At 61.7% G+C, this 57,671-nt stretch carries 51 protein-coding genes, 1 tRNA gene, 1 pseudogene and 1 riboswitch (2 of these 54 running past the window's edge); of the genes and pseudogenes, 13 read left to right on the top strand and 40 right to left on the bottom strand.

The genetic code is table 11. The features are described from left to right. The 3 genes from KUV26_RS16780 to KUV26_RS16770 all read left to right on the top strand — a co-directional run. Positions 1–558: the 3' portion of a ribonuclease E/G gene (locus tag KUV26_RS16780; protein ID WP_222509181.1), read on the top strand. Its footprint begins 465 nt before the window's first position; the window shows 558 of its 1,023 coding nt (coding positions 466–1,023); its start codon lies off the left edge, out of view; the stop codon is at positions 556–558. Then, positions 555–758, top strand: coding sequence for a DNA gyrase inhibitor YacG (locus KUV26_RS16775; RefSeq protein WP_222504752.1), 204 nt, complete (start codon positions 555–557; stop codon positions 756–758). Before KUV26_RS16780 ends, KUV26_RS16775 begins: the two co-directional genes overlap by 4 nt. Positions 759–839: 81 nt before the next feature. Continuing rightward, positions 840–914, top strand: a tRNA-Phe gene (locus tag KUV26_RS16770). 341 nt (positions 915–1,255) lie between these two features. On the opposite strand, the gene KUV26_RS16765 is transcribed toward KUV26_RS16770, so the two are convergent. Next, positions 1,256–2,449 carry a hypothetical protein gene (locus KUV26_RS16765; protein ID WP_222509180.1) on the bottom strand — a complete coding sequence of 398 codons (1,194 nt, stop codon included), beginning with the start codon at positions 2,447–2,449 and terminating at the stop codon, positions 1,256–1,258. Then, entirely contained in the window at positions 2,416–2,808 is a 393-nt protein-coding gene (locus tag KUV26_RS16760) for a hypothetical protein (protein ID WP_222509179.1), read from the bottom strand. Before KUV26_RS16760 ends, KUV26_RS16765 begins: the two co-directional genes overlap by 34 nt. 72 nt (positions 2,809–2,880) lie before the next feature. Between KUV26_RS16760 and KUV26_RS16755 the strand changes: the two are divergent. Continuing rightward, positions 2,881–3,782, top strand: a pseudogene (locus tag KUV26_RS16755) (IS110 family transposase); the annotation flags it as partial. Between the two features lie 631 nt (positions 3,783–4,413). Here KUV26_RS16755 and KUV26_RS16750 read toward each other — a convergent pair. Genes KUV26_RS16750 through KUV26_RS16735 form a run of 4 tightly spaced genes read right to left on the bottom strand, consistent with a single transcriptional unit; the run spans position 4,414 to position 8,159 of the window. Next, on the bottom strand, positions 4,414–5,184 hold the full coding sequence (locus KUV26_RS16750; protein ID WP_222509178.1) for an ABC transporter ATP-binding protein: 771 nt from the start codon (positions 5,182–5,184) through the stop codon (positions 4,414–4,416). Next, positions 5,181–6,215, bottom strand: coding sequence for a FecCD family ABC transporter permease (locus KUV26_RS16745; RefSeq protein ID WP_222509177.1), 1,035 nt, complete (start codon positions 6,213–6,215; stop codon positions 5,181–5,183). Before KUV26_RS16745 ends, KUV26_RS16750 begins: the two co-directional genes overlap by 4 nt. Then, entirely contained in the window at positions 6,205–7,251 is a 1,047-nt protein-coding gene (locus tag KUV26_RS16740; RefSeq protein WP_222509176.1) for a FecCD family ABC transporter permease, read from the bottom strand. Before KUV26_RS16740 ends, KUV26_RS16745 begins: the two co-directional genes overlap by 11 nt. Then, positions 7,248–8,159 carry a Fe(3+) dicitrate ABC transporter substrate-binding protein gene (locus KUV26_RS16735; protein ID WP_222509175.1) on the bottom strand — a complete coding sequence of 304 codons (912 nt, stop codon included), beginning with the start codon at positions 8,157–8,159 and terminating at the stop codon, positions 7,248–7,250. The genes KUV26_RS16740 and KUV26_RS16735 overlap by 4 nt, the downstream gene beginning before the upstream one ends. 493 nt (positions 8,160–8,652) lie before the next feature. On the opposite strand from KUV26_RS16735, the gene KUV26_RS16730 reads away from it, so the two are divergent. After that, complete coding sequence (locus tag KUV26_RS16730; RefSeq protein ID WP_222509174.1) at positions 8,653–10,701, top strand: TonB-dependent receptor family protein; 2,049 nt, start codon at positions 8,653–8,655, stop codon at positions 10,699–10,701. Positions 10,702–11,081: 380 nt separating this feature from the next. Here the strand turns inward: KUV26_RS16730 and KUV26_RS16725 are convergent, their stop codons facing one another. Together KUV26_RS16725 and KUV26_RS16720 are read right to left on the bottom strand one after the other, a co-directional pair. Beyond that, entirely contained in the window at positions 11,082–11,309 is a 228-nt protein-coding gene (locus KUV26_RS16725) for a hypothetical protein (protein WP_222509173.1), read from the bottom strand. Between the two features lie 3 nt (positions 11,310–11,312). Then, positions 11,313–11,894 carry a sterol desaturase family protein gene (locus tag KUV26_RS16720; RefSeq protein ID WP_261399954.1) on the bottom strand — a complete coding sequence of 194 codons (582 nt, stop codon included), beginning with the start codon at positions 11,892–11,894 and terminating at the stop codon, positions 11,313–11,315. A 446-nt stretch (positions 11,895–12,340) separates the two neighbouring features. Here KUV26_RS16720 and KUV26_RS16715 point away from each other — a divergent pair, with 446 nt between their 5' ends. The 6 genes from KUV26_RS16715 to KUV26_RS16690 all read left to right on the top strand — a co-directional run bounded on the left by KUV26_RS16715 (position 12,341) and on the right by KUV26_RS16690 (position 19,722). After that, positions 12,341–13,678: a metal-dependent hydrolase family protein gene (locus tag KUV26_RS16715; protein WP_222509172.1), complete on the top strand. Its 1,338-nt coding sequence runs from the start codon at positions 12,341–12,343 to the stop codon at positions 13,676–13,678. A gap of 814 nt (positions 13,679–14,492) precedes the next feature. After that, positions 14,493–14,975 (top strand): methylaspartate mutase subunit S, encoded by a 483-nt coding sequence (gene glmS / locus KUV26_RS16710; protein ID WP_222509171.1) that lies wholly within the window; start codon positions 14,493–14,495, stop codon positions 14,973–14,975. A gap of 15 nt (positions 14,976–14,990) precedes the next feature. Further along, entirely contained in the window at positions 14,991–16,445 is a 1,455-nt protein-coding gene (locus KUV26_RS16705; protein WP_222509170.1) for a methylaspartate mutase subunit E, read from the top strand. A 16-nt stretch (positions 16,446–16,461) separates the two neighbouring features. Beyond that, positions 16,462–17,736, top strand: a complete 1,275-nt coding sequence (locus KUV26_RS16700; RefSeq protein ID WP_222509169.1) for a methylaspartate ammonia-lyase — start codon at positions 16,462–16,464, stop codon at positions 17,734–17,736. Continuing rightward, positions 17,708–18,868 carry a CaiB/BaiF CoA transferase family protein gene (locus KUV26_RS16695; protein ID WP_222509168.1) on the top strand — a complete coding sequence of 387 codons (1,161 nt, stop codon included), beginning with the start codon at positions 17,708–17,710 and terminating at the stop codon, positions 18,866–18,868. Before KUV26_RS16700 ends, KUV26_RS16695 begins: the two co-directional genes overlap by 29 nt. 8 nt (positions 18,869–18,876) lie before the next feature. After that, positions 18,877–19,722 carry an HpcH/HpaI aldolase/citrate lyase family protein gene (locus tag KUV26_RS16690; protein ID WP_261399945.1) on the top strand — a complete coding sequence of 282 codons (846 nt, stop codon included), beginning with the start codon at positions 18,877–18,879 and terminating at the stop codon, positions 19,720–19,722. Here the strand turns inward: KUV26_RS16690 and KUV26_RS16685 are convergent. From KUV26_RS16685 to KUV26_RS16655, 7 genes are all read right to left on the bottom strand, one after another. Beyond that, entirely contained in the window at positions 19,682–20,626 is a 945-nt protein-coding gene (locus KUV26_RS16685) for a LysR family transcriptional regulator (RefSeq protein WP_222509166.1), read from the bottom strand. The two genes, KUV26_RS16690 and KUV26_RS16685, sit on opposite strands and share 41 nt — an antisense overlap. 13 nt (positions 20,627–20,639) lie before the next feature. After that, a complete protein-coding gene (locus KUV26_RS16680) occupies positions 20,640–22,229 on the bottom strand; it encodes a FumA C-terminus/TtdB family hydratase beta subunit (RefSeq protein WP_222509165.1) in 1,590 nt (529 codons plus the stop codon). Between the two features lie 577 nt (positions 22,230–22,806). Further along, entirely contained in the window at positions 22,807–24,270 is a 1,464-nt protein-coding gene (gene betB, locus KUV26_RS16675) for a betaine-aldehyde dehydrogenase (RefSeq protein WP_222509164.1), read from the bottom strand. A gap of 11 nt (positions 24,271–24,281) precedes the next feature. Continuing rightward, positions 24,282–25,901: a choline dehydrogenase gene (locus KUV26_RS16670; protein WP_222509163.1), complete on the bottom strand. Its 1,620-nt coding sequence runs from the start codon at positions 25,899–25,901 to the stop codon at positions 24,282–24,284. Beyond that, positions 25,898–27,847, bottom strand: coding sequence for an ABC transporter permease (locus tag KUV26_RS16665; RefSeq protein ID WP_222509162.1), 1,950 nt, complete (start codon positions 27,845–27,847; stop codon positions 25,898–25,900). The genes KUV26_RS16670 and KUV26_RS16665 overlap by 4 nt, the downstream gene beginning before the upstream one ends. Before the next feature lie 124 nt (positions 27,848–27,971). Then, positions 27,972–28,997 (bottom strand): glycine betaine/L-proline ABC transporter ATP-binding protein, encoded by a 1,026-nt coding sequence (locus tag KUV26_RS16660; RefSeq protein WP_222509161.1) that lies wholly within the window; start codon positions 28,995–28,997, stop codon positions 27,972–27,974. Positions 28,998–29,075: 78 nt separating this feature from the next. Beyond that, positions 29,076–30,032 carry an ABC transporter substrate-binding protein gene (locus KUV26_RS16655; protein ID WP_222509160.1) on the bottom strand — a complete coding sequence of 319 codons (957 nt, stop codon included), beginning with the start codon at positions 30,030–30,032 and terminating at the stop codon, positions 29,076–29,078. A gap of 329 nt (positions 30,033–30,361) precedes the next feature. Here KUV26_RS16655 and betI point away from each other — a divergent pair, with 329 nt between their 5' ends. Next, a complete protein-coding gene (gene betI, locus KUV26_RS16650; protein WP_222509159.1) occupies positions 30,362–30,943 on the top strand; it encodes a transcriptional regulator BetI in 582 nt (193 codons plus the stop codon). 196 nt (positions 30,944–31,139) lie between these two features. Here the strand turns inward: betI and KUV26_RS23865 are convergent, their stop codons facing one another. The 5 genes from KUV26_RS23865 to KUV26_RS16625 form a co-directional block, all read right to left on the bottom strand. Beyond that, complete coding sequence (locus tag KUV26_RS23865) at positions 31,140–31,319, bottom strand: fumarate hydratase C-terminal domain-containing protein (RefSeq protein ID WP_409996950.1); 180 nt, start codon at positions 31,317–31,319, stop codon at positions 31,140–31,142. Positions 31,320–31,779: 460 nt separating this feature from the next. Then, positions 31,780–32,148 carry a glycine betaine ABC transporter substrate-binding protein gene (locus KUV26_RS16640; RefSeq protein ID WP_222509158.1) on the bottom strand — a complete coding sequence of 123 codons (369 nt, stop codon included), beginning with the start codon at positions 32,146–32,148 and terminating at the stop codon, positions 31,780–31,782. A 28-nt stretch (positions 32,149–32,176) separates the two neighbouring features. Next, entirely contained in the window at positions 32,177–33,160 is a 984-nt protein-coding gene (locus KUV26_RS16635) for a GlxA family transcriptional regulator (RefSeq protein ID WP_222509157.1), read from the bottom strand. Positions 33,161–33,182: 22 nt separating this feature from the next. Continuing rightward, the gene (locus KUV26_RS16630; RefSeq protein ID WP_222509156.1) at positions 33,183–35,657 is read right to left on the bottom strand and encodes an FAD-dependent oxidoreductase; all 2,475 of its coding nucleotides are present in this window, start codon (positions 35,655–35,657) and stop codon (positions 33,183–33,185) included. Between the two features lie 152 nt (positions 35,658–35,809). Continuing rightward, on the bottom strand, positions 35,810–37,330 hold the full coding sequence (locus KUV26_RS16625; RefSeq protein ID WP_222509155.1) for a trimethylamine methyltransferase family protein: 1,521 nt from the start codon (positions 37,328–37,330) through the stop codon (positions 35,810–35,812). Between the two features lie 93 nt (positions 37,331–37,423). Here KUV26_RS16625 and KUV26_RS16620 point away from each other — a divergent pair, with 93 nt between their 5' ends. Next, the gene (locus KUV26_RS16620; protein WP_222509154.1) at positions 37,424–38,338 is read left to right on the top strand and encodes a LysR substrate-binding domain-containing protein; all 915 of its coding nucleotides are present in this window, start codon (positions 37,424–37,426) and stop codon (positions 38,336–38,338) included. Between the two features lies 1 nt (position 38,339). Here KUV26_RS16620 and KUV26_RS16615 read toward each other — a convergent pair whose 3' ends face one another. From KUV26_RS16615 to KUV26_RS16520, 20 genes are all read right to left on the bottom strand, one after another. After that, positions 38,340–39,200 (bottom strand): metal ABC transporter permease, encoded by an 861-nt coding sequence (locus tag KUV26_RS16615; protein WP_222509153.1) that lies wholly within the window; start codon positions 39,198–39,200, stop codon positions 38,340–38,342. Further along, positions 39,200–40,078 (bottom strand): metal ABC transporter permease, encoded by an 879-nt coding sequence (locus tag KUV26_RS16610; protein ID WP_222509237.1) that lies wholly within the window; start codon positions 40,076–40,078, stop codon positions 39,200–39,202. Before KUV26_RS16610 ends, KUV26_RS16615 begins: the two co-directional genes overlap by 1 nt. After that, on the bottom strand, positions 40,078–40,995 hold the full coding sequence (locus KUV26_RS16605; RefSeq protein WP_315900135.1) for a manganese/iron ABC transporter ATP-binding protein: 918 nt from the start codon (positions 40,993–40,995) through the stop codon (positions 40,078–40,080). Before KUV26_RS16605 ends, KUV26_RS16610 begins: the two co-directional genes overlap by 1 nt. A gap of 99 nt (positions 40,996–41,094) precedes the next feature. Next, complete coding sequence (locus KUV26_RS16600; protein ID WP_222509152.1) at positions 41,095–41,997, bottom strand: metal ABC transporter substrate-binding protein; 903 nt, start codon at positions 41,995–41,997, stop codon at positions 41,095–41,097. A 179-nt stretch (positions 41,998–42,176) separates the two neighbouring features. Further along, the gene (locus KUV26_RS16595; protein ID WP_222509151.1) at positions 42,177–43,739 is read right to left on the bottom strand and encodes an alkaline phosphatase family protein; all 1,563 of its coding nucleotides are present in this window, start codon (positions 43,737–43,739) and stop codon (positions 42,177–42,179) included. A 146-nt stretch (positions 43,740–43,885) separates the two neighbouring features. Further along, complete coding sequence (locus KUV26_RS16590; RefSeq protein ID WP_222509150.1) at positions 43,886–44,641, bottom strand: aspartate/glutamate racemase family protein; 756 nt, start codon at positions 44,639–44,641, stop codon at positions 43,886–43,888. Between the two features lie 13 nt (positions 44,642–44,654). Further along, a complete protein-coding gene (locus KUV26_RS16585; protein WP_222509149.1) occupies positions 44,655–45,821 on the bottom strand; it encodes a M24 family metallopeptidase in 1,167 nt (388 codons plus the stop codon). Between the two features lie 124 nt (positions 45,822–45,945). Beyond that, on the bottom strand, positions 45,946–47,100 hold the full coding sequence (locus tag KUV26_RS16580) for an amidohydrolase (protein ID WP_222509148.1): 1,155 nt from the start codon (positions 47,098–47,100) through the stop codon (positions 45,946–45,948). A gap of 166 nt (positions 47,101–47,266) precedes the next feature. Then, a complete protein-coding gene (locus tag KUV26_RS16575; RefSeq protein WP_261399014.1) occupies positions 47,267–47,767 on the bottom strand; it encodes a hypothetical protein in 501 nt (166 codons plus the stop codon). Between the two features lie 121 nt (positions 47,768–47,888). Beyond that, positions 47,889–48,512, bottom strand: a complete 624-nt coding sequence (locus tag KUV26_RS16570) for a (d)CMP kinase (RefSeq protein WP_222509147.1) — start codon at positions 48,510–48,512, stop codon at positions 47,889–47,891. After that, entirely contained in the window at positions 48,509–49,855 is a 1,347-nt protein-coding gene (aroA, locus tag KUV26_RS16565) for a 3-phosphoshikimate 1-carboxyvinyltransferase (RefSeq protein WP_222509146.1), read from the bottom strand. The genes KUV26_RS16570 and aroA overlap by 4 nt, the downstream gene beginning before the upstream one ends. Positions 49,856–49,941: 86 nt before the next feature. Continuing rightward, positions 49,942–50,718, bottom strand: coding sequence for a tRNA (guanine(46)-N(7))-methyltransferase TrmB (locus KUV26_RS16560; RefSeq protein WP_222509145.1), 777 nt, complete (start codon positions 50,716–50,718; stop codon positions 49,942–49,944). Positions 50,719–50,797: 79 nt separating this feature from the next. Further along, positions 50,798–51,328, bottom strand: a complete 531-nt coding sequence (locus tag KUV26_RS16555; RefSeq protein WP_222509144.1) for a hypothetical protein — start codon at positions 51,326–51,328, stop codon at positions 50,798–50,800. Positions 51,329–51,628: 300 nt separating this feature from the next. Then, entirely contained in the window at positions 51,629–52,810 is a 1,182-nt protein-coding gene (metK, locus tag KUV26_RS16550) for a methionine adenosyltransferase (protein WP_222509143.1), read from the bottom strand. 6 nt (positions 52,811–52,816) lie between these two features. After that, a riboswitch (SAM-SAH riboswitch) is annotated at positions 52,817–52,865 on the bottom strand. Positions 52,866–52,926: 61 nt separating this feature from the next. Further along, positions 52,927–54,426: an apolipoprotein N-acyltransferase gene (gene lnt, locus KUV26_RS16545; protein ID WP_222509142.1), complete on the bottom strand. Its 1,500-nt coding sequence runs from the start codon at positions 54,424–54,426 to the stop codon at positions 52,927–52,929. Continuing rightward, positions 54,423–55,322: a hemolysin family protein gene (locus KUV26_RS16540; RefSeq protein ID WP_222505814.1), complete on the bottom strand. Its 900-nt coding sequence runs from the start codon at positions 55,320–55,322 to the stop codon at positions 54,423–54,425. Before KUV26_RS16540 ends, lnt begins: the two co-directional genes overlap by 4 nt. A gap of 22 nt (positions 55,323–55,344) precedes the next feature. Next, positions 55,345–55,857, bottom strand: a complete 513-nt coding sequence (ybeY, locus tag KUV26_RS16535) for an rRNA maturation RNase YbeY (RefSeq protein ID WP_222509141.1) — start codon at positions 55,855–55,857, stop codon at positions 55,345–55,347. Positions 55,858–55,935: 78 nt separating this feature from the next. Beyond that, positions 55,936–56,946 (bottom strand): PhoH family protein, encoded by a 1,011-nt coding sequence (locus tag KUV26_RS16530; RefSeq protein WP_222505816.1) that lies wholly within the window; start codon positions 56,944–56,946, stop codon positions 55,936–55,938. A 140-nt stretch (positions 56,947–57,086) separates the two neighbouring features. Next, positions 57,087–57,392 carry a hypothetical protein gene (locus KUV26_RS16525; RefSeq protein WP_222509140.1) on the bottom strand — a complete coding sequence of 102 codons (306 nt, stop codon included), beginning with the start codon at positions 57,390–57,392 and terminating at the stop codon, positions 57,087–57,089. A 9-nt stretch (positions 57,393–57,401) separates the two neighbouring features. Beyond that, a protein-coding gene (locus KUV26_RS16520; protein ID WP_315900138.1) for an OmpA family protein crosses the window boundary here: on the bottom strand, positions 57,402–57,671 show its 3' portion. 246 nt of this gene lie beyond the right edge of the window; only the last 270 of its 516 coding nucleotides appear in the window; the start codon falls outside the window, past its right edge — the gene reads right to left on this strand; its stop codon occupies positions 57,402–57,404.

Genomic DNA, 57,671 nt, shown 5'->3' with positions numbered 1-57,671 from the left:
GGGGACATCGCCGAGGATGTAGCCGCCATGGCGGCAATGGCAGCGCAAGTGATGCAGGATGACGGTTCCGGGGCTGAGGTCCTGGCCGAAGGCGACACCCCGCATCTGCTGGCCTGGCGCGATTGGGTGGAGCCTGCGGATGTGGAGCGCGACCCCGGCGGGTTCGAGCGCCTAGGCGTGCTGGACGCGCTGGACATGGCGCAGGGCATCCGCGAGCCGCTCCCCGGCGGCGGCTTTCTGTTCATCGAGCCGACCCGCGCCCTGGTGGCGGTGGATGTGAACACCGGGTCGGACGTATCGCTGGCGGCAGGTGTCAAAGCCAATATGGCCGCCGCCAGGGCCCTGCCCCGCGCCTTGCGGGTGCGCGGCCTGGGCGGCCAGATCGTTCTGGACCTGGCACCGATGCCGAAGAAGGACCGGCGCGGATTTGAAACCGCGCTGCGGGCGGCCTTTAAGGCCGACTCCGAGGAAACCGTTCTGGCCGGCTGGACCACCCTCGGCCACTACGAATTGCAGCGCAAACGCGGCCGCCCGCTGCTGCAGGAGGTGCTGAAATGAGCTGTCCGATCTGCGGCGGGGAATCGCAGAAGACCTACCGGCCCTTCTGTTCCAAGCGCTGTGCCGATATCGACCTCGGGAAATGGCTGACCGGCGCCTATTCGGTGCCCAGCCAGGACCCGGAAGACATTGAAAACGCTTTGGAAGAAGCGGAACGCGCTCAAGCCCCGGAAGAAAAAACGCACCAAACCCGTCATTAGCGATTTTCTTTAAAAAACCCTCTGGACACCGCCGCGCCCAGAGCATAGAAGGCCCCCACCCAAGGCGATCAGCCTTCCCGTGCCCGGGTAGCTCAGGGGTAGAGCAGTGGATTGAAAATCCTCGTGTCGGTGGTTCGATTCCGCCCCCGGGCACCATCGCTTTCATACCAATGCCGTTTGGAGCGATAAGATACTCAATATCTCCTACTAGTTTTACGTCGCGCTTTGTGGGGTCGTCTTTCGGATAGACTATAACAGCGTCTATCAAGCTGCGTATGGCGGTCTGCACCTCTTTGCGTGCCAATATGCCGTCCAATTTGCCAAACTCATTAATGGCCCGTTGCAACAACTTCTTGTACTCAGGTGCCGACACCTTTGGGTCAACGAACTCTTGCTTTGGGAGAATGGCGAGCTCGGCCTTACATTCGCGCTCCTGTCTATCAAGCGCGAGCAACCTGTCACGAATCACTTTAGGTTCTACGCCAGATTCGAGAAGCTCAAGTAGCCCACCTCGCCCTCGTTCGATGTCGGCTAGTCGCGCCCGTTCCGGCGATTTCCGACCAGACGCGGCTGACATAGGATTTTGCGGCTGGTTTTCTGTTTGGCTGGACGAAGAGCGGCCTTTGTTCCTGTTCGGCCTTGTTCCGGAGGGCATCGAGGTACTTCGGGTCGTTGTCCTGCAGGATGAGCGCATCGATGAAACACGACATCCGAGGCGGGATCGAAGCCGGAAAGGAGCATCGACCATCCAGAAGCGCGGTCTTTCCGGGCTTGAAGTGGCGGAATCTGTACCGATCACGCTCCCAGAACAGTGTATTGCCAAAGGCAATGCGATCCCAGTCCCGGCGCAATGGAAGGATGGCCGGAAGACCAAGTGCCGCAGCACGATTGCGCAATATGTGACGCTTCCCGGGACTGTGGGAATTCCCAGCCTTGTCCAACAATGCAAACGCCTCCCGAATAACGTCAGGAGGCCCGCCAAGCCCATGCATTCTCTCGTATTTCAGCTGGGTCACAGCAAGTTCCTCATCTCGCAATGTTGCCAGCGTCTTTTTCAGCGCCGCGCACAGTTCTTCCAGGTAGGTGCCAAGGAGGCGGGCAGAGCGTTCCAGTTCCTCCCATGTCGCTCGCAGGGTAGCCGGGCGGAGCAGCGCTCCCGTGCGTTCGCTGATCCGGGTCGAAATGTCGCCATAGAAAGCGGTGAGGCCCTCCTGGTGAAGCTCCTCGGCCAGTCCATCCCGGCGCAAAACGAAAATGTACTGGCCGAGCTTTTGGATCATCCTCTTCAGGATATCCAATGAGGGCGCGCTCGGATCGCCGCCAATGCGCCGGTTTCTCAACTGTTCCAAAAAGCCGCGCCAGTTTTCGGGCAATTCCTCCGGCGGAACGGACACCGTTCGCTCGTATGATGGCCGTCCTTTGCTGTCGGTTCCACGAAACGTTTCCTTTGCCTCGGCGATAGGCAGCGCAGCTTCGACCAGGGCGAGGTTCGGATCTTCTGGATCGAATACGGACAGTCCGGCGCTGAGTCTCCGCAAGTCATCCGCTCCCCCGGCGAGGTCGGCCCAGGCCAGGAAATCCTCATAGGCAGGCTGCGTCAGTCCGAAATGACCGATATGGTCAAAAAAACCGCCCAGCGCGCGCAACACATCAAGGTTCAGCGCATCAATGGCGGGATACTTTGAATGCAATGGTACCGCTTTAGCACCTGCAATGCCCGGATGTTCTTGCTCCGAAGAGGTTCACTGGCGGCCCGGTCCAAGAGCAGTTCGATATTCCGGAGTTCGAGGTGCAGGGGCTCGATATTCAACTCTCGAGCCCGGTCCGCAAAGGCCGCGATCGCGCCAACCTCGCCAGTATGGATTGGGCCGCCACCTTTCGACAATGCCGTCATCAGTTCGAGCAACGGAAGCCACCCGTCGTGACGCGCCTTTCGTTCCTTCTCCTTCTCCACATCACCGAGGGTATATTCGATGCGCCTGCGAACCTTGTTGCGCCATTTGTTAAAGGCCGAAAGGCTTTTCCAGAAATTCCGGTCCTGACCAGGCACCTGCCTATGGGACTTGGCCAGGGCAAACAGTTCGTCGAACCATTCGACGGAAGCCGGCAATTCGTTGAGCGGCTTCGCAAAGAAGTCAGAGAGGCGTTTGATGGCTTCGAGACAGGCCCGCTATCTGTCTGGTTCTTTCACGCTTTGAGCAAGGAAGGACTCCCAGCCATCTGCATCGATGCGCGCCATGCAAAGGCCGCGCTCGACATGGCCCCGAACAAGACCGACGCGAACGACGCCAACGGCCTCGCGCAATTGGCCGAGGTCGGGTTCTACCGCGAAGTGCGGGTGAAGGGTTTCGACAGCATGCTGACGCGAACACTGGTGGCGGCACGCACCCGGCTGGTCCGGATTGCGACCGAGCTCTCCAACCAGATCCGGGGTCTGATGAATACCTTCGGGCTGGTTGTCCCGCGCAGAAAGGGTGGTCGGTTTGAGGAAGAGGTCCGCCGTCTGCTCTCCGACCAGGAAGACCTCGCCAGTATCTTTATGCCGGTCCTGGAGGCTTGGCGTAGCGTCCGCACCCGGGCCGCGGAACTCACGCGGCAAGTTCTGGCCACAGCCCGGCAGAGCGATGCCTGCCGATTGCTGATGTCGATTCCTGGCATCGGCGCAATTACAGCGTCCGCATTCGTGACAGCTATCGAGGAACCGGAGAATTTCCGAAAGTCGCGTTCGGTCGAGGCCTGGCTGGGCTTGACGACCCGCCGTTACCAGTCCGGCGAAGGCGACTACGGCGGTCACATCTCCCGGCGCGGCGACGCCCATTTGAGAGGTCTGCTCTACGAGGCCGCAACCGTGGTCCTGACGCGAACCCGCGTCGACAGCGATCTGCGTCATTGGGACTACGTCTACGGGAAACCATCGGTTTCAAGCGCGCTGCCGTCGCAGTGGCCCGCAAACTGGCCGTCATCATGCACGCGATGCTGAAATCTGGCGAGCCCTTCCAACGGGCGGCTGTCGCTCCGACATGAAAAGAGATCGGCGACTCTGACCGCGCTGAAGCAACACGAGACGTCTCCGCCGGGACGTGGGGAGAGCCATTCCGCTGAGGCTGTTGCACCTGCTGGCCACCTGGTCCGAAGCGTGCGTTTCACACATTGGAAGGCTCAACCGCGAAGCCCCATCATGCGGCGGCCGATGCCGACCGCGAAGACAACACTGCCCCCGGCAATGGTGACGGCCTGCCACCAGACAAAAGGCTTGCAATACGAGGTGCGATTAGTTAACAACCTCTGTCGTCCTTTTGTACGTATTGTCGCTGCGCGCGCAGAATGCTGCATCTGCTCGGTGGGCACAACGGGCTCGGAGCCGACCTCAGATGCAGTGCGGCATCAGGCTCACCCAAGGCAGGATTGAAGGCACAGTCGGCCCTGAGCCGCCGTTGATCATCACCCTCCACCGCTGCGGTGCGGCCCGCCAATCCAGACTTTCGCTGCACCCGCGAAATTTCAGAGGTAGCGAATTCACAGTCTGCGGGAGTTCCGGACATTCGCCTGCGCAGCAGGTTGCACCAAACCCCTTGTTCATCGCCAAGGGCAACTGGACTTATTCGGCCTCTGCCTGGCAGACAAATCTTTGCAGCACACTGAACTGCTGACCCGATCAGACCGTCTCCAGCGGCACCGGGACCGGTGTGCCGGTTAGCGGGTCGGGATGGATTTCGACAGGCAGGCCATAGACCCGTTCGATCAGCTCCCCGGTCAACACCTGTTGCGGCGTGCCATGCGCTACCACGCGGCCCGCATTCATGACCACGATTTCATCGGCATAGCGGGCCGCCTGCGGGATATCGTGCAGCACCGTGATGCAGCTCCGCCCTTCGCGGGCCAGGCTGCGCATCAGTCTCAGCACCTCAACCTGGTGGCGGATGTCCAGCCAACTGGTCGGCTCGTCAAACAGCATCGCAGGGGTGTCTTGGGCCAGAACCATAGCAATGAAGGCCCGCTGACGCTGACCGCCGGACAGGGCCGCCAGCTTGCGTCCGGCAAGATCCTCCAGCCCCATCCGGGTAATGGAACGGTCCACAAGAACCCGGTCGGCGGCATCACCGATGCCCAGCAGGTTCTGATGCGGGGCGCGGCCATAGCCTACCAGATCAGCCACGGTGACCCCGGGCGGCACTTCATTGTCCTGCGCTAACAGGGCGAGCCGCCGGGCCAGTGCGCGGGGGGACAGGCGCGCAATGTCTTCACCGCCAACGCGGATCCGCCCGCTCTCCGCCCTGAGCTGCCCGGATACCGCCTTGAAAAGGGTAGACTTGCCGCAGCCGTTCGGGCCGATCAGCGCGGTCAGCTTGCCAGCGTCAAAGCGTAAACTTGCGGGGTGGAGGCGGAAAGACCGGTAGCCTGCCACGAGGTTTTCAAGCTCGATCATCCGGTGCCTCTCTGACTACGGCTCTCTGTTACAAGAAGCCAAATGAAAAACGGCGCGCCCAGAAGCGCCGTGATGATACCGGCTGAAATCTCGACCGGCGGCGCAATGGCGCGGCCGACGGCATCAGCCCCCGCGCAGAAGATCGCGCCGGTCAGCGCCGCGGCAGGCAGCAGCGGCCAATGGCGGCCGCCGACCAGGCGCATGGCGATATGCGGCGCCATCAGGCCGACAAAGCCGATGACCCCGACAACGCTGACGGACATGGCGGCCAGAAGGACTGCCACGAGAAAGGCCGCGCCGCGCTCCAGCCGGTTGCGCGCCCCAAGCGCCGCCGCACGGGCGGGGCCGAGGTATTGCAGATCCAGCCGGAAGCTGAGAAGGAAGGCCAGTAAGATCAGCGCGGAGAGTACCGGCGCGGCAGCGGTAAAATGCGTCCAGCCGCGGCCCCAAAGGCTGCCTGTCAGCCAGATCATCGGCGCTGAAAATTCAGGCCCGGTCTGGGTGACCAGCAGGAATTCAACCGCAGCATCCAGCGCAAACCCGGTTGCAACGCCGATCAGGGTCAACCGGGCGGCATCCGCCTGTCCCCGGCTGGCCATGATCCAGACCAGACCGCCAGCCGCAAGTCCACCCACTGCTGCCGCATAGGGGGCCAAACCGTTGGCGTGCGCGGGCAGGATTAATGTGCAACTGAGAACCGCGAAGGCGGCGCCGGAATTGATGCCGGCGATTTTCGGGCTTGCCAGCGGATTGCGCAGCAGCGACTGGATCACCGCCCCGGAGACAGCGAGCGAGGCACCGGTGAGGGCGGCCAGAAGGGTGCGGGGCAAGCGCAGGTTGAAGATTATGAAATTCTGACGGGGCCCCTCAATGCCAAACAGCGTGTTCCATAGGACGCTGGCAGGGATGGGAACTGCTCCGCTGGTCAGACCGAACAGCAGGACAGCAGTCAGAATAATCGAGAGACAGATCAGGGTGCAGGAAGTGCGGCGGCCGCCGAAACGGTGATAGGGTAAAGGATCAGCGCGCATTGCCTGCTCCTTTGCCGCTGAGAGCTGCCGCCAGAAGCCAAGGCGCGCCGATCAGGGCCACAACCACGCCTACCGGAATCTCCGCCATGCCCGGCCACAATTTCGAGAGCGCATCGGCCCAGGCCATTAGTCCAGCTCCCAGAAGCGCGGCCAGCGGCACCAGCCGCCGGTAATCCGGGCCTGCCAGGCTTTTCGCAAGATGGGGCACCACAAGTCCGGCAAACGCGATGGGGCCCGCCACGGACACGCTGACCCCGGTCAGAATGGCTGCTAAACCCGTGCCGGCGGCCAGCGTTCGGCGCGGGTCCGCGCCCAGCCCGTGACTGGCGGCCTGTCCCAATGACATCAGATTGAGCCGGTGCGCCAGGGCAAGGGCCGCGCCGACGCCTGCCACCGCGACCAGAGCCAGCCGCACTACGGCATCCATCCGCACCCCGGCAACATCGCCGACTGTCCAGCGCACGATCTGGCGCGACACGTCGTCCTCCAGCGTATAGCCGAGACGCACTGCGGCAAACCCAAGCGCGCCCACGGCAATCCCGCCCAAAATCAGGCGCATCGCATCGATACGCCCGGAAAATGCCCCCGAAATAGAAAAGGTCAGAGCTGCCGCGGCAAGGGCGCAGAACGTCGCCAGCAGCGGCAATGGCACTGCTGCAAACCCGGGCGCCGCCACCCCCAGCACAATCCCCAGCGCCGCCCCCTGGTTGATTCCAAGCAGGCCCGGCGAAGCCAGGTTGTTGCGTGTCACCGCTTGCAGGAGCAGCCCGGCCACCCCAAGATTGGCGCCCAGCAGCACCGCCGACAGGGTGCGCGGCACTCGAATATCGCGCATGGTCTGTTCGGCCAGTGTCGCCTCAGCGCCCCGGAACAAACCTGACAGATCGGCAAGTCCGACATCACTGCGCCCGCCTGTGGCCAGCGAAAGCCCGGTGCCTCCCGCTATGGCTGCACATCCGGCCAGCACCCAGAATACCCGGTCCCAGCGCAACGTATGCCTTTCGCCGGCCTGGATCACACTGCGGGCCCCGTTCACTGGAGCGACTTTGCGATGGCCAGAAGATCTGCTGCGGACTGTTCGGCGGTCAGCATGCCCCGCGACCGGGACCAGAGATCGGAGGAAACTTCAAAGACATTTCCATTCCGGACCGCTTCAAGCTGCTGCCAAAGTGCTTCGGACGCCCAGGCCTGATCAATCGTATCCCCCTCGGCAGGTTTGCCCAGGATCAGAATCGCGGGATCGGCTTCCGATAACTGCTCAAGCGTCACAGGCTGGTAGAGAGCGCCGTAGGAGCTGCCTTCCGTCTCTGGCCCGGCTGCCCCGAAGCCGAGAGCAGCCAGCAATGTGCCAGCATAGGATTGCGGGCTGTGCAGCCAGAGTCCTCGGCTGCTGGCGACCCCGAATTGCGCGGGACGGCCATTGGCTGCGGCCGCGATTTGCTCACGTATCGCGCTCATCCGCACAGCGTGACCGGCCTGAAATGCAGCCATTTCCTCAGCCCGGCCCACCGCTGCGCCGATACGGGCAGCCTGAGACAGCACATCTTCGTATCCGCCAGTCAGGCTGTCATAGAAGATTACCGGAGCAATCTGTTCCAGCGTGCTGCGGATAGCCCCGTGCCGGGCGGTGTCTGCAATGATCAGATCAGGCTGCAGCGCGGCGATCACTTCCAGGCTCGGGGTCTTGCGGGTGCCGACGCTGATCCAGCTGTCCCCGGTCAGTTCCCGCAGCACAGGCTGGATGCGCTCCGGCTTGTTGTCATCCGCGACGCCCACCGGCTTCAACCCGGCCGCGGCCAAGGCATCGAGAAAGGAGAATTCCAGCACAATGACCCTTTCAGGCGCATCCGGTACATGTGCCGTGCCAAGCGCATGAACCACTTCGCGCGCCTGAGCGGCAGCAGTGGCGAGACCAAGAACGATGGCAAGAATGAAACAGCGCATGTAACCGGGTCCATAGCTCGTTTGCATATCTGGCTCGCCGGGGGGCTGGCTGATGGCTGCTGCAGTTACAGGCAAGGCCATCCGCCGTCAAAGTCTTTTTGTCGGAAATGCTGTTGTGCAGAATATCCGCGGGCGCGCACGGCCATTAGCAGCCTGTAAAAAAGTTTTTTTGTCAGGATTGACGGCGCGGGGGCTGCCACCTATGAGAGCCGGGACCCAGCCAAGCGGCAGCCCGTCAAGCCCGGTTGCATCAGGACCATGTGAACCGCGGCGAATACAGCCAAGCAAAAGACAGAGAGACCTGCCGGCCGCCCCATGCTCACGGGTGCCGGCCGACGCAAAGAATGCGCTGACTAACTCCTGCAAGCAGTTCTTCCGGATGCGAATTTCGATCGGAACGAGGAACATGAAAATGCGAACCACTCACGCAGGAAATACTTACATACGGCCAGAGCGGTCTCTTGGCTCACCAGTCAGCACCTTGGGACTTCTAATGCTTTCAGCCGCAAGCCTGGGGATGCCGGCGGCTCTGCATGCGCAATCAGCCAATCAGACGGACGCCGAAGTCCTGGAACTGGAAGCCATAACTGTCGACGGCAGCTGGCTCGGCGATTCCACGGAAGTAGAGGTCAAGCGTTACCCGGGCGCACGTGATATCCTGTCTGAAAAGGACCTCCACCAGCAGGGCAACCGGACGCTGGACGATGCGCTGCGCAAGGTTCCCAGCGTCCGTGTCGAAGACGAGACCGGCACCGGCGTACTGCCCAACATCGGGATCCGCGGCCTCAACCCGCTGCGCAGCGAGCGGGTCATGATGCTGCTGGACGGTATCCCGCTGGCGCTGGCGCCTTACACCGGGACCGGGCTCTCGCTGTTTCCGGCCAGCCTGGAAACGATCGCCCGGGCCGACATCGTCCGCGGCGGCGGCGCTGTCCGTTTCGGCCCGAACAATGTGAGCGGTGTGATCGATCTGATCAGCAAGCCGATCCCGCAAGAGCTCTCCGGCACCGCCAAGCAGAAATTCATCGTGGATGAACGCACCGGCAATCTGCTGAGCGACACCTACTTCCGGTGGGGCGGCTTCGTGTCTCCCGATTTCGGTCTTCAGGCGCAGGTCAACGCCGTGACTGGCAACGGCGGCCGGGAGCATTCCGGAACCGATGTCCTGAACGTCATGGTTGATGGTGAGTGGCTGATTGATGACCAGAGCAGCCTGAAGGGCCGCCTGCAGTATTACGATGTGGACGCGGAACTGCCCGGGGCACTGTCGCCACAGGCCTACGAACAGGATCCGAGCCAATCAACGCGCCCGCATGATGCCTTCGATGCAAAAACCCTGCGCGCCTCGCTGACCTATGACCGCCAGATCGGAAGCAACGGGGAATTTCATTGGGTAAACTTCGCGCATAAATCGGACCGGACCTTCGATTTCGGCCAGCCGTTCGACCCGGACACCCCGGCAACCGACGTGGCCAGCAGCCCGCGCGAATTCACAGTGTACGGCACCGAACCGCGCTACACGCATCTGTTCCACACCGGCAATGCTTCGCACAAGCTGGTGGTCGGGGCGCGATACGTGCGCGAAGAGGTCGATTTCGCCGTCGACCGCACCAATCTCGCCACCGGCTCCACCACGGCCGCACGGGACTGGTACTTCAAAACCGACGCCTATGCTGCTTACATTAGCGACACGGTTTCGCTGATGAATGACCGGCTGGAGATCACCCCCGGCCTGCGCTACGAATCCGTCGAAACCGATTTCAGCGACCGCATCAACAATACTGCGTCGGGCAACCGCACCACCGAGCTCCTGCCTGGCCTGGCGGTTGGCTTTCAGGCCTCGGACAGCGTTTTCCTGTTCGCCAATGCCAACAAGTCCCTGCGCGTTCCGCAGGTTGCGCAGGTGACCCGCGGCGCGCCGGTCAGCAACGAACTGGCGTGGAATTACGAACTGGGGATGCGCTATGAGCCAACCTCGGACATCAGCCTCAGTGCTGCGCTGTTCCGGATCGATTTCTCCGACCAGATCGAGTTTGACCGCTCCAGCCTGCAGTTCCAGAACCTGGGCGAGACTCGCCACCAGGGCGTTGAACTGACCGCCGCGTGGCAGCCCTATACCGTGCCGGGCTTGTCGCTTAAGGCGAATTACACGTTGACCGATACCGAGCAGCTTTCGGGGCAATTTGCGGGCAATGAAGTGCCCTACGCCTCGGACCATCAGTTCAATGTGGCGGCTGAGTACGAGCTGGACAGCTGGGCCTTCGGCCTCAATGGCCACTACCGCAGTGCTGCTTTCAGTGACGCCGCCAATACGCAGGTTGAAACGGCCGATGGCTCAGCAGGCCCTCTGCCGTCTGCGTGGGTGTGGAACCTGCAGGCATCCAAGGAACTCGGCATATCCAACCGGAATGTCCGCCTTACCGCAGCGATCAACAACCTCTTTGATGAGGATTATTACACCCGCGGTGTTGATGTGAGCCCCATCGGCCGGGTTGCTCAGCCTGGTCGCAGCTTTGTTGTTGCCGTTCAAGCTGACTTCTAATCAGCGCTCCAGAAAAAAACACCATCTCCGGTCAGGCCGCCACTTTCCCATTGTTCGTGGAAGCCGCGCCTGGCCGGCACCTATTGATCGGTCCCAACCTCATGTTCCCCGACGGGGAACAGTTCCGGAAATCAACTTGCGGAACTCTTGGTCTTCAGCAGCCTGTTCCAGAAGGTGATGACGCGGCAAACATGCTGGAGGTTGCCATTCTTACAGTGCCATCACTGTTAACGCGATCCAGCGACGGCAGTACATTGGCGCGCTATGCGCGCCTTATCTATCTGGCTGCAACCGAACCTAAGTGCGACCGCGCGATTTCGTGGCCCTCGGTAGCGGTGCGACTGTCGTTTATGGCTGGGCGCTCTCCGCGTCCCCGCGGCTTACTTGTCCCGCTTCAAAGGAAAAGCAACGACCTTGGGATCGGTGCCCATCTGTTCCGGACGCCTCCCTGCCAGGCCGTCAGGACTGGTTTCCTCGTCGTCGCCGAAAATCGCCGCCAGTAGTCCGCTCTTGTTTTCCAGGTTGCCCGCAACCCGGTTGCTGAATTCCAGCTCAAGCGATGAGGAGGTTTCACTCTTTTCCCTAGGACCTTCAGTCGGATCACTCATCATTTACTCCCAGCCTCCCGTTTTTGCCCGTCTCGCCCATGCCAGCACACGCCGGGTGGTGTCCACCCCATTGCGAAAATGCTTGCGGAGAATCCGGCTAATGTCCAGCAGCGGCTGCAGATACAGGACCTGCAAACTTGCCGCTGCACTGTGTTCAGAAGCATCCAGCCCGAATTGCAGATCCTCTTCCCCATGCGACAGGTGCAGTGAATTGAACATCCAGTCCCAGATGGCCAGTGCTGCGCCGAAATTCTTGTCGAAATGCCGCTCCGCCACCGAGTGGTGCAGCTGGTGCTGGGCCGGGGAAATCAGGAAGTGCTCAAGCCAGGGCCAATAGCTGATGCGGATATGGGAATGGCGCAGGTTCGACCCGGTGACATGGAAAAGGAACACCAGCACATTGACGCCGACCACGGTGTAGAGGCTGACAGCATCCCCGAACAGGTAGTAGAACACCGGGATTACACTGCCCTGCGCCAGGACCCCGCGAAGCGTGTGCAGCACTCCCTCCAGCGGATGCACACGGTAGACTGTTACAGGGGTCAGCGTGGTGGCTGAATGATGCACCTTGTGAACAACCCACAGCCTAAATGAACGCCGGAATGTCAGCTTTCTCAGATGGCAGCACGAGATCTCGCACCCGCCGAGAAGGTCCGCAAACCGCCCTTCCTGCCAGGGTGGCGCGATCGGCCCATTCCTGACCTTGGTAACAGCATCCTGATGCTGCGGTGCAGCCCGCCGTTTCTGCCGTTAGCCGCGACCGCGAGGTCCTGGAGCCGGTGCACTCGCACAGTGCGGGACTTTCCGGACTTTTTCTGCAGGCGCAGCCAAGACGATCCTGCCCGTTTGCTTTGAACAGAAATGCGGACGTCGCAACGAGTGGCCGCAGAACTAAAAGCGGCCGTTAAGCGGACTGACCTGAGTAGTGGTTTTAACGCATTTGACAAGCTGCAATCAAACCAACTGAGTTGATTGGCTGCATACCCTCTGCGATGCTGAAGGTGTTCAACAATTCTTTGGGACTTTTTGAAATGTCACTTCAAATACGCGCGTCTGTATGCGCGTTAACTCTGGCTTTGGCGTCTTCGCCCGCCCTGTCGCAGGACGGCGCACCCACCCTTTTCACCAATGTGAACGTCTTTGACGGCGTCAATGAAACGCTGATCGAAAACGCCAATGTGGTGGTGACGGGTAACCTGATTACCGAGATTTCCACTGAACCGCTTGCTGTGGCCGGCGGACATGTCATCGATGGCGGCGGGCGCACCATGATCCCTGGCCTTATCGACGCGCACTGGCATACCTCCTATTGCTGCGCCGCGCAAAGCACAGTGGTCACTGGCGATATTCTGGAAGTGGCCATCCGCGGCGCTCTCGGGTCCGAGGCAACCCTGATGCGCGGCTTCACAACCGTGCGCGACGTAGGCGGCAACCCCTTCGCCACAAAAAAGATGATCGACGCGGGCGAAATTCCCGGCCCACGGATTCTGCCGTCCGGCCCGCCTATTGGCCAAACCGGCGGGCATTTTGACTACCGCCCCTACCAGGCAGTGCCGACAAACCCGGCAGATTCTCAATGGTACTGGTATAGTACCGGTCTGATGGCCATGGCCGACGGTGTGGATGAAGTCATCAAGCGCACCCGGGAAGTCATGCGCATGGGCGCCTCGCAGATCAAGATCTCGGGCGGGGGCGGTGTATCCTCGGTCTATGACCCGCTGGACGTGCGCCAGTACACCATGGAGGAGCTGGAAGCCTTTGTTGAGGTGGCTGACACGTACAACACCTATGTCGCCTCGCATATTTTCACTGACGAGGCCGCGCAGCTGGCAATCAAAGCCGGTGTGAAGTCCATCGAACACGGCTTCCTGATGACCGAAGAAACCCTTCAGATGATGAAGGAGCACGATGTCTGGCTCAGCATTCAGCCGCTGCTTGACGACGAGGACGGGTTTTCCTTCGACGATCCGGGCAGCCAGCAGAAATGGATCGCTGTGACGGATGGCACCGACACGATCTACACCAAGGCCAAGGAAGCTGGCGTGAAGATCGCTTTCGGCACAGACATCCTGTTTGACCCTGCCCTGGCGGAACGGCAAGGGGCCTTCCTGGCGAAACTGCAACGCTGGTTCACGCCTTATGAAGTGATGAAAATGGCCACCTCGGTCAACGCAGAGCTGCTGGAGCTTGCAGGGCCCCGGCACCCCTATCAGGCCGGCGCGCTGGGGGTGATTGAAAAGGGGGCTTATGCGGACCTGATCCTGGTCGACGGCAACCCGCTGGCAGACATCAGCCTGGTTGCCGATCCGCACGAAAACTTCGACCTGATCATGAAGGACGGCAAGATTTTCAAGAACAGCATGGAGTAACAGGCCGTTCTATCTCTCCACGGACCAATTAACATCTGACGTTAATGCGGCCCTTCCTTGCCGACTACGTGAAGGGCCGCATTAGCGTCAGGAACGTGTAGCACAGATGTCTGCGGGAGGCTCCCAAGCAGCATGCTGCTTTAGCGAAGAGCTCCAAAATAAGTAACGGCAACTTGGGCTCCGAGCCGACTTGCCGTAGTGCAGAGAAAACTGGGCTTTAATGATCGCCAGTATGGCCGCTCTCGCCGAAGCCTCCTGATCGGTTTGTACCTGCGGAAAATGGCAGCAAACCGCCCGTCAGACCGGGGCGGCGCGATCGGCCCAGAGTCGCCGTTGATCATCACCCTCCACCGCCGCGGTGCGGCCCGTCATTCCGGACTTCCGCTGCACCCGCGAAATCTCAGTGGTGGCGGATTCATTCAACGCTGGACAATACCGAACTTATGCGCTGGCAAAGGATGCACGTGCAGAAAGCTCAATCTGAATCTTGCGCCTGCGGCAACTGGATTATTGCGTCGCAGCGGATTTCACCGAAGCGGAAATTGATAACTGGATTTCAAGCATGCATGCAGTGTCACATCATGTTGCTTTAGGCTCGGGCGCCTCAACGCATGGAGCGAGGCACCAGGCACCCCAACCGATTGAATGGGCAAATCCAATCTCATGTTCGATTTCCTCAGCAGCGTCCATTGGCACTCATAATGTAAAGCAAAACTGATGAGTTGCCAGACATCATCAAGATGAGTTGACGCAATATCTCTGCCTGCGCTTTAGCTGTTGCCATCATTGCGCGAACGACTCGGGAGCAACGCAGATGGAACAGGGGTACAAGGTGATCCTCGGGGTTATCGGTTCGGATTGCCATGTGGTCGGCAACCGCATTCTGGACAGGGCCCTGAGTGATGCCGGGATCAAGGTGGTCAACCTCGGGGTGATGGTCAGCCAGGAGGAATTCGTCACCGCGGCGGTTGGCGAAGGCGCCGATGCCATCCTTGTGTCTTCGATCTACGGCCACGGCGAGATCGACTGCGCCGGGATGCGCGAACGCTGCGAGGAACGCGGCGCCGGCGACATCGTGCTCTATGCCGGCGGCAATCTGGTGATCGGCAAGAAGGACTGGAAGGAGGTCGAGGCGCTGTTCCTGGACATGGGCTATGACCGGGTGTTCCGGCCAAGCGTCAATCTGGCCGAGATGATCGCCGGGCTGCGCCGGGACATCGACCTGCGCCGGGTGCCGCAGCTGGGGCATAACTCGGCGGCTTTCGATACCGGCGCGCCTTTCCTGGATGCTCGTTAGGCAAGGACCGGAACAGTGACCCCAGAAATTGCCAACACGCGTCTTTCCGATGATGCGTTTGCCGCAGAACGCCGCGGCGTTCTGCAAAGCTGGCCGACTGGCGCAGCCGTGGATTTCGGCGCCGGTGTTGCCCGGCAGCAGAGTCTGCCCGAAAGCAAACGGTTCTCGGCGGCCCTGGCGCAGGCGCACGCCGAGGGCCGCACGCTGCTGCAGCCCCGGGCCGGCGTTGCCCTGCTGCGCGAACATACTGCGCTGATGAATGGGCTCAGCCCGCATTGCGATCTGCTGCCCACCACGGTGGACGCCTATACGCGCCTGAACCGGTACGAGGATGCGCAGACCGGGATTGACCGCTCGCGCGCTGTCGGCACATCGCTGCTGAACGGGTTTCCCGCCGTCAACCATGGCGTCGACGGCTGCGCAACGCTTGTCGATGCCGTCGACAAACCTATTCAGGTGCGCCACGGCACCCCGGATGCGCGGCTGCTGGCCGAGATCACCTTGTCAGCCGGTTTCTCCAGCTACGAAGGCGGCGGGATTTCCTACAACATTCCTTATGCCAAAACTGTGCCCCTGCAGGACTCGATCCGTCACTGGCAATACTGCGACCGGCTGGTCGGCCGCTACGAAGAACATGGCATCCGCATCAACCGGGAGCCGTTCGGCCCGCTGACCGGCACGCTTGTGCCGCCCTTTGTCAGCCATGTAGTAGCCATCGTCGAGGGGCTGCTGGCGCTGGAGCAGGGGGTTCGCTGCCTTACGCTGGGCTACGGCCAGGCCGGGAACATGGTTCAGGACATTGCCGCCATGCGGTCCTTGCGCAAGCTGGCGCATCACTATTTCCAGGACGCCGGTTACGACGATTACGCGCTGTCCACCGTGTTCCATCAGTGGATGGGCGGCTTTCCCGAGGATGAGGCGCAGGCCACCGCGGTGATCTGCCTGGGTGCCCTGGCGGCGCGGCAGGCGCGGGTCACCAAGATCATCGTGAAGACACCGCACGAAGCCAGCGGCGTGCCGACGCTTGAGGCCAATATCGCCGGTCTCCGGGCGACCCGGCAGATGGTCAACATGATCGCTGACCAGGCCCGCCCCGACTCTGCTGATATCGCCGAAGAGGCGGAAATCATCGAAGCCGAGGTCCATGCCGTGATGCGGCGCATCTACCGGCTGGGCCGGGGCGACGTGGCGCAAGGCATCGTGCTGGCGTTCGAACAGGGGGTCATGGATGTGCCCTTTGCGCCGGCACAGGCCAATGCGGGCAGCCTGATCCCGGTGCGGGACAACCGCGGCGCGGTGCGCATCTTCGATCCGGGCAATGTTCCGCTACCTAAGGACGTGCTTGCGTTCCACCGCGACAAGATCGGCGAACGTGCCGCGTCGGAAGGGCGTGAAGCCTCCTTTGACATGGTCGTGGATGACGTCCGCGCCATTTCCGCCAGCAAGCTTATCGGCCGCCCGGCTGCATGATTCCAAGGACCTACCCATGAAGATCAAAAGTGTTCATTTCGCCCCTGGCCACGCGGCGTATTACTTCGACGACCAGGCGGCCATCAAGGACGGTGCGCAGCAGGACGGGTTCGTCTACCGCGGCGCGGCGCGGACCGGCGGCTTTGACAGTATCCGCCAGCGGGGCGAGGCGGTTTCCGTTCTGCTGGAGCTGGAAAACGGGCTTTGGGCGCAGGGCGATTGCGCGGCGGTGCAGTACTCAGGCGCGGGCGGGCGCGACCCGCTGTTCACGGCCGCCCGTTTCATTCCCCTGATGCAGGAACATCTGGCGCCTTTGCTGACCGGCTGCGACGTTACCCGGTTCCGCGAGACGGTGCAGCGGTTCGATGCGCTGGAGGCGGAGGGCGCCCGGCTGCACACGGCAATCCGCTACGGCGTCAGCCAGGCCCTGCTGGAGGCCACAGCCCTTGCCACCGGGCGGCAGAAATACGAGGTGATCTGCGACGAATGGCAGTTGCCGCGCGTCCTGCAGCCGCTGCCCCTGTTCGGCCAGAGCGGCGATGACCGTTACAGCAGCGTTGACAAGATGGTGCTGCGGCAGGTTGCGGCCCTGCCGCACGGGCTGATCAATAATGTCCCGCAGAAACTGGGGCAGAGCGGCGGCAAGCTCGCCGAATATGTGACCTGGCTGGCCCAGCGGATCGAGGCCCTGCGCGCCGACACCGCCTATCGTCCGAAGATCCATATCGACGTCTACGGAACCATTGGCCAGATTTTCGGCAACGATCCGCAGCAGATGGCGGATTACCTGTGCCTGCTCGAAGCGCGGGCAGCCCCCTTCGATCTCTATATCGAGGGCCCCTGCGACGCCGGGTCGAAACAAGGCCAGATGGACCTGCTCGGGCAGCTGCGCGCCGCGCTGCAGGCGCGGGGCAGCACCGTGAAGATCGTGGCCGACGAATGGTGCAACACCGTTGCCGATGTGGTCGATTTTGTCGATGCGGAGTGTTGCGACATGGTGCAGATCAAGACACCGGACCTGGGCTCGCTCCACAATACCGTTGACGCGGTGCTCTATTGCAAGGGCACCGGCGTGGATGCCTACCAGGGCGGCACCTGCAACGAGACCGACGGCTCGGCCCGCGCCTGCTTGCATGCCGCCTTTGCGACCCGCCCCGACAGGGTGCTGGTGAAGCCCGGCATGGGGTTCGACGAGGGCATGACGATCGTTGCCAATGAAATGAGCCGGATTCTGACAATTTCCAAGGCAAAGGAGGCCCGGAATGACACAGCGCACTTGCAAGCCATATGAGGGCCTGCTGGTCGTGTCCCTGGAACAGGCTGTCGCGGCGCCGCTGGCCTCGTGCCACTTTGCCGAAGGGGGCGCGCGGGTCATCAAGATCGAACGCGACAGCGGGGACTTCGCCCGGGAATACGACAAGGCGGTCAAGGGCGAGGCGTCCTATTTCGTCTGGGCCAACCACGGCAAGGAAAGCCTGTGCCTGGACATCAAGGATGCCGATGACGCGGCGCTGCTGCACCGGATCCTCGACCGCGCCGATGTCTTTATCCAGAACCTTGCCCCCGGTGCAATTGCCCGCGCGGGCTTTGATGCGGGGGTGCTGCGCGCGCGCAATCCGCGGCTCATCACATGCGATATTTCGGGTTATGGAGAAGAGGGCGCCTATTCCGAGATGAAGGCCTATGACTTCCTCGTGCAGTGCGAGAGCGGGCTGGTTTCCGTCAACGGCGCGCCGGGCCATCCGGGGCGGATCGGTGTGTCGGTCTGCGATATCGGGGCCGGCATGAATGCGGTCATCGGTATCCAGCAGGCATTGATTGCCCGCGCGCAGACGGACGAAGGCAGCTCGGTGAAGATTTCGCTTTTCGACACTGCGGCCGACTGGATGACCGTGCCGCTCATGCATGCGGTCTATGGGGGCAAGGCGCCCGAACCGGTCGGCATGCATCACCCCTCCATTGCACCCTATGGCGGGTTCCGCACCGCCGACGGGCAGATGCTGGCCATCTCAATCCAGAACGAGCGGGAATGGGTGCGGCTCTGCGCCGATGTCTTCGGCGAAGCTGAGATGGCCACTGATCCAAGGTTCTGCGATGCTGCCGCCCGCGTGGCCAACCGGCCGACGCTTGACGCCTGGGTCACCGCGCATTTTGCGCGCCACGGCCGTGCAGAACTGGAGCGGTTGTTGCACCAGGCAACGATTGCCTATGGAGGGGTAAACTCAGTCGAGGATTTCTCCCGGCATCCGCAATTGCGGCGGACACCCGTGACTTTGGAAAGCGGCGAAGAGGTCGAACTGGTCGCGGCCCCCGTGCGCCATAGTTTTGCGCCTGCAAATCCGCGGTTTGGCGCCGTGCCAAGGCTGGGTGAGCACAGCGAAATGATCCGCGCGGAATTTGCGGCAGAGGCGGTGCCGGCTTGACCCGATCTATGCTTTTCGTCCCTGCACATCAGGAGAAATTCGTGCTGCGCGCGCAGGAGCGTGGCGCGGATGCGGTTATTCTGGACCTCGAAGACAGCGTGCCCGAAGCAGAAAAGCAGGCTGCGCGAGAGGCCTTGCCGGGGGCAGTTGCGCATCTTGCACAGTTTGGTTTGCAGATTGTTGTCCGCGTCAACTCCGGACTCGGAGCCTGCTCAAGGGATTTGGAAGCCGCCGCTCTGCCGGGAGTTTCGGCACTGATAGTACCAAAGGCCGCAAGCCCGGGGCAGATGGTCTGGATTGACGATTATCTTCTGGCGCTGGAAGCGCAAGTGAATTTGCCTCTGCGCGGGATCGGGCTGATTGCCTTGGTCGAATCCGCCTTTGCGCTTCAGGCCCTGCCCGCGATTGCCAAGGCAACGCCACGCATGAGGGCGCTTGCCCTTGGTACCGAGGACTTCAGCAACGCCTGCGGACATGACCCCACGCCCGAGTCGCTGACAGCGCCCTGCCAGCAACTGGTCTGGGCGGCCCGCTCCGCCGGACTGGAGGCTGTCGGTCTGCCTGACAGCATCGGCCATGTTCAGGACCGGGCTCGCTTTGAGGCTGCTGCCACCCGCGCCCGCGCGCTCGGAATGAACGGGATCCTTTGCATCCATCCCGTGCAAGTCGCGCTGGCCAATAAGGCCTTCCAGCCGGATGAGGCGGAATTGGCCCATGCCCGGCGGATTCTTTCTGCTTTTGAGGCTGCAGGGCGCGGTGCCGTGATGGTGGACGGTGAAATGGTGGACCCACCCGTCGCGCAGCGCGCCCGGGCTATGTTGGAAGCGGCAAGGCTTCAAAAAATTCCTGCATGAAGCCAGGTCCTTCCTGACTGACAAAATCGCGGAACATCTGCGCGGCCCGGCCCAGCACTGCTCCCTTAGGGTGCAGCACGTACCAGTCACGCAGTTCCGGCATGCCCTTCACATCCAGCAAGCAGAGCTTCCCGGCCGCCAGTTCCAGAGCGATGGTGTGCGCCGAAATAAACGCCAGACCCATGTTGGCCATGACCGCCTGTTTGATATTGGCGTTGCTGTCCATTTCCTGTGCGGGTGGCAGAGGCAGCTCCGCACTCTGGAAGAAATGCTCATGCACCATGCGCGTTCCTGATCCGGGCTCGCGGACAAGAAACTTGTGGGCCACAAGATCACTGCGGTGGATCTTCCGGAACCGGGTGAGCGGATGTTTCGGGGACGCAACGAGCACATAAGGGTGCGCAGCAAAGCGGTGGGCCTCGACTTCCACCCGCCGAGGTGTGCGCCCCATGAGCGCGATGTCGATCTGCCGGTTTTCCAGGGCCGCAATGACGCCGCGCCGGTTGTGGATAGAGACATGCACCTCGGTATCCGGGTGGGTCTGTTGGAAGGCCTGTACCAAATGCGGCCCGAAGTTGCGCGCGGTGGACACCATGGCGACGCGCACCCGGTTGTCCATCTCTCCCTGCAGTCCGCGAACCACTTCAACTGCTTCATTCAGGGTTGCGGTCATGCGTTCGGCGTAGGGCAGGACGGCAGTCGCGATGGCCGTTGGCCGTATCGAGCGGCCGTCTTTCTCGAACAAGGGCACCCCCAGTTCGCTGCCCAGGTTCTGCATCTGCATCGAAACCGCCGAGGCGGTCAGCCCCAACTGCCGTGCGGCCTTGGCAAAGCTGCGATGCTCTACCGCAGCAAGGAAGATCTCCAGTTGCCGCAGTGTGATTTTGGTTTCGTCACGCCCCATGCCGCCTCTCAAATTACGGCCGGCGCGTGAAGAAGTCGCCGCCTTTGTCGTCAATAATCACAAAGGCTGGAAAGTTTTCAACCCGAATGCGATGCACCGCCTCCATGCCGAATTCGGGAAAGTCGATCACCTCGATCTGCTTGATAACGTCACGCCCCAGCACCGCTGCAGCGCCGCCCACTGACCCCAGGTAGAAACCGCCGTTTGCCTTGCAGCTGTCGATCACCTGCCGGGAGCGGTTGCCCTTGGCGATCATCACCCGGCTGGCACCGCGCGCCTGCAGGTCCGCCACGTAAGGGTCCATGCGAGTGGCAGTTGTCGGGCCGAAGGATCCGGATGCATGGCCCTCGGGTGTTTTTGCCGGACCGGCATAATAGACCGGGTGGTTCAGAACGTAGTCCGGCAGCTGCTTGCCGTCAGCGATCCGTCGCGCAAGCTCGGCATGAACCAGGTCCCGCGCCACGATCATAGTTCCCGACAGTAGTACCGGTGACGAGACTGGGATATCCGACAGCGCGGCACAGATCGCCCCCATCGGCTGGTCCAAGTCGATATGGACCGCCGCCGCCGAGGCGAACTCTCCCTCGGGCAGGAACCGGGCCGGATCGCGCTCCAGCTCTTCCAGCCAGGCGCCTTCGCGGTCAATCCGCGCCCGGATTTGCCGGTCGGCCGAACAGCTGACCCCCATGCCCACCGGCAGGCTGCCGCCATGGCGCGGCAGCCGGATCACCCGAACGTCATGGCAGAAATACTTGCCGCCAAACTGCGCCCCGAGGCCCAGATCGCGGGTCAGGGCGAGGATCATCTCCTCCGCGTCCAGATCGCGGAAGGCGCGGCCGTCCGGACTGCCGCTGGTCGGCAGATCGTCGAGCATGCGGGCGGAAGCCATCTTGACGGTTTTCAGGCAATGCTCGGCGGACAGCCCGCCGATGACGAAGGCCAGGTGATACGGCGGGCAGGCAGTGGTGCCGAGGGTGCGGATCTTCTCGTCGAAAAAGGCGCGCAGCCGCTCCGGCTCCAGCAGGCGCCGGGTTTCCTGGAACAGGAAAGTTTTGTTGGCCGACCCGCCGCCCTTGGCCATGAAAAGCAATTCCATAGTGTCGCCGGATACCGCTTCGATGTCGATCTGTGCCGGCAGGTTGGTCCCGGTATTCTGTTCCGTGAACATATCCAGCGGCGCCATCTGCGAGAACCGCAGGTTGCGCTTGCTCCACGTCCGGGCAATGCCCTGCTCGACGGCGGCCCGCGCGTCACCGCTGACCAGAACGTTCTGGCCCTTCTTGCCGGCAACAATCGCCGTGCCGGTGTCCTGGCAGCTGGGAAATTCCCGTTCCGCCGAAATCACCGCGTTTTTGAGCAGCTCCAGCGCCACGTAGCGATCATTGTCCGATGCGTCCGGATCTTCAAGGATCGCCCTCAACTGGGCCAGATGGGATGTGCGCAGCAGGTGCGAAACGTCCGCAAACGCCTCTTCTGTCAGCTGGCGGAGCAGCTCGCTGCTGACACGCAGGAAGTGCTCGCCCTCCAGTGAAACAGTGGACAGGCCAGCAAAATCGAGTTTGCGGTACCGGGCCTGCGGCGGGTTGGTGGTAAGGGTCTGCATGTGTTGACCCAATATTTGATAGCTTATATTAGTCAATACTTATTGCTGAAATACTTTATCACATCAATTTTTCTGTTCTTTATGTTGACCATCAACTTTCTTCTCCAAGGGTGCCCCCCTGCCGACCACTGGGTTTTTCGTTCGAAAAGCGGTGTGCTCAAGCCTCCGCATGCGTATGTGCAAGGAACTGCAAACCTACATGATATGATCATAAACAAGCGGTACCGCCAGATCGGCATCTCTATTATTACAGGTTTCGGGAGGCTCTCGACGTTCTCTCTTCGTCCTCTTTCTTTGCAGCAAGAGGTGCGTTCGGGTAGGTAGTCCGTTCGACCTATTGATCCAGTAGGGGAGAATCGCAGCGTTAAGCGACGCATCCCCGCAATTTTCCTCCGTGTTGGCTAATAGTAGTATGGTGGGGTGCCGCGGGTCCGAGAGCTTTTGCCTGGTCTTCGTCGTCCAATCCACAGAGGTGACGCTTAGTCGTCAAAAGTTCCCGATTGACGACTAAGCCCTCGCAAACACTCGCGCGATCTTACAGGCTGTGATCCGATCACAGCCAAAGACACCCGGGCAGTCAATACGCCGGGGCGAGCGGCTCCAAATGCACGAAAACAGTTTTGACCTGGGAGTAATACTCAATCGCGGCGAAGCCGTTTTCCCGTCCGATACCCGACTTTTTGAAGCCTCCGAAAGGGGGTTGCACTGTGTAGACATTGAAGTTGTTGATCCAGCAGATACCCGCCTGAAGACGGTCTGCCGTCCGGTGGGCGCGGCGCAGATCCTTGGTGAACACACCGGCCGCAAGCCCGAATGCCGTGTTGTTGGCGCGCTCTATGACTTCTTCGTCGCCGGCAAAGGACATGACGCACATAACCGGGCCGAAGATCTCTTCCCGCGCGATACGCATTTCATCGCGCACGCCGGTGAAAATCGTGGGCTCAATGAAACTGCCATCCTCCAGTCCCGGCAAGGCCGGACGCCCGCCACCCAGGAACAGGTGAGCGCCCTCCGCCTTGCCAGCTTCGATATAGGACATGACTGCCGCAAGCTGCGTATCTGATACCAGAGGCCCCATCTGGGTTTCCGGATCGCGGGGATCACCGATTCTGATGCGGCGTGTCATTTCTGAAAGCTGCGCCAGGAACTGGTCCATCACCGTTTCATGCACATAGACACGAGTGCAATTGGTGCAGACCTGCCCGGTTGAGTAGAAGTTCCCCAGCAAGGCTCCGATAACGGCGCTTTCAATATCCGCATCGTCATAGACGATTAGCGGGGACTTGCCGCCCAATTCCATTGTCGTGTGCTTCAACTGCGAAGCGGCGGAGGCATTCACTTTCAGGCCGGTCGGCACCGAACCGGTGAATGACACTTTTTCCACGCCCGGATGCTCAGCCAGCAGCTGGCCCGTCTTACCGCGTCCCTGAATGACGTTGAAAACACCGTCAGGCGCGCCTGCCTCAGTCAGAATCTCGGCGAGTTTCAGAGTTGAGAGCGGTGTTGTCTCGGAGGGTTTGAAAATCATGGCGTTGCCGCACGCAAGCGCCGGAGCAGCCTTCCAGCCCGCGTTCTGGATCGGGTAGTTCCAGGCTCCGATCCCTGCGCAGATACCGAAAGGTTCGCGGCGGGTATAGATAAAACCCTCTTCTCCACTGATCTGTTCGCCGCGGATCTTATCCGCCATGCCGCCAAAAAACTCCAGGCAGTCCGCCGCCGAAGCGGCATCGGCCACACGCGTTTCCTGAAGAGGCCGCCCTGTGTCCATGGTCTCAAGCATTGCCAGTTCTTCGTTCCGGTCACGCAAAATGCGCGCCGCCGCGCACAGCACACGGCCCCGGTCGGCACCCGACATGGCTGACCATTCCTCATAGCCCTTCCTGGCAGCGGCAACCGCCTGGTCAACGATGGCGGCATCGGCGGCGCGCACGGTAGCAATCACTTCCCCAGTGGCCGGAAAACGGCTGTCGATCGGCTCCCCGGTTTCATTTTCGATATACCGGCCGCCGATGTAGTGGCTGGCTTGAGGCTGAATTGGCATGCTGAATACTCCTATTGTTTGGCGGGCGCGGCCGAGGCCGGCAAGTTGTCCTGCTGAATGAAATCTGCAGCGCGCTCTGCCACCATGATGACCGGTGCGTTGATATTGGCGCGGGTGATTTCCGGGAACACCGAGGCATCGGCAACACGCAGACCGTGCAGTCCCTCGACCCGCAACCGCGGATCAACTACGCCGGTACCATTGGCCGTCATCTGGCAGGTGCCGCACGGGTGATAGACAGAATTGATCTCATCCGCCGCGAAGCAATCGATCTCATCATCTGTTTGAACATGCGCCCCGGGTGAAAGCTCCTCTCCCCGGAACCGGTCAAATGCCGGCTGGGCGAAGATTTCCCGCGCAAGCCGCACGCCAGCCCTGACCTTGCGCCAATCTTCCGGGTCGCTCATGTAGTTGAAGGCAATCCTTGGCGGTTCCCGCGGGTCCGCGGACGCCAGCGTGACGCTCCCCCGCGACCTGCTCCGGCACGGCCCGACTGCAACCTGGAAACCATGCCCCTTGATCCTCGAGGCGCCATCGAATGACACCGCCATCGGGAAGAACTCCATTTCGATTTCTGGGGCAGCGTCCTTGTCCGAACTTCGCAGAAACGCACCCACCGACCAATTGTTCGATGCACAGATCCCGGATTTGAACAGGAACCACTCGGCCCCGGCGCGCAACATTCCCAGCGGCGTCGACGCAGGATAAAGAGAAACCGGCTGGTGGCAGGAATACTGCACGTAGACATCAACGTGGTCGGTCAGGTTCTGCCCGACTTGCGAAAGGTCATGTTGCGGCTCTATGCCAACAGAGCGCAGCTGCCCGGCTGGGCCAATGCCGGACTGCAACAGGAGCTTGGGACTGCTGATCGCGCCCGCGGAAAGGATGATTTCCCGTGCGGCGGCGATCCTTTCGCCCCCGGCCAGGTGCACTGCAGAGGCCCGCCCCTTGTCGAGCTCGATCCGGTCTGCCTGGGCGTTCAGCCGGATGGTCAAATTCGGGCGGCGGCGCACCTCCTTCGTCAAATAGGCGCGGGCAGTGCTCCAGCGATAGCCCTTGTGGATCGTAGCGTCGAAACGGCCTACTCCGATACTGGAGCCCCTGTTAAAGGTGTCGTGAACGGCATGGCCGGCCTGTGCCCCTGCCTCAAGAAACGCATTCGAAAGCGGATCAAGCCCATTGGGCTTGGTCACGTGCAGCGGGCCGGATTGTCCCATACCCGGCGCCGAGCGGTCCGAGTAGTTTTCGGCCTTCCTGAAATACCCGGCAACAGAATCCCAGGACCAGCTGTCACCTGCGATCTTTTGCCAGGCTTCAAAATCCTCGGGCTGACCACGCAAATAGACCATGCCGTTGACCGCCGACGAGCCCCCGAGCCCCCGCCCGCGCGGGCAGTCCAAGCGGCGGTTGTTCAGATGCGGTTCGGGATCGGTCTCGTACATCCAATTGAACCGCCGACGCCGAAGCGCCATGCCAAGAGCCATGGGCATCTGAGTGAAAAAACTGCTGTTCCGACCGCCCGCTTCCAGCAACAGAACGCGGCAGGACGGGTTTTCCGACAGGCGGCTGGCCAGGACCGAGCCCGCCGAGCCGCCGCCCACGATGATGTAGTCATAAATTGCGGGTTTCATTCCTGCCCCAATGCTTGCTTCTTTTCCGCTGCCCAGCCTTGCAGTATGCGGTCCATCGACATGGCGATGAGCGCTATGCAAAGTCCTGCAACAATGCCAAGGCCGGGATCCTGCTGGCCAAGCGCGGTATAGATTTGCTGCCCCAAGCCGCGGGTTGTGATGAGCGCCGCAATCACCAGCATCGCCAGGCTGAATAGGATGGTCTGGTTGACGCCCAGCATGATAGCCGGGACAGCCATGGGGATTTTGACCCGTAACAGGATCTGCCAGCGCGTCATTCCCATGGATCTGGCCGCTTCCAGCGTGTTGTCCGGGGTGTTCAGCAGGCCTTCGTAGGTGTAGCGGATGCACGGCACGATGGCGTAGGCCACAATAGCCAGCATCGAGGCAAACTCCGACGTCCTGAACAGCCAGAGCGGCGGGATCAGGAGGACATAGACCGGCACGCTTTGCAGGAAGTCATTGACTGAGCGCACCACTATCGCAAAGGGCCGGTTCATCGAGGCCAGCACGCCGACCGGCAAGCCGATGGCGACGGACACGAAGATTGCCGAAGTAACCAGAGACATTGAAAAGATTGCTTTGTCCCACAGGCCGTTCAACAGGATGAATGCCAGTGTAAAGACAACAAAACAGGCAGTTCGGCGCCCTGCCAGCCGTTCCGCTGCCAGTGCCGCCATGATGAACCAGACCGGCCATGGCACCCCGTTCATGCCAAAGAAAACCAGCACTGCGATTGAGAGGATACCAATTGCGGCCCCGGTCCTGCCGCGGCGCATGAACAAGACGGCAGCAGCACTGGCGCTGATGAAATACCCGGCGATAACCGGAGGCGTCAGGGCAAATCCCCAGAACATCGGGGTGACCGCAGTCACCAGCCCGGCCTCCAGCGGCTTCATGAAAAAGATTACGAACTTTGATTTGATCGCCTTCAGTGTTGGGCCAAAGCTATGCAGCACCTGATCCATCAGGGCATTGATCATCTCGGCGACACCGAAGCGAATGGTTTCAGGAAATACCCGGAAGGCTTCCACCCAGACAGACAGGAGGAGTGCAGCGATTATCAGGATGGCGCCGGCTTTCAGATGCGCGGTGCTGCCCGGCTTGCCCTTTCCGGCTTCAGACAGCAGTGCAAGCCTGGTGAAGCCGTTCCCGGTCCGGTCGATCAGGATGGCAAACAAGGTGACCACTATTCCGGCCTCGAAACTTGCGCCGAGAACCTGCCGCCGGTAGTTTCCAGACACTTCCCAGCCGATATCATTGAAGCCACCGATGACCGAGGCAATGATGACCATGGCAAAGGTCGCCATCACGCATTGGTTAATGCCCACGGCCAGCTGCGAAATCGACGCGGGCATCTCTACCTGGAAGAACCTCTGGCGCGGCGTCATCCCCATCATGAGGGAAGCTTCGATCTGTTCGGAGGGCACCCGCCGCAGGCCCAGCATCACGTTCCGCGCCATCGGAGGCGCAGCATAAATCACGCTCACTACGAGACCCACTTGCGGGCCAAACCCCAGCAAAAGCATCGCAGGAACCAGGTAGGCGAAGGCTGGGACCGTCTGCATCAGGTCAAGGAACGGCTCGACGATAGCGCGGGCACGATCCGACTTTGCCGCCAGGGTGCCCATGATGAAGCCAACCATCAATGCGAATGGAACGGCGACGATCACCAGCGCCAAAGTGTTCAGTGTGGCGTCCCACTTCCCAGTGCCCAGCGTATAGGCGTAGGTGAGAACCGCAAAGACTGCCAGCCTGCGCCCTGACGCCCGGTGGGCGGCCAGGACGGCGGCAATCACATGAACTGGCCAGGGAATGGCAGCAAGCACGTCCCGCACCGCTTCCATCATGAACTTTGCCGCCGCCGCCAAGGCCCGAAATGGGGCCTTGAACTCAGCCAATGCGGCAAAGAAAGCGCCCAGCCAGTCGGTCAGCGGGACTGTCAAAGCCGCAGGAAATGTACGCAGCCATGAAATTTGAAAGGCCGCGGCCAGAACGATCAGGGACATTGAAAAGCCGCCGATCAAAAGCTTGTTGCGGAGCGGAAATTCAGAGTTAGAGGCCCGCATCTCAGTGCTCCGACAGCGCGTGGATAATGTTTCGCGCGGTAAGGCGCCCGACCATCGTGCCATCCGGCGCCACGACATTCGCGCCGTCTGCACCGTTCTCGAACGCATGCATGACATCATCAAGGCAGTCATTTGCCTGCACTGTCATGCCGTTTCCGGCTTTGCCGGGCTCGGCGATATCCCCCGCCGTCAAAACCTTGGCCCGTGGCACGTCCTCCGTAAACTCGCGCACATAGCCGTTGACCGGGCGCAGCACGAGATCGGCAGGTGTTCCGATTTGAACCACCTCTCCATCCTTCATGATCGCTACCCGGTCGGCCAGCTTCAGCGCTTCGAGAAAGTCATGGGTGATAAAGACGATGGTCTTTTTCAGAGTGCGTTGCAGCCGCAGGAATTCGTCCTGCATTTGCCGGCGGATCAATGGGTCCAGCGCCGAAAACGGTTCATCCAGGAACCAAACCTGCGGATCGATTGCCAGGGACCGCGCAATGCCGACCCGCTGCTGCTGTCCGCCGGACAGCTGGCGCGGGTAATTGTTTTCACGGCCGTTGAGACCGACCAGATCGATGACTTCGCGCGCGCGTTCGACGGTCCTGGCCGGGTCCGCGCCCTGGATCCGCATCGGCAGGCAAATATTGTCCAGGACGCTCAGATGGGGCATCAGGCCGAAATGCTGGAACACCATTCCGAACCTCTTGCGGCGGACTTCCATCAGGTCCGAATTTGACATCGCCAGCAAATTGGCGCCGTCCAGCGACACTTCGCCGTCGGAAGGCTCAATCAGCCGCGTCAGGCAGCGAACGACCGTAGACTTGCCCGAACCGGAAAGCCCCATAATCACGAACATCTCACCCGGAGCGACATTAAAACTGACGCCACCGACAGCGACAATCTGCCCGGCTTGCCGCAAAGCGCTGCTCAAAGCAGCTGGATCATCATACTGGCTGGAAAGCCGTGCGTATTCACGCTCAGCACTGGCACCGTAGACTTTCCAGACATTTTTGCAAGAAAGACCCGTTGTCGACATGACATCACTCCGATTTTCCGGGTATTTACAACGTTCAGTCCTGCCCATGTTCGGGACATGGGCAGGAAAGAGATTCCGCTAAGCCCCGCGGGCCGCCGCGACCCAGGCTTTCCACGTCGCCGTGTTTTCAGCCAGCCAGCTATCAACGACCTCTTCCTGAGCGATGCCCTCGACATCGGTTTTCCGGGCAATTTCAAGATACTGGTCGAGCGGAATATTAATCTGCTGCAACAGCGCATAGGCTTCCGGCCATTTTTCCTTCATGCCCGGCCATGCGACCTTGTAGATCGACGAGGGCGCAAAGCCGCAGTCGAATGTCGCGTCCGGGTTCACTCCCCATGCGGCCTCGGTTTCACAATCCGGTTCGTATGCCGGGAGCTCCAGCAGCTTGAAATCGGTGAGCGAATACACGACGTGGGGCGAATACATCATGATCAGAAGCGGATCGCCGCTTTTATGGGCGGCCTTCATTTCAGCCACCAGGGCTCCCTCGGATCCGGCCCGGACAGCAGCGAAATCGAAACCCAGCGCAGCAAAGCGTTCAGCGTTGAACGTATTGCCCCAGTCAGCCGGGTATTCGACAAAGCGCGGCTTCGGATAGGTGTCTTCGCTGACCAGCTGGTCCAAGCAGCCTTTCAGCGCTTTGTAGTCCGGAAGCCCGGGGCAAGTTGCTTCGAACGAGGCCGGATACCACCATCCGACCTGCCCGGTCACACCAATGCTGCTGACAATTTTGAGAGCGCCGCTGTCCACCTGATTGGAAAAACCTTCCGGCACGTTGTCGGTCCAGATCTCGACCGTCGCGGTCAGCTCGCCGGTTTCCAGCGCGCTCATCTGCGGATAGTACCCGGCAGTTACGAGCTCTACGTCCCGGCCAATCTCCTGCAGCAGTCTCCCGGTGATTTGCGTGATAACCTGCTGGGTCGACCACTCGTTCAGCGCAAGCCGTATCGGATCAGCCGAATCTTCCGCTGATACCGGCAGCGCGGCCGCCATTCCCATCGTAACCATCGCTGCCTGAAAAAAACATCTCATCGCATTTCCTCCTGTTTGATCGCCCGATCGCCTGATCTGAGTCTTTTTTTTCGGAATGACATGAATCGTTGCCGCGCGGCAAGTTTTTTTGGTCGGTTGACCGACAAACTATAAAATGCGAGTAACAGCCACATCCCTAACCATGCTGCCCGGCAGGAAGCGGAACGCTGTGAGATGACAAGACGCCATCCGGCAGCAGCGAAGGAACGGCAGCCCCGCAAACTATCGCGTCGGGCAGTCAAACTGTGCTACGTGGCGGAGCTGAGGCGGGGGCACAACCGCGCAGCGTATTCGTTTACGGGCAAGTCCCAGGAAAAGAAGGTATTGCCATGCCCAAAGTCGGAATGAGGAAAGTCAGGGAAGACGCCCTGATTGCCGCAGTAATTAACGTGATTCATGAAAAGAGCTTTGACGGAACCACATTACGTGCCATCGCCAAGGAGGCCGGCATTTCTCCGGGGCTTGCACATCATTACTTCCCAAGCAAAGAGAAGCTTCTGGAGGCGGCAATTCGCAGCCTGCTTGAACTGCTGCGGACCGAGGTGGTTGCAGCGACAAAAGGCATTCAGGATCCTGACGAGCGCCTGCGCGCTCTTATTTCAGCTAACTTTTCAGAAAAGGTGGTTCAGCCGAAAGTTGTCTCTGCTTGGCTGGTTTTTTACGTGCAGGCGCGTAAGTACGAGGGGACGAACCGCCTAATCCGGCTGTATCATCGGCGTCTTGCAAGCAACTTTACCTACATCTGCCGAGCGTGGACAAGCGACCGCAAGCTTGCGAAGCGCCAAGGAGAAGCGGTCGCAGCTCTCATCGATGGGTTGTGGCTGCGGTATGGGCTGAACAATCAGCCCATTCTCACCGAGAACGTTGCTGGAGAAGTTGAGTATTTTGTAAGGGCGATGCTGAACAGATAGATTGATCAACCGAGACCCCGGCCAGGAAGGCGGGGCCGTATCAAGTTCGGATTCTCCAGGAGTGCGGGCGGCACCTAAACCCCATCTCTTCCTGCCTGCAAGGGCTTCGCACAATCTTGAGCTTAAGCAAGGCGCTCTCTGGACGCTCAATTTGTAGATCTCGGTGAGAACTCGCGCCGAAACGACGGGAATTCGTTTAAGAGTGACAGCGGGAGCGGTTGCCCTTGGTAATCATCATCGGCGTGGCGCCGTGCGCCTGTAGACCGACCACGTAACGCTCCATGCGTGCGGCGGATATCTGCCCGAAGGCCCCCGCTGCACATCCCTCAGGTGTTTCTTTTTGGGGCCGGCATAAAAAAACCGGATGATTGCAGATATAGTCCAGCTAAACGCAGCTGAGTGGATGCGTTGTCCAGCGCTTTTTGGGGTCTTGGTTCCAGAATTGGCGCAACCTTCCGGACTGGTAGACTTTTGCTTCGCCCGGTGGTCGGATATTGCTCCGCCGTTGACACCACAGCTTCGCGGTGCAAAGGGGCGGACTTGCACCGCCCCCATTCGATCTACCAACTAAGACTTCGGGTCAGCGTCACTACGCAAAGACAGACGGTGTGAACGCCGCGAAGCACATGGTGCAGGCGGTCGCGAGCAGATGGTTCGCTATCGGCGACCGAACGCTGCAAGAATATCAAGACTTGATAGAAGATTTTTCAGACGATGAGCCAAGCTTTCAGAAGTTTTTTGAGGCCAACCCCCAACTCCTAGACCTTATGGCTGTCGAGGTGTGGCCCGAGCCAAATTTGTTCGGTTCCCGAAAACCGGACTTCGTGGTGAAGCGTTCAGATGGAAGCTAACTTGTCGTGGAAATCGAGTGCCCGAGCAAAGCCTTGATAACAAAGGCAGGACAGCCAGCTATCAACGACCTCTTCCTGAGCGATGCCCTCGACATCGGTTTTCCGGGCAATTTCAAGATACTGGTCGAGCGGAATACTTATCTGCTGCAACAGCGCGTATGCTTCCGGCCATTTTTCCTTCATGCCCGGCCATGCGACCTTGTAAATCGACGAGGGCGCAAAGCCGCAGTCGAATGTCGCGTCCGGGTTCACTCCCCATGCGGCCTCGGTTTCACAATCCGGTTCGTATGCCGGGAGCTCCAGCAGCTTGAAATCAGTGAGCGAATAAGGGGTCAAAATTGCATGCTTGTTCACATTCAAAGGGCAAAGACACAGGCAGCCGTCAGAACGGCCGCTCCTGATGCGGGGACTTGCCGAAATAGCGCCGGTACACTTTGGCAAAATGGGTTTGGCTATTGAAGCCTGACGCCAGTGCCACGTCAATGATGCGCATATTGGTCTGCAACAGCAGGCTGCGCGCATAGTCCAGCCGCAGTTTTGTGTAATAAACCTTGGGCGTGGTCTGAAGGTACTTGGATAAAAGCCGCTCCAGCTGACGCACCGACAGGCCGACCAGATCGGCGATGCGGACCGGGGTCAGCGGCTCCTCCAGATTGCTGCGCATCAGACCGAGCGCCGCGGCCAGTTTCTCATGCCGCACTCCGGCGCGCCCGAATTCAGAGACCGTCTGCCCCTGGCTGCCTTTCCGGGCCGAGGAGCACACCATCAGATCAGCAGCGGCTGTTGCAACATCCGGACCATGATGGTCTGAAATCAGATTGAGCATCATGTCGACAGTCGCAGTGCCTCCCGCGCAGGTGATCAGCTTGCCGTCGATGGTGAACAGCGAGCTTTTCACTTCAACATCCGGATGCATTTCGGCCAGTGTGGCGCGTTGAGCCCAGTGCGCCGACGCCTGGCGACCGGACAAGAGACCGGCCCTGGCCAAAGCCATGATGCCGCCACCCAGGGACGCCACCGGCAGCCCCAAGCGTTGCGCCTTGCGAAGCCAGCCCAGCACCTTGAGCGAAATGCCAGGCTCCTGCCCGTAGCCGCCGCAGACAAAGATCATTCCCCCGCGGGGCAGTTCCGGCAGGCCGCCATCCACCGCGACCCTTAACCCGTTAGGAGCCGTCGCGGGAAGCCCCTCCTCGCTGACCACGCGCCAGTCATAGCGCGCGGTCCCGTCATGGCTGTTTGCCGCCTCCAATGCCGCCACCGCGCTGGACAGGTCCAACGGTGAGAAGGTTGGCAGCAGCAGGAAGATGCAGCGGCAAGCCGGCACGGCCTCGGCCGCTTCGGGGAGCTTCCGCATGGGTTTGGTCATGGTTTCCGCTCCCCTGCTTACATCACGCGCGCATGTTGGCGCCATTGGCGTCATAGATCGGCGCGCCCAGCACCTCGGCGTCATACATCTCGCCCAGGATCTCGACCTGCAGTTTGGTGCCCACTTCAGCGTGCTCTGCCGAGACATAGCCCATCGCCATCGAGGTCTGCGCGTGATGCGCATAGCCGCCGGAGGAAATGTACCCCACCGCCTCGCCGTCCTTCAGGATCGCCTCGTCGTTCGACACATCAATGCCGTCCACGTCGATGGTCATGGTGACCAGCTTGCGGCTCGGACCGGCTTCGCGGGCCTTCAGCGCGGCCTCCTTGCCGACAAAATCCTTCTTCCAGTTGATGAAAACATCCATGCCGCTTTCCGCCGCGTCGAAGTCCGGGCGGAAGTCCAGCGTCCACACGCCCCAGCCCTTCTCCAGCCGCATCGACATCAGCGCCCGCGCCCCGTACCAGCGGTAGCCCAGAGCAGCACCCGCCTCTTCGATCGCCTCCGCCAGACGCAGCAGATATTGCGGCTTGCAGTAGATCTCATAGCCCAGCTCACCCGAGAAGCTGATCCGGTTCAGGATCACCGGCACCCCGCCCACGAAAGTCTGGCGCAGATCGCGGAATTTGAACGCCTCGCCCGACACGTCCTCACGGGTGATCCGGTGCAGCAGCTCCCGCGACTTCGGCCCCGACAGCGCAATGCCGTGCCAGTCGTCGGAAACGTTCTGATAGGTCACATCGGCGGGCAGGTCCTTTTCAAACCAGCGGCGGTGCGCCTCCTGCATCGCGCCGGAGCCGAACAGCATGAAATGCTCCTCTCCCAGGCACGCCACGGTCAGATCGCCGTACAGCTTGCCCTTGGGGGTCAGCATCGGCGTCAGCGTCAGGCGGCCCGGTTTCGGCACGTATCCCGCCAGCACCCGGTCCAGATAGGCCCGCGCGCCTGCGCCCTTGAACTCATGCTTGGCAAAGTTGGCAACTTCGATGCCGCCCACAGCCTCGCGCACGGCCTTGACCTCACGCGCCACGTAATCGTGCGAACGGTTGCGCTCGAAGGTCGGCTCTTCATGGGCGTCTTCCGGTCCGTCGGCAAACCACAGCGCGTTCTCCAGGCCAAAGCCCTGGCCCATGCGCGCGCCCTTGGCGACCAGCCGGTCATAAAGCGCGGTGGTTTTCTGCATCCGCCCCTTCGGCAGCGTCTCGTTCGGGAAGGTCATCACAAACCGGCGCTCATAGTTCTCGGTCGATTTCACGGTGCCCCAATCGGGCGTCGCAAACTCGCCAAACCGCGCCACATCCATCGCCCAGACGTCGATGGACGGCTCGCCGTCGATCATCCACTCCGCCATGGTCAGGCCCACACCGCCGCCCTGGCAGAAGCCCGCCATGACGCCCACGGCGCACCAGTAGTTCTTCATGCCCGGAACCGGCCCGATCATCGGGTTGCCGTCGGGGCCAAATGTGAACGGCCCGTTGATCATGTCCTTGATGCCCGCCTCGCCGATGGCGGGGATGCGCTCAAACGACATCTCCAGACGGTCGGCAATCCGGTCCAGATCCGGCTGCAGCAGCTCATGCCCGAAATCCCAGGGCGTGCCGCCCACCTTCCAGGGCGTGCCCTTCGGCTCATAGGTGCCCAGCAGCATCCCCTGCCGTTCCTGCCGGAAATAGATGTTGGCCTCATAGTCGATCCCGGCCGGCAGACGGGTCGGGTGGTTGGCCACCGCGTCGATCTTGTCGGTGATCAGGTAATGGTGCTCCATCGGCTGCACCGGCAGGTTGATGCCCTGCATATGGCCAACTTCCCGCGCCCACAGGCCGCCGCAGTTCACGATATGCTCGGCATTGATCACCCCGCGCGGCGTGGTGACGTCCCAGCTGCCGTCCGGGCGCTGGGTGGTCGCGGTCACCGGCGTATGGGTGAAATACTGCGCTCCGTGCACCTTGGCAGACTTGGCAAAGGCATAGGTCGCGCCCGACGGGTCCAGATCGCCGTCCTGATCATCCCACAGCGCCGCGTGGTAGTGTTTCGGGTCGATCAGCGGATGCCGTTCAGCCACTTCCTTGGGGCTGATGAATTCCTGGTTCAGCCCCATATAACGCGCCTTGGAGCGTTCCCGCTTCAGGTAGTCGTACCAGGTCTTGTTCGACGCCAGATAGAAGCCGCCGGTAATATGCAGGCCCACGGAATGGCCGGAGGTCTCCTCGATCTCCTTATACAGATCGATGGTGTAAGACTGCAGGCGCGAGATGTTCGGGTCCGACGAAATCGTATGAATCTGACCCGCCGCGTGCCAGGAAGAGCCGGAGGTCAGCTCGTCACGCTCCAATAGCACCACGTCCTTCCAGCCGAACTTGGCCAGGTGGAACAGGATCGAGCAGCCAACCACACCGCCGCCGATGATCACCGCCTTGGCGTGGGTGGGCAGTTTCTTGTCGCCGGTGCTCTCCTCCTTGTGGATGTTGAGCGTCGATTGGGCAAAATTGTCTGACATGGGTTTGTCCTCAGGTCCGGGGCAAAGCGCGGGAATTGCGGCAAAAGGCACCAAGGGGGTGCACAGGGGGTGTACGGGGGGTGCACAGGGGGTGCCGGGGCAATCCGGCACATCCTGCATCAGCTGAACTTATGCGTGAAGAAAGGGTTAACTCAGTACCACGCATCCGGGATCTCCTCCTTGCGGCGGGCGACATAGGCGGCCAGTTCCTCTTTCACCGCCTCATCCATCGGCGGCGCCTGATACTCGTTCAGCATCTGGTTCCAGCGCTCATAGGCGCGCTGGCGCATGTCCTTGGATCCGCCTTCCTCCCAGCTTTCGACATTCTCGCTGTCACTCAGCTTCGGCTCATAGAACGCGGTCTGGTAATTGCGCATGGTGTGGCCGGAGCCCAGGAAATGCCCGCCCGGCGCCACCTCTGCGTAAGCATCACGGGCCATCGCCTCGTTGCTGGTGTCCAGCCCCTGGCTCAGCACCTTCTGGTAGGAGCCCAGCCGGTCCGCATCCATGATCAGCTTCTCGAACCCGGTGCACAGCCCGCCTTCCAGCCAGCCCGCCGAATGCAGCACATAGTTGGCCCCGGCCAGCATGGTGGAATGCATCGAGTCGGCGCTCTCATAGGCGGCCTGCGCATCCTCGATCTTGGACGCGGTCAGAGAGCCGCCGCAGCGCAAGGGCAGCCCGGCGCGGCGGGCCAGCTGGCCGATCGCATAGTTGGATATCACCGGCTCCGGCATCCCGAACGTCGGCGCGCCGGACTTCAGCGACATGGAGCTGAGGAAGTTGCCCAGCACAAACGGCGCGCCGGGCCGCACGATCTGGCTGAAGGCGCAGACCATCATCGCCTCCGCCATCGCCTGCGCCACCGACGCCGCGGTGGAGACCGGCCCCATCGCGCCTGTAAGGATAAACGGCACAACAATAATTCCCTGCCCGCGGGCGCAATAGGTGCGCACCGCCTCGGTCACCACCTTGTCCACCAGCAAGGGCGAGTTAGTGTTCACATTGCCCATGATCACGCAGTTCTCGTCCATGACATCCTTGCCAAAAACGATTTCCGCCATGTCCACACTGTCCTGAGCGCGGGACATCTCAGTGATGGCACCCAGATGCGGTTTGTCGCTCAGCGTCATATGGGCGAACAGCATGTCGAAATGGCGCTTGCTGACGGGCACGTCGCAAGGCTCGCAAATCACAAACCCGCCGTGGTGCAGGTTCGGATGCATATAGGTGAGCTTCACCAGCTTCTCGAAGCTCTCCATATCGCCATAGCGGCGCCCGCCCTCCAGGTCGCGCACAAACGGCGCGCCGTAGATCGGGGCGAAGACCTGATTGGTGCCGCCAATGGTGACCGAGCGCGCAGGATTGCGAGCCAGTTGAGTGAACTCCCGCGGCGCCTTGGCGCAGAGCGACCGGATCCACTGCGCATCGGCGCGAACGGTGTCGCCGTCAATCTTCGCGCCGGCCTCTTTCCAGATCCGCAAGGCTTCGGGGTCGTCGCGGAAAGCGATGCCGACATCCTCGAAAATCCAGTCGACCTGCGCTTCCAGCCGGACCAGCTTTTCCTCGTCCAGCACGTCAAAGTACGGCAGCGTCCGCTGGATCCAGGGCGAGGCCGGAGCCCCGGCGGGGGCAGTGTTTCTGTCACGGGATGCGCGGGCGCGTCGGGCCATGGGGCTCTCCATCTTCAGGCGTTGCGGAAAGATAAAACCCGGCGCAGACGTTGTGACGGTTGAAAATTCTGATGATTTGGATAACACACATTTATGCAAGAACTGTGGAAGCTCCTCACCAGCCCCCGCCACCTGATCGTCTTCGAAGCCGCCGCGAGGCACGCTTCATTCACCCGCGCGTCGGAAGAACTGAACGTGCAGCAGCCTGCCGTCAGTGCCGCGATCAAGCAGATGGAAGCGTCTTTGGGCGTTATTTTGTTCCGCCGCGGCCACCGCAAGGTGGAGCTGACCGGGGCAGGGATGCGGCTTTACACGGATGTCTCGAAAGCATTGGGGGATATTCTGTCTTCCGCTAAAGCGGTGCGGCAGTTCGGGCGCAATGACCATGTGACGCTCAACTGCTCCTCCGCTTTTGCATACTACTGGGTGATGCCAAGGCTGGCCCAGCTGCATGAGGCGCACCCCGATATCGACCTGCGCCTGCAAAGCTCCGACCGGGAGCCGGACATCAATACCGAAGGCATCTCGCTTGCGGTGAGGCGCGGTGACGGCAACTGGCCGGACTGCCACTCCGCCCTGATCGCGCCGGAGGTTATCTATCCGGTGGCCAGCCCGAGGGTGATGGCCTCCGCGGTTAATCTAGCAACCGTTCCGAACCTGCTGCATGAAAGGCTAATCCACCTCGAGGAACCGATCCGAGAGCGCCCAAGGTGGCAGCAATGGTTTGAACATTTCGGCGTCACAGGTCGGCCGCCCGCCGCAGGGATGCGCCTCAACGACTATGCGCTGGTGCTGCAGGCGGCGATTGCGGGCGAGGGCTTTGCCTTTGGCTGGCAGCATGTGACCGAGCCGCTGATCAAACAGGGCCTGCTGGCCGCCCGTAAGGAATGGTCATGGACCACCGGCGCGGGCTTTTACCTAGTGTGGTCCAAGACGCAGGATCTGGTTCCGAACGCGGAACTTGTGCGGCAGTGGCTGCTGGAGATGTCGCAGCGCGGCACCGCGTGAGTCACGCGGTGCCCGAGGCCTCCTTGGCGCGCTGCATCGACCTGCGATGCGTCAGATACAGCCGCCGCGCAAAGGCAAGGATGAACAGCGCTGTCAGGATCAGCACGATGGTCGGCGCCGGTGCGCTGTCGAGGAAGAAGCTGGCATAGGTGCCCGCCAGCATCGAGAACATGCAGACCAGCACAGCGACCCACAGCATGGTGCTGAACTTGCGCACCACCAGGAACGCGATGGCGCCGGGGGCGATCAGCAGTCCGATCGCCAGGATCAGCCCGGCCGCCTTGAGCGTTGCCACGATGGTCAGCGACAGCGCCGCCAGCAGCCCGTAATGCAGCACCGTGACCGGCAGGCCAGAGGCCTGCGCCTGCGCCGGGTCGAAGCTGTGCAGCAGCAAGTCCTTCCACTTCAAGACCAGCGCCGCGCCGACCACCAGCGAGATGATGCCCGCCGTCCACAGCTCATCCGGCTCCACGCCCAGCATGTTGCCGAACAGGATGTGGTCCAGATGCGCGTTGGTCTCCAGACCCACATACATCACGATGCCGAGCCCGAACATGCCGGAGAACACCACCCCCATCACCGTGTCCTGCTTGACCCGGCTGTTGCCCGCCAGAAAACCGGTTGCCACCGCACACAGCATGCCGGCGGCAAAGGCGCCGATCAGCAGCGGGAAGCCCAGCACATAGGCCAGCACGATCCCCGGCAGCACCGCGTGGCTGACCGCGTCGCCCATCAGCGCCCAGCCCTTCATCACCAGGAAGCAGGAAAGCAGGGCCGTGGGCACCGAAACGATCATGGAGATCCAAAAGGCGTTCTGCATGAACGCGAACTGGAACGGCATCAGCAGAATGTCGAGGTCCATCACGCAGCCCCTTCTTGTGCCACAGGGCCGCGTTTCAGCGCCTCGCGCGCCTTGCGCTTGGCCGCCAGCAGCCCGTGTTTCGGGGCGAAGATGAAGACTATCAGGAAGATCAGCGTTTGCAGCGTCACGATGATGCCGCCGGTGGCGCCGTCCAGGAAGTAGCTGGCGTATGCCCCAAGGAAGCTGGTGACCGCGCCGATCAGCACTGACACCATGATCAGCCGCGGGAAACGGTCGCACAGCAGATAGGCGGTGGCGCCGGGTGTCACCACCATGGCGATCACCAGGAACGCCCCTACGGTCTGCATCGCCGCCACGACGGAGGCCGACAGCAGCACAAAGAACACCGCCTTGAGCAGCCCGGGCCGCAGCCCGATAGTGCGGGCGTGGTTTTCGTCAAAGAAAGTGACCATCAGGTCCTTCCATTTGGCCAGCAGCACCGCCAGCGACACAAAGCCGATGATCGCCAGCTGCAGCGTATCCTCGGGCGTGATCGCCAGGATATTGCCCATGGTGATCGTCTGCACCGAGACCGACATCGGGCTGATTGAGACGATAAACAGGCCAAGGCCGAAGAAGGAGGTGAAGATCAGGCCGATGATCACATCCACCTTCAATCCAGAGCGTTCCGACAGGAACAGCATCGCGCCCGCTGCCAGCCCGCCGGCGATGAAGGCGCCCAGCGCAAAGGGCAGGCCCAGGATGTAGGCCCCTGCCACGCCCGGCACCACCGAGTGCGAGAGCGCGTCGCCGATCAGCGACCAGCCCTTGAGCATCAGATAGGCGGACAGGAAGGCGCAAACGCCGCCGACCAGCGCCGACACCCACATCGCATTGGTCATGTAGCCGTAGGTGAACGGCTCCAGCAGGTATTCCATCACTGCTGCCCTCCGCCCTCGCCCTTGCTTTCGCTGGTCTGGGTCTTTTCGCCGTACTGAACAAAGGGGCGCTCGTCGTCGGTCAGGATAGTGACCTCGCGGGTGTCGCCATCGTCATGCAGCGCGTCGCCGCCTAGGGTGAAATGGCGCAGAACGCCGCCGAAGGCATGCTCCAGGTTCTCGCGGGTAAAGGTGGTCTCGGTCGGCCCGTAGCCCAGCACCGTGCCCTTGACCAGCACGGTGCGGTCACAGAATTCCGGCACGCTGCCGAGGTTGTGGGTGGAAACCAGCATCACCCGGCCCTCCTCGCGCAACTCGCGCAGGAGGGCGATGATTTGCTCTTCTGTCTTCACATCGACACCGGTGAAGGGTTCATCCAGCAGGATCACCTGCCCGTCCTGGGCCAGCGCGCGGGCCAGGAAGACCCGTTTGCGCTGGCCGCCGGACAGCTCACCGATCTGGCGGTGGCGAAAGTCCTGCATGTTGACCCGGCGCAGCGCCTGATCGACCGCCTCGTGATCGGCGGGTTTGGAGCGGCGCAGAAAGCCCATGTGGCCATAGCGGCCCATCATCACCACATCCTCGACCAGCACCGGAAAGGCCCAGTCTACCTCCTCCGACTGCGGCACATAGGCGACCAGGTTCTTGCGCAGCGCCTCTTTGACCGTCATGCCGAGGATGCGGATTTCGCCTTGCGCAGCCGGAACAAACCCCATGATCGCCTTGAACAGCGTCGACTTGCCCGCGCCGTTCACCCCGACAAGCGCGGTGACGGTGCCGCGGGGAATGCCAAAGCTGGCATTCCACAGCGCGGTATGGCCGTTGCGGTAGGTGACGGTGACATTCTGTGCGGCAATCCCGCCGTCCGCAGGTGCGGCGCTGGTGTTCATGATGTGGGTCTCGCTGGCATCAAGCATGGGGCTTTCCCGCAGAGTTACACACAGAAATTGTGTTTTGTGAAATGGAACGCCCCGCAACTTCCGCTGCGGGGCACTTGGATATGAAAAAGGGCGGCTTTAGTTGGTCACTTCGGTCAGGCCGCGGGCCACGGTCTGAGAGGTGACCTTGAGCAGGTCCAGGTAGGTCGGCACCGGGCCGTCTGCCTCGCTGAGGGAGTCGACATAAAGCTCGCCGCCATAGGCCACACCGGTTTCCCGCGCCACCTGTTCAGCCGGGGCGGTGTTCACGGTGCTTTCGCAGAACACCACCGGAATGTCGTTGGCGCGCACACCGTCGATCACCGAACGCACCTGCTGCGGGGTGCCGACCTGATCGGCGTTCATCGGCCACAGGTACAGTTCCTTCATGCCGAAATCGCGGGCCAGGTAGCTGAAGGCGCCTTCGCAGGTCACCAGCCAGCGCTTGTCTTCAGGGATTTCCGCGATGGCACGGCGCAGCGGCTCGATGGTGGCACGCAGCTTGTCCTTGTATTCCCCGGCGTTCTTGACGTAGATCGCGGCGTTTTTCGGGTCGTGCTCGGCAAAGGCCTCGACTATATTGTCGATATATATCAGCGCGTTATCAAGACCCATCCAAGCATGCGGGTTGGGCTTGCCCTCGTAAGAGCCGGCCGCGATCGGGATCGGGTCGATGCCGTCGGTCAAGGTCACGGAGGGCACATTGTCCAAGTTCGACAGGAACTGTTCGAACCACAGCTCCAGATTCATGCCATTCCACAGGATCAGGTCGGCGTCAGAAGCCCGTACGATATCGCGCGGTGTCGGCTCATAGCCGTGGATCTCCGCCCCCGGTTTGGTGACCGAGACCACCTCAGCCGCATCCCCGGCCACATTGGCAGCCATATCGGCCAGCACGGTGAAGGTGGTGACAACCTTCATCTTGTCTTCAGCCATGGCGGCACTGGCGGCGACGGCCGCGATGGCGGCGGCGGACACTGTCTTGAGCAGGTTCGGGAACATCCGATTCTCCGTTTTGAAGATGTCTTTGATGCACTGTTATTGCAAGTCATTCTCAACTGTCAATGAAATTGAGAATGACTTGCAAAAGCGGGAACTGCCGGCCGCCCGCCGCCAGCACCCCGAGCCTGACAGCCTGCGGAGGCGTTTCCCTCTGGTACCAACGGATCCGGTTGGGCGTTTTACCGCTGGAACCGGGGCTTGCTGCGTGCGCCGTCACCTGTGATTGCGGTCAGCGACAGCGTATGATCCATATTCCGCATCCGGTGGCGCAGCATCTGCCGGGTCAGCCGGCAGAGGTCCTCGGAGTATTCGGGCCAAGCCGCCACATTCTCCAGCTCCCCGCGCCCCTGGCTGTCAAACAGCATCGGCGGCAGATCAGCAGCGAACTCGACCAGTGTGAACCGCTCATCCCGCAGGATGCCCAGGCATGAGTCGCTGGCCGTGGTGCCAAGCTCCTGCTGCCACAGCGTCGGTTCCAGCGGGTCCGAGAAGTCCAGTTCAGAGAAAGAATACGGCCGCCAGTCCTTCGGCACTTCTCCATGCAAGAGCGGCAGCAGAGACCTGCCGTCCATGGAATTCGGCACTTCCTGCCCAACCCATTCGAGGATGGTCGGTGTCACGTCGATGGACTCGGTGATCCGGGAGATGCGAGCGCCAGCATTCTTTTCATTACCCGGCATCCGGATAATCAGCGGAGTGTGATAGGCGGCGTCATAGACCGTCATCTTGCCCCAGGAGTGGCGGTCGCCGAGCATCTCGCCGTGGTCCGCGGTGATCACCACCATTGTGCTGTCATACTGGCCCGTGTCCTTCAGGAACTGGATCACCCGCCCGAGATGATGGTCGACTTCGGTCGCCAACCCAAGATAGACCGACCGCAGCGTCCGGATGTTCTCATCTGTCGGCTCAAGGTCCGGGAAACCCTCGACAAAACTGGCAGCGGTGCTTTTGCGCAGCAGCGGATCAAAGAACGGATGCTGAGCGCTTTCTTCCTGCGGTGTCGCCAGCCGCTGCGGCAATGGCAGGCCGGCGGGATCATACATGCTGTTGTAGGGCTCTGGCGCCACCAGCGGCGGGTGCGGCCGGATATAGGTCAGATGCGCAAACCAGCTTTCCTTGTGATAGGCAGCCATCTTCCCAAGGAAGGAGTTGGTCAGGAACGCGGTATCACTGTCCTCTGCCGAATACAGCGCAGGATCGTTCAGCCTGGGCGCGCTGCCAGAGGGTGAAACCGGCTTGTAGACGTCCCAGTAATTTTTGAATTTATAGCCGCGGCTCATCAGATGCGATTGCCACGGATAGGACATCTCCAGCCGCATCTCGGTCATCTCATGAAACCCGTTCATCGGGTATTCATACGTCCTGAGCGCCGGATCGTTGGCATCATAGGCACGCGGATCCTGTGAGGTGTCGGTATAGCCGAACAGCATTGGCAGATAGCCTGCCTTGCGCATTTCTGTAGCGATGTTCGGGGTGTCGTGGCGCAGCGGCGTGCCGTTGCGGACCGAGCGGTGGTTCATCGCATACTGCCCGGTCAGAATCGACGCCCGCGACGGCCCGCAGGGATTGGTCACCGAGTAATGCCTTTTGAACGATACCGCCTCCTGCATGAAGCTGCGGATATTCGGCAGCTTTACATGCTCCGCCAATGCCCCGAACACGCAGTCTGCGCGCAGCTGATCGATGATGATGAACAGAACGTTGCGGTTCTGGGGACAGTCGTCGGGGCAGGCAGCGGGCATCCAGGTGTCCTCTTTGCAGGGCACGGGTCAGGTTTCGGGAGCCAGTCTGTTGCGATCGGCAGGCTGATTACAAGCACAGACTGTGAACTGCGGCAGGACAGTCTGCCGCAGTGCTGCCTCCGGAGAATCCGGATGAATTCCCCCTGTCAGGCAATCAATCCCCGGGTGAACAGCTTACCGAACTGCGGCTGAGGGTCCTCAACACCCGCAAGACGCAGCATATGCCAGCCCAGCGCCTGGTTGCTGGAAATCACCGGCACCCCGGTCCGCGCCTCAATTTCAGGGATCACCCGCAAACAGCGCAGGTTGGTGCAGGAAATCACGATTGCGTCGCACTCTCCTTGAGTGGCCACCTGATAAGCCGATTCCGCGATTGCCGCCTCGGTGATCCTGGCCACCACCCGGTCATCCTTCTGCTCAAACGAGCCGAAACCCGCAATTTCAAACCCCGCCTCCTCCAGCTTAGCCCGCATCTGCGCGGAGACCACTGGCAGGTACGGGGTCACAAACCCGAACCGGACAGCGCCGAGCGCCTTGCCAGCCGCGATGATTGCCGCCAGAGGGTCGGTCACCTTGGTGTTAGGAAGAACAGTCTGCACGGCTTCGGCCACCTTGGCCGAGCCGATCACCGTCGAGGCTGAAGTGCAGCCATAGCCGATCACATCGAAATCCGGCATGGAAGGGAACAGCCGCGCCGAGGCCGGCAGGTCCGCCTGCATTTTCGCCAGCGTCTCCGGGCGGACCTCTGGGACCATCGGGATACGGCTGTGGTAGAGTGCCACACCCTCCTGAGCCATCATCCGGGAAAACTCCGGCTCCAGCGTTTCGTCGGTCTCCAGCACGATCACACCCAGGATCGCGCGGGTGCCGACGCCTTCATCCGTATCATAAGCGAGTCTCATTGCCGCTTCTCCCTCAGATCACCGGCAGTTCCGGGGCTGCGCGCTCTGTCAGCAGTTCCGCGCCATCTGCCCGCACCACGATGTTTTCCTCATGCACCATGATGCGGCCTTCGCCGTAACCCAGCGAGGGTTCCAGGGTCAGCACCATGTTTTCCTCGATTACCGTTTCATCAAAGGCCGCATGCGAGGGCCATTCGGTCAGCTGCATCCCGAGCCCGTGGCCCAGCCGCCCCACGTCGCCGCCCTGATCGTCCATCTCTGCTATCACGGACTGCATCGCCTCGAACAGTTCGCGGCAGGTGGCACCGGGTTTCGCCGCAGCAATCCCGGCTTCGGTCGCACGCCACAGCACGTCGTGAGCGCGGCGCGACAACTCATCCGCCCGGCCGATGGCAAAATTTCGGTCGAAGTCGCAGAAGTATCCGTCCCAGTTGGAACCAGTGTCCAACATCACGATGTCGCCCGTTTGCAAAGGCCGCCCTGTCGGCGGCGAGATCACATCGCTGTATCCGCCCTGATCGGCGCCGCCGACCAGATAGGGCACATCGTCAGCACCCTGCGCCAGCGCCTCGCGCCGGAAGGCGCGGAACAAATCCTCAAACCGCTGACCCTCATGGGCGATCTGCGGCACCCGCGCGAATGTGCGCGAGCCTATGCCGCAGATATGGCGCAGTTTTTCAATCTCAGCTGCGGACTTCACCATCCGCAGACCGCGCACCAGCGGCGTCGCATCCGCAATTTTCAGCCCAGGCAGCGCCGCCATCAGCCGCTCGTAGTCGCCCAGCGGCATCCGGAGCGAGGTCTCATGACCTTTCATCAGTCCGATGGAGCCGCCCCGCCCGGCAATCGGCGACAGCAGCTCCGTCAGCAGGCTGATGCCATCATCCTGAGGCGCAGGCGCGCTCCAGGTGCGAATGTCTTCAATCCAGGTGCGGCGCATCAGGTCTGCACCAATTTCCGGGATTATAGCTATGGGTTTGCCTGCGGGCGGCACGAACAGGAACCAGGGCCGCGTCGGGCTTTGCCAGAACAGCGTGTGGAAACCGCTGAAGTAGCGCACCTCCGGTTCGGTCAGCAACAGGAGCCCATCCAGCCCCTGCGCGGCCATTAACGCCTGCGCTTTTTCTGTTCGGGCGGCAAATTCAGACTCGGGAAAACCGCGGGCGGGAGCCTCGGGCATGATCATTTCCTTTCTTGTTCGCGGCCATGGCCGCCGGACCGGAGGAATCTCCGGAACCGGCTGGCCGCGCTGGAGCGCCCTTGAGCGCCCCGAAGTTCATTTTCAGCTGCGGCAGCAGACCGGTTCAACGCGGCCAGGCCTTTTCGGCAGGCAGCCGGTCACGCACCAGCTGCACCCAGAACTCCGCACCGATGGGCAGCAGCGCGTCGTTGAAATCATAATCCGCCGAATGCAGCGGTTTGCCGTAAGGCCCCTCCTCGCCATTCCCCAGGAGCAGGAAGCAGCCCGGCACGGCAGCCGTGAAATGGGCGAAATCTTCGGAAAAGCTCATCGGCGGGCGGTTGCGGATCACTTCGCAGCCTGCGGCCTCACCCGCCCGGCAGGCGGCCTCAGCAGGTTCTGCCGCATTGATGGTCTCGACAAACTCGGTGTTAAAGCTCACCTCGGCTTCCACCCCGTGGGTCGCGGCGACACCGGCGGCAATCTGGCGCATAAAGCGCTCGATTGCCTCGCGGTCTTCGGGCACCCTCGCGCGCACGTCGCCTTTCAGCACTGCGAGGCCTGGCAGCACGTTGCGCTGGCCGTCGGTCACGAATTCGGTCACTGACACCACCGCGCCGGCACCCGGTGCCAGCTTGCGCGCGACGATGGTCTGCAGCGCCAGGACCATCTCGGCTCCGACGGTAATGGCATCCACCCCCGCCTGCGGCATCGAAGCATGGCCGCCCTGCCCCTTGACGGTGATTTCAAAGAGGCTTTCGCTGTTGCAGATCTGGCCGGGCCGGGTCGAGACCTGCCCCGCTGGTGCGCCGGGCAGGTTGTGGATTGCATAGACTTCCTCGATCGGAAATTGTTCCAGCAGCCCTTCCGCGATCATCGCCTGCGCGCCCAGACCGTGTTCCTCGTTCGGCTGGAAGATGAATACGACGGTGCCGTCAAACCCCTTCTCCTGCACCAGACGCTCCGCAGCCCCAAGAAGCATCGTCATATGACCGTCATGCCCGCAGGCATGCATTTTGCCGGGCGCTTCGGAGACATAATCATGAACAGAGGTTTCGGTGATCGGCAGCGCATCCATGTCTGCGCGCAAACCGATGGCACGGTTGCCCGCCCCAGCGCTCAGCAGCCCGATGACGCCAGCGCCCTCATGCACTTCCAGGCCAAGTGAGCGAAGCTGTTCCGCCACCTTTGCCTTGGTGCGGTCTTCCTGAAAGCCAAGTTCAGGGTGCCGGTGAAAATCCCGGCGCATCTCGGTCAGGCGCTCCTGAAAGCTTGCCATATGCACTCTCCAAGCTACGTGCGGCGAAAATAGCTGCCGCTCGTGACTTGGTTCGTAATATTACGATTTTCAGGTGACGAAATTCATTCTGTATTCGCCAATTTCCGGCGAAAATCGTACTGACGACTTTGGGGCAGACGCAGCCCGCAGGAAACCGGGCATGGCCTCAGATCTCCTCCCCCTTTTTCAGTAATTCCTCAATCAGCTGGCGCTGTATCCCCGGGCTGTCGCCGCCGCCGAATTGCAGGGCCCCGCCGGTGTAGAGCGTTCCGTAAGTGCGCGCGATGTTAACTGTCTGGCCCAGCGCGGAAATCAGCTGATCCTTCTGCAGCGGCGACAGGGGGTGAATGAACACCGCCCACAACTGCCCCTTGGCAACTGCATAGCGCGCATCCAGCGCGGTGTCGAAGTTGGCCTGCATCATACGCATCAGTTCTTCCGCAGTCAGCCCCTCTGCGGGGCGCAGCGGCACCATCGCCCGCATCCGGTCCGCTGCCGGGTCAGTAACAACCAGCATCGGCACCCCGGAGATACTCAGCTGAAACCCACGCCCGACCGGCTGCGCCTTGTCATCCAGAGCAAAGAGAATCCGCCCCAGCCGTTCATAAGTCATCGGCGGTTCTGGCGCGCCCTGGGCGAATACAGGTGCGGCCAGAACAGATGCCATCAAGATTGTCCGCAGCCAGGCCATGGCGCCAACTCCTCTTTGATCCGCCCTGCCGCAGGGTACAGTGCGATAGCGCACGGCACCATGCACAGATCAGTGAGGTGAAGCGACGGCCGCCCGGTCAGCTGGCGGCTTTGCGCAAGGCGTCCACCACCGCGGCCGCCTTCTCCAATGCTTCCTCGATGCTCAGGTCACTGGTGTCGATCAGAACCGCATCGGCCGCCGGGCGCAGCGGCGCCTCGGCGCGGTTCATGTCGCGATCGTCACGGGCTTTAACGTCGCCCAGAACCTCTTCCAGAGTTGTCACCTTGCCTGCCGCCGCCAACTCCAGAAACCGGCGCCGGGCACGGACCTCTGCGCTGGCGGTGACAAAGAACTTCACCTGGGCATAGGGGCAGATCACCGTACCGATGTCGCGCCCGTCCAGCACTGCGCCGCCTGCACGGCGGGCAAAAGCACGCTGAAAATCCACCAGAGCCGCGCGCACCTCAGCAATCACCGCAACCTTGGAAGCCGCCTGCGCCACTTCCGGCCCGCGCAGATCGTCACGCGCCAGGTCCTCGGGCGTCAGGTTCTGCGCGGCTTCCACCGGTGCCGCACCGTCTAGCATCTTCGCCCCAACAGCACGGTACAGAAGCCCGGTGTCCAGATGGCCGAAGCCGTAGCGGGCGGCCAGCGCCTTTGACAACGTGCCCTTACCCGCAGCCGCAGGCCCGTCGACGGCGATAGTAAAGCTCTCGCTCATGTGCGCTCCAGCTTGGCCCCGAGGTTGCCCATCAGGCTTTCGAAGATCGGGAAAGAGGTCGCAATCGGGGTGCCGTCATCGACTGAAACTGCATTTTGCGCACCCATGCCCATCACCATGAAGGACATGGCGATGCGGTGGTCCAGGAAGCTCTCGCAGGTGCCGCCACCGGCCACCCCGTCGATGCCGAGGCCGGTGACCTGCCACCAGTCCTCGCCTTCCTCGACGGTGACACCATTGGCGCGCAACCCCCTGGCCATCGCGTCGATCCGGTCGCTTTCTTTGACCCGCAGCTCCTTGACGCCGGCCATCATGGTGTTGCCTTCGGCAAAGGCAGCGACAACCGACAGCACCGGGTATTCGTCGATCATTGAGGCCGCACGCTCCGGCGGCACCTCAATGCCCTTCATATTGGGCGAATACTTGGCACGCAGATCGGCAACCGGCTCGCCGCCCTCTTCACGCATGTTTTCAAACGTCAGGTCAGCACCCATGTCCTGCAGAGTGTAGTACAGACCCGCGCGGGTCGGGTTCAGGCCGATGTTCGGCACCAGCACATCAGAACCGGGGGTGATCAGCGCCGCGCAGACCGGGAAGGCCGCGGAGGACGGATCGCGGGGCACCGCGATGACCTGCGGGTTCAGCTCGGGCCGGCCGGTCAGGGTGATGACGCGGCCCTCGTCGGTCTCTTCGGTGGTGATCTCAGCCCCGAAACCGGCCAGCATCCGCTCGGTATGATCGCGGGTCGCTTCCTTCTCGATCACCACGGTCTTACCGGGCGCATTCAGGCCCGCAAACAGCACCGCCGATTTCACCTGTGCCGACGGCACCGGCACCTCATAACGCACCGGCACCGGATCCGCGGCGCCGACGATGGTCATCGGCAGGCGGCCGCCGGAGCGGCCCACGGACTGGGTGCCGAACAGCGCCAGAGGATCCGTCACGCGCGCCATCGGGCGCTTGTTCAGCGAGGCATCGCCGGTGAAAGTCGCGGTGATCGGCGAGGTTGCCATCACCCCCATGATCAGCCGCACCCCGGTGCCGGAATTGCCGCAGTCGATCACATTGTCCGGCTCGGCGAAGCCGCCGACGCCGACGCCGAACACCGACCAGTTGCCGCCGCCGTGGTTCACCACCTCGGCACCGAAAGCCTGCATCGCCTTGGCGGTGTCCAGCACATCCTCGCCTTCCAGCAGGCCGGAAATTTTCGTCTCCCCCACAGCCAATGCGCCCAGAATCAGCGACCTGTGCGAGATCGACTTGTCGCCGGGCACCTCCGCCACGCCCTTGAGCGGGCCAGCACGGTGGGAGGTCATCGGGATGGGCGTGCCGTGTCCGGACATGGGGCTTCCTTCGTCTGTCGGTCGTTCGTCTGTTCGTTTGCGCTATCGGTAACGGATTGGTTCTGGCCGGTCCAGCCTAATTGCCCTCAGCCCAAGCGGCGGAAGGTCAGGTAATGCGGGGTGCGCCCCTCGCGCAGGGCCTTCTGTTCGTAGCGGGTCGAGATCCAGTCGCCCCAGGGCTGGCGCCAGTCGGCGGGGCCTTCCGCCAGCCATTCGAAACCGGCTTTGGGCACTTCTTCCAAGGTCTGGCGCACATAGTCGGGAATGTCGGTTGCCACCCGGAAGATCGCGCCCGGTTTCAGGCAGCGGGCCAGCGGCTCCAGATGCTCTTGCGTCACAAAGCGGCGGCGATGGTGGCGGGCCTTGGGCCAGGGATCGGGATAAAGCAGAAAGGCGCGCGAAACGGACGCCTCCGGCAGCACATCCATCAGGTCGCGGGCATCGCCGGGGTGCACGGCGATATTGTCCGCGCCCGCACTGCGGATTTTGCCCAGCAGCATGGCCACACCGTTGATGAAGGGCTCGGCGCCGATGATGCCAACGCCCGGGTTGCTGACAGCCTGATGCACCAGATGCTCACCGCCGCCAAAGCCGACTTCGAGCCAGACATCCTTGCCGCCAAACAACGCATCCAGGTCCAGAGGGACACGGTCCGGGTTTTCATCCCAGCCGACTGCACCGGGGCTGAGACTCGCCAGGTCCTCGTCCAGATAACGCTTCTGGCTGTCCTTCAGGGTCTTACCCTTGAAGCGGCCGTAGAAGTTGCGCCAGGGCGCGCCGCTGGCGTGTTTTTCAGCCGCATTGGTGGCGGCAGGCTGGGCATCCTTGGACTGGTCGTCGCGGGGCTTCTGGTCGCCGGACATGCGTCTGGGCTCCTGTTTGAGGCGTCTTGTGAAAGGCTGGCCGCCCCTGTGCCGCAAGCAGGCCCGCGGGTCAAGCCATCTAGGGGGTTTGCCCCGGCCGCAACTCGCGCAGAACACCGGCCGCGATCAGCCGCAGACGGCTGGGGTACCACTCCCCGTCCGGGTCGGTGCGCAACGTTTCGATGGCAAAACCAGGTTCCACTCCACGTGCCACCATGTAGCTGAGATGCTCGTAGACTTCGCGCTGGGTATCTTCGTAGATCCAGGAGCCGAATTCGAACGGGGTTGCCCAGCGGCGGCGCCTGCGTTCGCCCGCCAGGAAGACATCCACGCAGGCGCTGATGCAGGTGCCGTCGACCAGAGTGTCCAGCCCGTACTCCAAAACCAGCCCGGCAATTTCCTCGCCAGCGTAAACACTGCCACCGACGCTGTTGAGCTGCAATTCGGAAATCTCAGGGCTTTGCTTCAGGATATCCCGCAGGTGCGCGACGTCCTCTTCGGTGATCTCCGCCAGCCCGTCTGTCACATCTGTTTCGGTGTCATAAACCAGTGTCTTTCCCTGCAGACTGAATTTCTGCGGCAAAGCCTCCCTAGCGGCGGCAGCAGACATCAGAACCAAGAAGGAAAGGATAAGCATTTTGCGCAAAATTGCAGCCCCGGCAGCCGAAAGAACCTTGCCCTGCACTATGGCGCAGGCTTCCGTTTCGCTCCACCCCCAACAGGTCAGCGGTTCTGTCCAAATGTTTCGCGCGCGAAACATCCGGTCAGCAGTGCTGACCGGTGCGCCGCAGCGCAGCAAGGCGCCGTGCCCAACGGGCGAGGTGCATTCAGCGAATGCGCCGAGCAAGGCGGGAGCCGCCCTGAAATGAAAAAGCGGGCCCTACGGCCCGCTTTTTGTCATGTCCCGGCCTCAAACCGCTTTCTTCAGCGCCTCGGCCAGGTCGGTGCGCTCCCAGCTGAAGCCGCCGTCCGCTTCCGGCTCGCGGCCGAAATGGCCGTAAGCTGCCGTGCGCTGGTAGATCGGCTTGTTCAGCCCCAAATGCGAGCGGATGCCGCGCGGGGTCAAGTCCATGACCTGATCAATAGCGCGTTCGATCGCCGCCGGGTCGACCTCGCCGGTGCCATGGGTTTCGGCATAGATCGACAAGGGTTTGGACACGCCGATCGCATAAGACAGCTGGATGGTGCATTTCTCCGCCATGCCCGCGGCCACCACATTCTTGGCCAGGTAGCGCGCGGCATAAGCCGCCGAGCGGTCCACCTTGGTCGGATCCTTGCCGGAGAAGGCGCCTCCGCCGTGCGGCGCTGCGCCGCCGTATGTGTCCACGATGATCTTGCGCCCGGTCAGGCCCGCATCGCCATCCGGACCGCCGATAACGAATTTTCCGGTCGGGTTCACATGCCACTGGGTTTCCGCCGTCAGCCAGCCCTCGGGCAGGGTTTCGCGGATGTAAGGTTCAACGATAGCGCGGATATCGGCAGAGGTCAGGCTTTCGTCCAGATGCTGGGTGGACAGCACCAGCGAGCTGACGCCCACCGGCTTGCCGCCTTCATAGACCACCGACAGCTGCGATTTCGCATCCGGGCCAAGCGCCGGCTCAGCGCCGTTCTTGCGCACCTCGGCGAGGCGGCGCAGGATTGCGTGGCTGAACTGGATAGGCGCGGGCATCAGCGCGTCGGTTTCGTTGGTGGCAAAGCCGAACATGATGCCTTGATCGCCGGCCCCCTCGTCCTTGTCACCCGAGGCGTCAACACCCTGCGCGATATGGGCGGACTGCTCGTGCAGTAGGTTGGTCACTTCCACGGTCTCGTGGTGGAACTTATCCTGCTCGTAACCGATATCCTTGATGCAAGCGCGGGCGATCTCGTCGATTTTGCCCATGTAGCTGTGCAGTTTGTCTTTGTCGGACAAGCCGACTTCGCCCCCGATGACAACACGGTTCGTGGTGGCGAAAGTCTCGGCTGCCACACGTGCTTCGGGCTCCTCCGCCAGGAAAGCGTCCAGAACAGCATCGGAAATGCGGTCGCAGACCTTATCCGGATGGCCTTCGGATACTGATTCCGAAGTGAAGGTGTAGTTCATACGGGTCATGAAAAGTGCTCCATTGGTTCATCCTTGCCACGCCAGGAAGCCGTTGTGGCAGGTATCAAGCCGCATTACGCGGCTCGTCCGCGCGGGTCAATCTATATTCCGGTACAGTTAAGCAGCTATGACCGCGGCGCAAGAGCGCGGGGCAGAAAGATTGCCGCACCTGCGATGAACAGGCACAGGAGAAAAACCGGCCAGTCTCCGGTCCGGCGGTACAGGGTGGGCGGCAGCGGCGCAGGCAGAGCCGCGTCGATATAGCCGGCCTCGCCCAGAGGCAGCCTGTCCAGCAGCGTTCCGTCCGGCGCAATCATTGCCGACACCCCGGTATTGGCGGCCCGGATCATCGGCAGCCCTTGCTCCAGCGCCCGCATCCGCGCCTGCACAAGGTGCTGATAAGGCCCTGAACGGGTGCCGAACCAGGCGTCGTTGGTGACCTGCACCAGCATGTCCGGCCGGGTTTTAGCGGCGTTCACATCCTGCGGGAAAACAGCCTCATAGCAGATCAGCGGCAGGGCGCTGCCGATGGGCAGTTCCATCACCTCGGCACCAGGTCCAGCGGCATAACCAGCACCTGCCTGGGACGCGAAGCCATGAATGCCGAAACGCGCCATGAAATCGCCGAACGGCACATATTCCCCGAACGGCACCAGATGCGCCTTGTCGTATGTGGCCGCCGGCAGGCCGTCCGCATCCAGCAGCACCGCCGAATTAAAATAGGCGCCGCCCTCTTCGCGCTGGATGCCCAGCAGCACCGGCACGCTGTCGGCACCTTCGGCAACAACCTGCAGCGTGTCCCCGGCATAGTTCAGCAACTGCGGCACCGCGGTTTCCGGCCAGACGATCAGGTCCGGACGCGGGTCCTCAGCAGAAAACGCCAGCGCGCGGCGGACAAACTCCCACCTGTGGTCCGGATGCCATTTCAGGTTCTGCGGCGCATTGGGCTGGACGATGCGCACCGTCTTTTTGGTCAGCTCCGTTTCGGATGGTGCCGGAGCCGTCACGACCGCTGCTGCAACTGCCGCCAGCGGCAGCACAGCCGCAGCAGCATTTTTCCGCAGCAATCCCAGCGGCAGGAACGCAACAAGTGTCAGCAGCGCAAGCCCTTGCGGCCCGATCAAGGGCAGCAGAGATGCGGCAGGCGTATCTATCCAGAACTGTCCGAATGCCGCCCAGGGAAAACCTGTCAGCAGATAGGCACGGGCGAATTCCGCAAGCGCCCACAAGGCGATCAGCACCGGAACGCGTACCGCTCCGCGGCTGACACGGGCGGCAATGCCAAAAGCCCCCCCCCAGAACAGGGCGAGACCGGCCGCAAGGAACACCAGAGCAAAGGGCGCCATCCAGGCGTGACGGTCAGGGTCGATCTGGAACGGTTCAATAATCCACGACAGGCCGAAGGCAAAATAACCCAGCCCGAACAGCCATCCGGCGAGAGCAGCGGCCCGGGCAGAGGCCGCCTGAACGGCCAGCCAGCCCGCGGCGGCCAGCGCAACGGGCACTCCGAAGAGCATGTGCCAGGGCGCCAGCGCCAGCGACAGAAGCGCGCCGCCCCCTAAGGAAAGCGCTGCCGGTGCCAGCCGGAGCTGGCGCGCGGCCTGCCGCAGCCCCAATGACATCATGCAGCGGCGTCCGGCAGGCGCACACGCAGCCGCTTGATGCGGCGGGGGTCGGCATCCATGACTTCGAACTCGGCGCCTTCGGGATGTTCAATCACCTCACCGCGGGCCGGGACACGTCCGGAGAGCATGAAGACCAGCCCGCCCAGAGTGTCGATCTCCTCCTCGTCCACATCGTCGTGGCTGGTCAGCGAATGGCCTGTTTCGGCTTCGAACTCCGGCAGAGACGTGCGGGCCAGCGCGATGTAGCAGCCGGGTTTTTCTTCAAACCAGGTCTGCAGTTCGTCGGCGTCATGTTCATCTTCGATCTCGCCGACCACCTGTTCAATCAGGTCCTCGATGGTGACCAGACCGTCCACGCCGCCGTATTCGTCAATCACCAGGGCCATGTGGCGGCGCTCGGCCTGCATCTTGGTCAGCAGCACCCCGATCGGCATCGAGGGCGGCACAAACAGCAGCGGGCGCAGCATCTTGGACAGATCAAACTCCGAGGTGCCGCCATTGAAGCCGTGCGTCAGAGAAAAGTCCTTGAGGTGGACAAAGCCCAGCGGCGTGTCCAGCGTCCCCTCGTAAACAGGGATCCGGGTAAAACCGCTTTGCCGGAATATGCCGACCAGATCATCCTTGGCGACAGTCACCGGCACAGCGGCTATTTCGGCAGAGGGGATGGCGACATCCTCAACCCGCATCCGGCGCAGATTGATCATGCCGTGCGGACCGGAGCCCGGCGCAGGCTGTTCGCTGCCGGTTTCCTGCCCGTCTTGCGGTTCGGGGCTGAACACGCTGCGCAGCCGCGTCCACAATCCGGTATTTTCAGAGGCCGGCGCATCCGCCGCCGTGCCGTTGATGTCCTGCAGCGCGCTCTGCGCCGCGTTAGAACTGCCTTCTATGTCGCCCATCTGTCCATTCCAAAAACCCCGGTCACGGGGCGTCCTCACTCATATATGGGTTCGCGATACCCAGTTTGCCAAGTATCAGGATCTCAATCCCTTCCATCAATGCGGCGTCGCGGTCACGAATGTGATCATACCCCAATAGATGCAGCATTCCGTGAATAATCAGGTGACGGGTGTGATCTGCCAGGGATTTCCCAGCCTCGGCGGCCTCACGGGCACAGGTATCAAATGAGACAGCGATGTCCCCAAGCGGAATTTCCCCAGTAAAATCAGCCTCAGGAGGTTGTGGCACACCGCCATCCGCCTCTGCGGCCAGATCCTCTGTCGGCCAGCTGAGAACATTGGTGGGAACAGGCTTTTCGCGGAATTCCGCATTCAGATCCGCAATGCGCGGATCATCGCAGGCCAGCAGCGAAATTTCGCACATGCTGGCGTCCAGCGCAAAATGCGCCAGCACAGCAGAGATTGCCTCGCCGGCCAGTGCCTCCAGGCCTGCGTCCTGCCAGCGGCCATCCTCGATAGTAATGTCAAGCGTCATGGTACGGTCGTGCATGCGCGGGAAACGCCCCCGCACCCCCGGAGTTAATTCACAATGATGAAGCCTGGCAGATCCACGTCAGGCGGGTGTTGAATCCGCGTCATAGGCCTCAATGATCGCAGCCACAAGCGGGTGGCGCACCACATCGCGGGCTGTGAAATAGTTGAAGCTGATCTTGGGGATCGTTTTCAGCAGCCGCTCAGCGTCGGCCAGGCCCGATTGCACCCCGCGCGGCAGGTCGACCTGGCTGCGGTCACCGGTGATTACCATGCGCGAGCCCTCGCCCAGGCGGGTCAGGAACATTTTCATTTGCATGGTGGTGGCGTTCTGGGCCTCGTCCAGCACCACAAAAGCATTCGACAAGGTGCGGCCGCGCATAAAGGCCAAAGGCGCGATCTCGATCCGCTTGTCCTCAATCAGCTTGGCCAGCTGCTTGCCGGGCAGGAAGTCGTTCAGCGCATCGTAGAGCGGCTGCATATAGGGATCGACCTTGTCCTTCATGTCGCCGGGCAGGTAGCCAAGCTTTTCCCCCGCCTCAACAGCCGGACGAGACAGGATGATGCGGTCGACGTGGCCGGTGATGAACATGGAAACCCCCACGGCGACGGCGAGGTAAGTCTTGCCGGTACCGGCCGGTCCAATGCCAAAGGCCAGTTCATGCTCGAACAGGGATTGCACATAGGCCTTCTGCGCCTCAGTGCGCGGCTCCACAAGCTTCTTGCGGGTCTTGATCTCCACCCGGCCGCCGCGGAACATCTGCAGCTGGCCATCGGGTTCGGCATCGTCGGAATCAGGCCCCATGCGCAGCTCGCGATCGATGTCTCCGCTTTCGACACTGCGCCCGGTTTCCAGCCGGTCATACAGTGCGGCCAGCACGCCTGCGGCCTGTTCCCGCGCGGAATCCTCCCCCATCACCGACAGCTGGTTGCCGCGGCGGACGATTTGCACGCCCAGTTTTTGTTCTATGTCAGCCAGGTTGCGGTCGTATTCGCCGCACAGGTCGATCAGCAATCGGTTGTCAGGGAATTCCAGCAGCACTTCGTGGGTTGCGGTCTGGGTCTGCGGGTCATTCAGGGCACTGATGGCCAAGCTGATCTCCTCAATCTGGCGTTGCCCTTTTAGTCTGCCTCCGCGGCGGCGATAGCGCAAGCAGGCGCTGCGCAAAATCACTTTATTGAAACAAAACAGCCGCCCCTTAGGGCGGCTGCTGCAGGCGGTCAAGGCCCCGGTCAGATCGGGTCTTTAAACGTTGAGCCTTCTTTGAACGGCCCCGTTGCCACGTTGCGCGGCAGGTCGCTGTTGCAGACCGGCATGCCGTCAGGTGTGCGGCGCAGATCGGCATAGCCCTCCAGGCCGTCGTCAATAATCCAATGCTCGCATCCCCGCGGATCGACCCAGATTCCGGCGGTCAGGTTGGATAGATCCAGCGAGCGGCCATCACCGATATGCTGGTCGCTGGTCTTGTCGATCGCCGGCGTACAGGCTGAAACTGCGGCGGCGGCAACGAGTACTGCGGTTGCTACTGTTTTCATCATCCCTCTCCCTCAGCGCAGGCAATAGATTTCGACACGGCGGTTTTGCGCCATATTGGCTGCGCTCGTGTTGGGCACCCGCGGGTCCCGTTCACCATAGGCGCGGATATCATTGATCCGGGCCCCGATAGAGCGGGCAACCTGTGCCACGGCATTGGCGCGGCGCTCTGACAGGCGGATGTTGTATTCATCGGAAGCACGGCTGTCGGTATGGCCCGCGATCACAAAGGACCGTGCGCCGTTCGCCTTGGCCTGCTGGAAAAACTCCCCCAAGCGCTGGCG

Source organism: Leisingera daeponensis (assembly GCF_019801465.1).
GTDB classification, from domain to species: domain Bacteria; phylum Pseudomonadota; class Alphaproteobacteria; order Rhodobacterales; family Rhodobacteraceae; genus Leisingera; species Leisingera daeponensis_A.
This window is presented reverse-complemented; position numbering and strand designations above follow the sequence as displayed.

Excerpts from the sequence above, each read along its gene's own strand:
- KUV26_RS16660 (WP_222509161.1), bottom strand. The coding sequence starts at position 28,997 with ATGTCGACAACGGGTCTTTCTTGCAAAAATGTCTGGAAAGTCTACGGT.
- ybeY (WP_222509141.1), bottom strand. The coding sequence starts at position 55,857 with ATGACGCTTGACATTACTATCGAGGATGGCCGCTGGCAGGACGCAGGC.
- KUV26_RS16620 (WP_222509154.1), top strand. The coding sequence starts at position 37,424 with ATGCAAGAACTGTGGAAGCTCCTCACCAGCCCCCGCCACCTGATCGTC.
- metK (WP_222509143.1), bottom strand. The coding sequence starts at position 52,810 with ATGACCCGTATGAACTACACCTTCACTTCGGAATCAGTATCCGAAGGC.
- KUV26_RS16680 (WP_222509165.1), bottom strand. The coding sequence starts at position 22,229 with ATGCAGACCCTTACCACCAACCCGCCGCAGGCCCGGTACCGCAAACTC.
- aroA (WP_222509146.1), bottom strand. The coding sequence starts at position 49,855 with ATGTCCGGACACGGCACGCCCATCCCGATGACCTCCCACCGTGCTGGC.
- KUV26_RS16575 (WP_261399014.1), bottom strand. The coding sequence starts at position 47,767 with ATGGCATCTGTTCTGGCCGCACCTGTATTCGCCCAGGGCGCGCCAGAA.
- KUV26_RS16750 (WP_222509178.1), bottom strand. The coding sequence starts at position 5,184 with ATGATCGAGCTTGAAAACCTCGTGGCAGGCTACCGGTCTTTCCGCCTC.
- KUV26_RS16655 (WP_222509160.1), bottom strand. The coding sequence starts at position 30,032 with ATGAGATGTTTTTTTCAGGCAGCGATGGTTACGATGGGAATGGCGGCC.
- KUV26_RS16610 (WP_222509237.1), bottom strand. The coding sequence starts at position 40,078 with ATGGAATACCTGCTGGAGCCGTTCACCTACGGCTACATGACCAATGCG.
- lnt (WP_222509142.1), bottom strand. The coding sequence starts at position 54,426 with ATGATGTCATTGGGGCTGCGGCAGGCCGCGCGCCAGCTCCGGCTGGCA.
- KUV26_RS16600 (WP_222509152.1), bottom strand. The coding sequence starts at position 41,997 with ATGTTCCCGAACCTGCTCAAGACAGTGTCCGCCGCCGCCATCGCGGCC.
- KUV26_RS16775 (WP_222504752.1), top strand. The coding sequence starts at position 555 with ATGAGCTGTCCGATCTGCGGCGGGGAATCGCAGAAGACCTACCGGCCC.
- KUV26_RS16540 (WP_222505814.1), bottom strand. The coding sequence starts at position 55,322 with ATGGGCGACATAGAAGGCAGTTCTAACGCGGCGCAGAGCGCGCTGCAG.
- KUV26_RS16580 (WP_222509148.1), bottom strand. The coding sequence starts at position 47,100 with ATGGCAAGCTTTCAGGAGCGCCTGACCGAGATGCGCCGGGATTTTCAC.
- KUV26_RS16725 (WP_222509173.1), bottom strand. The coding sequence starts at position 11,309 with ATGAGTGATCCGACTGAAGGTCCTAGGGAAAAGAGTGAAACCTCCTCA.
- KUV26_RS16625 (WP_222509155.1), bottom strand. The coding sequence starts at position 37,330 with ATGGCCCGACGCGCCCGCGCATCCCGTGACAGAAACACTGCCCCCGCC.
- KUV26_RS16570 (WP_222509147.1), bottom strand. The coding sequence starts at position 48,512 with ATGAGCGAGAGCTTTACTATCGCCGTCGACGGGCCTGCGGCTGCGGGT.
- KUV26_RS16690 (WP_261399945.1), top strand. The coding sequence starts at position 18,877 with ATGCTTTTCGTCCCTGCACATCAGGAGAAATTCGTGCTGCGCGCGCAG.
- betI (WP_222509159.1), top strand. The coding sequence starts at position 30,362 with ATGCCCAAAGTCGGAATGAGGAAAGTCAGGGAAGACGCCCTGATTGCC.
- KUV26_RS16560 (WP_222509145.1), bottom strand. The coding sequence starts at position 50,718 with ATGTCCGGCGACCAGAAGCCCCGCGACGACCAGTCCAAGGATGCCCAG.
- KUV26_RS16630 (WP_222509156.1), bottom strand. The coding sequence starts at position 35,657 with ATGTCAGACAATTTTGCCCAATCGACGCTCAACATCCACAAGGAGGAG.
- KUV26_RS16700 (WP_222509169.1), top strand. The coding sequence starts at position 16,462 with ATGAAGATCAAAAGTGTTCATTTCGCCCCTGGCCACGCGGCGTATTAC.
- KUV26_RS16670 (WP_222509163.1), bottom strand. The coding sequence starts at position 25,901 with ATGAAACCCGCAATTTATGACTACATCATCGTGGGCGGCGGCTCGGCG.
- KUV26_RS16695 (WP_222509168.1), top strand. The coding sequence starts at position 17,708 with ATGACACAGCGCACTTGCAAGCCATATGAGGGCCTGCTGGTCGTGTCC.
- KUV26_RS16735 (WP_222509175.1), bottom strand. The coding sequence starts at position 8,159 with ATGCGCTGTTTCATTCTTGCCATCGTTCTTGGTCTCGCCACTGCTGCC.
- KUV26_RS16745 (WP_222509177.1), bottom strand. The coding sequence starts at position 6,215 with ATGCGCGCTGATCCTTTACCCTATCACCGTTTCGGCGGCCGCCGCACT.
- glmS (WP_222509171.1), top strand. The coding sequence starts at position 14,493 with ATGGAACAGGGGTACAAGGTGATCCTCGGGGTTATCGGTTCGGATTGC.
- KUV26_RS16590 (WP_222509150.1), bottom strand. The coding sequence starts at position 44,641 with ATGAGACTCGCTTATGATACGGATGAAGGCGTCGGCACCCGCGCGATC.
- KUV26_RS16585 (WP_222509149.1), bottom strand. The coding sequence starts at position 45,821 with ATGCCCGAGGCTCCCGCCCGCGGTTTTCCCGAGTCTGAATTTGCCGCC.
- KUV26_RS16605 (WP_315900135.1), bottom strand. The coding sequence starts at position 40,995 with ATGCTTGATGCCAGCGAGACCCACATCATGAACACCAGCGCCGCACCT.
- KUV26_RS16685 (WP_222509166.1), bottom strand. The coding sequence starts at position 20,626 with ATGGGGCGTGACGAAACCAAAATCACACTGCGGCAACTGGAGATCTTC.
- KUV26_RS16595 (WP_222509151.1), bottom strand. The coding sequence starts at position 43,739 with ATGCCCGCTGCCTGCCCCGACGACTGTCCCCAGAACCGCAACGTTCTG.
- KUV26_RS16525 (WP_222509140.1), bottom strand. The coding sequence starts at position 57,392 with ATGATGAAAACAGTAGCAACCGCAGTACTCGTTGCCGCCGCCGCAGTT.
- betB (WP_222509164.1), bottom strand. The coding sequence starts at position 24,270 with ATGCCAATTCAGCCTCAAGCCAGCCACTACATCGGCGGCCGGTATATC.
- KUV26_RS16615 (WP_222509153.1), bottom strand. The coding sequence starts at position 39,200 with ATGGACCTCGACATTCTGCTGATGCCGTTCCAGTTCGCGTTCATGCAG.
- KUV26_RS16555 (WP_222509144.1), bottom strand. The coding sequence starts at position 51,328 with ATGTCTGCTGCCGCCGCTAGGGAGGCTTTGCCGCAGAAATTCAGTCTG.
- KUV26_RS16715 (WP_222509172.1), top strand. The coding sequence starts at position 12,341 with ATGTCACTTCAAATACGCGCGTCTGTATGCGCGTTAACTCTGGCTTTG.
- KUV26_RS16730 (WP_222509174.1), top strand. The coding sequence starts at position 8,653 with ATGCTTTCAGCCGCAAGCCTGGGGATGCCGGCGGCTCTGCATGCGCAA.
- KUV26_RS16635 (WP_222509157.1), bottom strand. The coding sequence starts at position 33,160 with ATGACCAAACCCATGCGGAAGCTCCCCGAAGCGGCCGAGGCCGTGCCG.